This is a genomic window from Glutamicibacter sp. (assembly GCF_032154645.1).
Taxonomy (GTDB): Bacteria; Actinomycetota; Actinomycetes; order Actinomycetales; family Micrococcaceae; genus Glutamicibacter.
The window spans coordinates 1-55,891 of sequence record NZ_JALDXV010000018.1; the positions used below are offsets into that span (position 1 = coordinate 1).

At 61.3% G+C, this 55,891-nt stretch carries 57 protein-coding genes (1 of these 57 cut by a window edge); 21 read left to right on the forward strand and 36 right to left on the reverse strand.

Translation table 11 applies throughout. The features are described from left to right. Window positions 1-235: 235 nt before the first annotated feature. The 3 genes from RUH64_RS13430 to RUH64_RS13440 all read right to left on the reverse strand — a co-directional run bounded on the left by RUH64_RS13430 (window position 236) and on the right by RUH64_RS13440 (window position 2,991). Complete coding sequence (locus tag RUH64_RS13430) at window positions 236-679, reverse strand: DoxX family protein (protein WP_313814049.1); 444 nt, start codon at window positions 677-679, stop codon at window positions 236-238. 183 nt (window positions 680-862) lie between these two features. Next, window positions 863-1,597, reverse strand: a complete 735-nt coding sequence (locus RUH64_RS13435) for an amino acid ABC transporter ATP-binding protein (RefSeq protein ID WP_313814051.1) — start codon at window positions 1,595-1,597, stop codon at window positions 863-865. After that, complete coding sequence (locus RUH64_RS13440; protein WP_313814126.1) at window positions 1,594-2,991, reverse strand: amino acid ABC transporter substrate-binding protein/permease; 1,398 nt, start codon at window positions 2,989-2,991, stop codon at window positions 1,594-1,596. The genes RUH64_RS13435 and RUH64_RS13440 overlap by 4 nt, the downstream gene beginning before the upstream one ends. 273 nt (window positions 2,992-3,264) lie before the next feature. On the opposite strand from RUH64_RS13440, the gene RUH64_RS13445 reads away from it, so the two are divergent. From RUH64_RS13445 to RUH64_RS13470, 6 genes are all read left to right on the forward strand, one after another. After that, entirely contained in the window at window positions 3,265-5,421 is a 2,157-nt protein-coding gene (locus tag RUH64_RS13445; protein WP_313814127.1) for a S9 family peptidase, read from the forward strand. 27 nt (window positions 5,422-5,448) lie between these two features. Beyond that, window positions 5,449-6,462 (forward strand): GNAT family N-acetyltransferase, encoded by a 1,014-nt coding sequence (locus RUH64_RS13450; protein WP_313814053.1) that lies wholly within the window; start codon window positions 5,449-5,451, stop codon window positions 6,460-6,462. Between the two features lie 116 nt (window positions 6,463-6,578). After that, window positions 6,579-7,025 (forward strand): hydroxyphenylacetyl-CoA thioesterase PaaI, encoded by a 447-nt coding sequence (gene paaI, locus RUH64_RS13455; protein WP_313814054.1) that lies wholly within the window; start codon window positions 6,579-6,581, stop codon window positions 7,023-7,025. A gap of 42 nt (window positions 7,026-7,067) precedes the next feature. Continuing rightward, the gene (locus RUH64_RS13460; RefSeq protein ID WP_313814055.1) at window positions 7,068-8,387 is read left to right on the forward strand and encodes an AMP-binding protein; all 1,320 of its coding nucleotides are present in this window, start codon (window positions 7,068-7,070) and stop codon (window positions 8,385-8,387) included. Window positions 8,388-8,418: 31 nt separating this feature from the next. Further along, on the forward strand, window positions 8,419-9,033 hold the full coding sequence (locus RUH64_RS13465; protein ID WP_313814056.1) for a TetR/AcrR family transcriptional regulator: 615 nt from the start codon (window positions 8,419-8,421) through the stop codon (window positions 9,031-9,033). Between the two features lie 177 nt (window positions 9,034-9,210). Further along, window positions 9,211-9,945 carry a nicotinamide mononucleotide transporter gene (locus tag RUH64_RS13470; RefSeq protein ID WP_313814057.1) on the forward strand — a complete coding sequence of 245 codons (735 nt, stop codon included), beginning with the start codon at window positions 9,211-9,213 and terminating at the stop codon, window positions 9,943-9,945. A 63-nt stretch (window positions 9,946-10,008) separates the two neighbouring features. On the opposite strand, the gene paaZ is transcribed toward RUH64_RS13470, so the two are convergent. The 4 genes from paaZ to RUH64_RS13490 form a co-directional block, all read right to left on the reverse strand. Next, on the reverse strand, window positions 10,009-12,129 hold the full coding sequence (gene paaZ / locus RUH64_RS13475; RefSeq protein WP_313814059.1) for a phenylacetic acid degradation bifunctional protein PaaZ: 2,121 nt from the start codon (window positions 12,127-12,129) through the stop codon (window positions 10,009-10,011). A 126-nt stretch (window positions 12,130-12,255) separates the two neighbouring features. Further along, window positions 12,256-13,176, reverse strand: coding sequence for an aminoglycoside phosphotransferase family protein (locus RUH64_RS13480; protein WP_313814061.1), 921 nt, complete (start codon window positions 13,174-13,176; stop codon window positions 12,256-12,258). Continuing rightward, a complete protein-coding gene (locus RUH64_RS13485) occupies window positions 13,161-13,526 on the reverse strand; it encodes a VOC family protein (RefSeq protein WP_313814062.1) in 366 nt (121 codons plus the stop codon). Before RUH64_RS13485 ends, RUH64_RS13480 begins: the two co-directional genes overlap by 16 nt. A gap of 32 nt (window positions 13,527-13,558) precedes the next feature. Next, window positions 13,559-14,287, reverse strand: coding sequence for a tyrosine-protein phosphatase (locus RUH64_RS13490; protein ID WP_313814063.1), 729 nt, complete (start codon window positions 14,285-14,287; stop codon window positions 13,559-13,561). Between the two features lie 137 nt (window positions 14,288-14,424). Here RUH64_RS13490 and RUH64_RS13495 point away from each other — a divergent pair, with 137 nt between their 5' ends. Continuing rightward, window positions 14,425-15,330 (forward strand): RIO1 family regulatory kinase/ATPase, encoded by a 906-nt coding sequence (locus tag RUH64_RS13495; RefSeq protein WP_313814064.1) that lies wholly within the window; start codon window positions 14,425-14,427, stop codon window positions 15,328-15,330. A 76-nt stretch (window positions 15,331-15,406) separates the two neighbouring features. Here RUH64_RS13495 and RUH64_RS13500 read toward each other — a convergent pair whose 3' ends face one another. From RUH64_RS13500 to RUH64_RS13510, 3 genes are read right to left on the reverse strand one after another with little or no spacing between them, the layout of a single operon-like run. Then, on the reverse strand, window positions 15,407-16,279 hold the full coding sequence (locus tag RUH64_RS13500; protein WP_313814065.1) for a 3-hydroxyacyl-CoA dehydrogenase family protein: 873 nt from the start codon (window positions 16,277-16,279) through the stop codon (window positions 15,407-15,409). Window positions 16,280-16,281: 2 nt separating this feature from the next. Further along, window positions 16,282-17,076, reverse strand: coding sequence for an enoyl-CoA hydratase/isomerase family protein (locus RUH64_RS13505; protein ID WP_313814066.1), 795 nt, complete (start codon window positions 17,074-17,076; stop codon window positions 16,282-16,284). After that, window positions 17,077-18,300: a thiolase family protein gene (locus RUH64_RS13510; RefSeq protein ID WP_313814067.1), complete on the reverse strand. Its 1,224-nt coding sequence runs from the start codon at window positions 18,298-18,300 to the stop codon at window positions 17,077-17,079. Between the two features lie 337 nt (window positions 18,301-18,637). Here RUH64_RS13510 and RUH64_RS13515 point away from each other — a divergent pair, with 337 nt between their 5' ends. The 4 genes from RUH64_RS13515 (at window position 18,638) to RUH64_RS13530 (ending at window position 23,172) form a co-directional block, all read left to right on the forward strand. Then, window positions 18,638-20,044: an MFS transporter gene (locus tag RUH64_RS13515; protein WP_313814068.1), complete on the forward strand. Its 1,407-nt coding sequence runs from the start codon at window positions 18,638-18,640 to the stop codon at window positions 20,042-20,044. A 53-nt stretch (window positions 20,045-20,097) separates the two neighbouring features. Then, on the forward strand, window positions 20,098-21,060 hold the full coding sequence (locus RUH64_RS13520; RefSeq protein ID WP_313814069.1) for a 1,4-dihydroxy-2-naphthoyl-CoA synthase: 963 nt from the start codon (window positions 20,098-20,100) through the stop codon (window positions 21,058-21,060). Between the two features lie 18 nt (window positions 21,061-21,078). After that, a complete protein-coding gene (locus RUH64_RS13525) occupies window positions 21,079-22,206 on the forward strand; it encodes an AMP-binding protein (RefSeq protein ID WP_313814070.1) in 1,128 nt (375 codons plus the stop codon). Window positions 22,207-22,284: 78 nt separating this feature from the next. Further along, complete coding sequence (locus tag RUH64_RS13530) at window positions 22,285-23,172, forward strand: 1,4-dihydroxy-2-naphthoate polyprenyltransferase (protein ID WP_313814071.1); 888 nt, start codon at window positions 22,285-22,287, stop codon at window positions 23,170-23,172. A gap of 103 nt (window positions 23,173-23,275) precedes the next feature. Here the strand turns inward: RUH64_RS13530 and RUH64_RS13535 are convergent, their stop codons facing one another. Then, window positions 23,276-23,566, reverse strand: coding sequence for a DUF4229 domain-containing protein (locus RUH64_RS13535; RefSeq protein ID WP_313814072.1), 291 nt, complete (start codon window positions 23,564-23,566; stop codon window positions 23,276-23,278). 53 nt (window positions 23,567-23,619) lie between these two features. Here RUH64_RS13535 and RUH64_RS13540 point away from each other — a divergent pair, with 53 nt between their 5' ends. The 3 genes from RUH64_RS13540 to RUH64_RS13550 all read left to right on the forward strand — a co-directional run bounded on the left by RUH64_RS13540 (window position 23,620) and on the right by RUH64_RS13550 (window position 26,307). After that, window positions 23,620-24,042: a PLD nuclease N-terminal domain-containing protein gene (locus RUH64_RS13540; protein WP_313814073.1), complete on the forward strand. Its 423-nt coding sequence runs from the start codon at window positions 23,620-23,622 to the stop codon at window positions 24,040-24,042. A gap of 166 nt (window positions 24,043-24,208) precedes the next feature. Further along, the gene (locus tag RUH64_RS13545) at window positions 24,209-25,840 is read left to right on the forward strand and encodes a DUF222 domain-containing protein (protein ID WP_313814074.1); all 1,632 of its coding nucleotides are present in this window, start codon (window positions 24,209-24,211) and stop codon (window positions 25,838-25,840) included. 230 nt (window positions 25,841-26,070) lie between these two features. Next, complete coding sequence (locus RUH64_RS13550; RefSeq protein WP_313814075.1) at window positions 26,071-26,307, forward strand: hypothetical protein; 237 nt, start codon at window positions 26,071-26,073, stop codon at window positions 26,305-26,307. Window positions 26,308-26,403: 96 nt separating this feature from the next. On the opposite strand, the gene ccsB is transcribed toward RUH64_RS13550, so the two are convergent. Genes ccsB through RUH64_RS13575 form a run of 5 tightly spaced genes read right to left on the reverse strand, consistent with a single transcriptional unit; the run spans window position 26,404 to window position 31,150 of the window. Then, window positions 26,404-27,477 (reverse strand): c-type cytochrome biogenesis protein CcsB, encoded by a 1,074-nt coding sequence (gene ccsB, locus RUH64_RS13555; protein WP_313814076.1) that lies wholly within the window; start codon window positions 27,475-27,477, stop codon window positions 26,404-26,406. Beyond that, window positions 27,470-29,098 (reverse strand): cytochrome c biogenesis protein ResB, encoded by a 1,629-nt coding sequence (locus RUH64_RS13560; protein ID WP_313814077.1) that lies wholly within the window; start codon window positions 29,096-29,098, stop codon window positions 27,470-27,472. The genes ccsB and RUH64_RS13560 overlap by 8 nt, the downstream gene beginning before the upstream one ends. Continuing rightward, window positions 29,098-29,853: a cytochrome c biogenesis CcdA family protein gene (locus RUH64_RS13565; RefSeq protein ID WP_313814079.1), complete on the reverse strand. Its 756-nt coding sequence runs from the start codon at window positions 29,851-29,853 to the stop codon at window positions 29,098-29,100. Before RUH64_RS13565 ends, RUH64_RS13560 begins: the two co-directional genes overlap by 1 nt. An 8-nt stretch (window positions 29,854-29,861) precedes the next feature. Further along, on the reverse strand, window positions 29,862-30,482 hold the full coding sequence (locus tag RUH64_RS13570) for a TlpA disulfide reductase family protein (RefSeq protein WP_313814081.1): 621 nt from the start codon (window positions 30,480-30,482) through the stop codon (window positions 29,862-29,864). Between the two features lie 5 nt (window positions 30,483-30,487). After that, window positions 30,488-31,150 (reverse strand): histidine phosphatase family protein, encoded by a 663-nt coding sequence (locus tag RUH64_RS13575; protein ID WP_313814084.1) that lies wholly within the window; start codon window positions 31,148-31,150, stop codon window positions 30,488-30,490. 196 nt (window positions 31,151-31,346) lie between these two features. Here RUH64_RS13575 and RUH64_RS13580 point away from each other — a divergent pair, with 196 nt between their 5' ends. Then, window positions 31,347-32,132, forward strand: a complete 786-nt coding sequence (locus RUH64_RS13580) for a hypothetical protein (protein ID WP_313814085.1) — start codon at window positions 31,347-31,349, stop codon at window positions 32,130-32,132. Between the two features lie 90 nt (window positions 32,133-32,222). Here RUH64_RS13580 and RUH64_RS13585 read toward each other — a convergent pair whose 3' ends face one another. Both RUH64_RS13585 and RUH64_RS13590 read right to left on the reverse strand, forming a co-directional pair. Beyond that, window positions 32,223-32,858, reverse strand: coding sequence for a redox-sensing transcriptional repressor Rex (locus RUH64_RS13585; protein WP_313814086.1), 636 nt, complete (start codon window positions 32,856-32,858; stop codon window positions 32,223-32,225). 57 nt (window positions 32,859-32,915) lie between these two features. Further along, complete coding sequence (locus RUH64_RS13590) at window positions 32,916-33,164, reverse strand: glutaredoxin family protein (RefSeq protein ID WP_313814088.1); 249 nt, start codon at window positions 33,162-33,164, stop codon at window positions 32,916-32,918. Window positions 33,165-33,291: 127 nt separating this feature from the next. On the opposite strand from RUH64_RS13590, the gene RUH64_RS13595 reads away from it, so the two are divergent. Further along, entirely contained in the window at window positions 33,292-34,098 is an 807-nt protein-coding gene (locus tag RUH64_RS13595) for an HAD-IB family hydrolase (protein WP_313814089.1), read from the forward strand. Between the two features lie 95 nt (window positions 34,099-34,193). On the opposite strand, the gene RUH64_RS13600 is transcribed toward RUH64_RS13595, so the two are convergent. The 5 genes from RUH64_RS13600 to RUH64_RS13620 all read right to left on the reverse strand — a co-directional run bounded on the left by RUH64_RS13600 (window position 34,194) and on the right by RUH64_RS13620 (window position 38,141). Beyond that, window positions 34,194-34,292 (reverse strand): 30S ribosomal protein bS22, encoded by a 99-nt coding sequence (locus RUH64_RS13600; RefSeq protein WP_005504750.1) that lies wholly within the window; start codon window positions 34,290-34,292, stop codon window positions 34,194-34,196. A gap of 138 nt (window positions 34,293-34,430) precedes the next feature. Next, window positions 34,431-34,655: a helix-turn-helix domain-containing protein gene (locus tag RUH64_RS13605; RefSeq protein ID WP_141362292.1), complete on the reverse strand. Its 225-nt coding sequence runs from the start codon at window positions 34,653-34,655 to the stop codon at window positions 34,431-34,433. 267 nt (window positions 34,656-34,922) lie between these two features. Then, the gene (gene gdhA, locus RUH64_RS13610; RefSeq protein WP_313814091.1) at window positions 34,923-36,266 is read right to left on the reverse strand and encodes an NADP-specific glutamate dehydrogenase; all 1,344 of its coding nucleotides are present in this window, start codon (window positions 36,264-36,266) and stop codon (window positions 34,923-34,925) included. A gap of 197 nt (window positions 36,267-36,463) precedes the next feature. Next, window positions 36,464-36,898, reverse strand: a complete 435-nt coding sequence (locus tag RUH64_RS13615) for an ArsR/SmtB family transcription factor (protein WP_396276031.1) — start codon at window positions 36,896-36,898, stop codon at window positions 36,464-36,466. A 79-nt stretch (window positions 36,899-36,977) separates the two neighbouring features. Further along, entirely contained in the window at window positions 36,978-38,141 is a 1,164-nt protein-coding gene (locus tag RUH64_RS13620) for an acetoin utilization protein AcuC (protein WP_313814128.1), read from the reverse strand. Window positions 38,142-38,315: 174 nt separating this feature from the next. On the opposite strand from RUH64_RS13620, the gene RUH64_RS13625 reads away from it, so the two are divergent. Both RUH64_RS13625 and RUH64_RS13630 read left to right on the forward strand, forming a co-directional pair. Next, entirely contained in the window at window positions 38,316-39,746 is a 1,431-nt protein-coding gene (locus RUH64_RS13625; protein WP_313814093.1) for a potassium transporter TrkG, read from the forward strand. Beyond that, the gene (locus RUH64_RS13630) at window positions 39,739-40,410 is read left to right on the forward strand and encodes a TrkA family potassium uptake protein (protein ID WP_313814094.1); all 672 of its coding nucleotides are present in this window, start codon (window positions 39,739-39,741) and stop codon (window positions 40,408-40,410) included. The genes RUH64_RS13625 and RUH64_RS13630 overlap by 8 nt, the downstream gene beginning before the upstream one ends. A 4-nt stretch (window positions 40,411-40,414) precedes the next feature. Here RUH64_RS13630 and proC read toward each other — a convergent pair whose 3' ends face one another. The 6 genes from proC to RUH64_RS13660 form a co-directional block, all read right to left on the reverse strand. Beyond that, window positions 40,415-41,257, reverse strand: coding sequence for a pyrroline-5-carboxylate reductase (proC, locus tag RUH64_RS13635; RefSeq protein WP_313814095.1), 843 nt, complete (start codon window positions 41,255-41,257; stop codon window positions 40,415-40,417). A 23-nt stretch (window positions 41,258-41,280) separates the two neighbouring features. Further along, window positions 41,281-42,099: a sugar phosphate isomerase/epimerase family protein gene (locus RUH64_RS13640; RefSeq protein ID WP_313814097.1), complete on the reverse strand. Its 819-nt coding sequence runs from the start codon at window positions 42,097-42,099 to the stop codon at window positions 41,281-41,283. 56 nt (window positions 42,100-42,155) lie between these two features. Further along, the gene (locus tag RUH64_RS13645; RefSeq protein ID WP_313814098.1) at window positions 42,156-43,172 is read right to left on the reverse strand and encodes a Ppx/GppA phosphatase family protein; all 1,017 of its coding nucleotides are present in this window, start codon (window positions 43,170-43,172) and stop codon (window positions 42,156-42,158) included. A 31-nt stretch (window positions 43,173-43,203) separates the two neighbouring features. Beyond that, entirely contained in the window at window positions 43,204-45,999 is a 2,796-nt protein-coding gene (gene topA / locus RUH64_RS13650; RefSeq protein ID WP_313814099.1) for a type I DNA topoisomerase, read from the reverse strand. 152 nt (window positions 46,000-46,151) lie between these two features. Further along, complete coding sequence (locus RUH64_RS13655) at window positions 46,152-46,802, reverse strand: helix-turn-helix domain-containing protein (RefSeq protein WP_313814100.1); 651 nt, start codon at window positions 46,800-46,802, stop codon at window positions 46,152-46,154. Between the two features lie 23 nt (window positions 46,803-46,825). Next, window positions 46,826-48,415: a class I SAM-dependent methyltransferase gene (locus RUH64_RS13660; protein WP_313814101.1), complete on the reverse strand. Its 1,590-nt coding sequence runs from the start codon at window positions 48,413-48,415 to the stop codon at window positions 46,826-46,828. A 74-nt stretch (window positions 48,416-48,489) separates the two neighbouring features. Between RUH64_RS13660 and RUH64_RS13665 the strand changes: the two genes are divergently transcribed. Further along, window positions 48,490-49,062, forward strand: coding sequence for a GNAT family N-acetyltransferase (locus RUH64_RS13665; RefSeq protein ID WP_313814102.1), 573 nt, complete (start codon window positions 48,490-48,492; stop codon window positions 49,060-49,062). Between the two features lie 75 nt (window positions 49,063-49,137). On the opposite strand, the gene RUH64_RS13670 is transcribed toward RUH64_RS13665, so the two are convergent. Continuing rightward, window positions 49,138-50,037, reverse strand: a complete 900-nt coding sequence (locus RUH64_RS13670) for a rhodanese-related sulfurtransferase (RefSeq protein ID WP_313814103.1) — start codon at window positions 50,035-50,037, stop codon at window positions 49,138-49,140. 162 nt (window positions 50,038-50,199) lie between these two features. Here RUH64_RS13670 and RUH64_RS13675 point away from each other — a divergent pair, with 162 nt between their 5' ends. Next, window positions 50,200-50,856 carry a GNAT family N-acetyltransferase gene (locus tag RUH64_RS13675; RefSeq protein WP_313814104.1) on the forward strand — a complete coding sequence of 219 codons (657 nt, stop codon included), beginning with the start codon at window positions 50,200-50,202 and terminating at the stop codon, window positions 50,854-50,856. Window positions 50,857-50,973: 117 nt separating this feature from the next. Then, window positions 50,974-53,304 (forward strand): DEAD/DEAH box helicase, encoded by a 2,331-nt coding sequence (locus RUH64_RS13680; RefSeq protein WP_396276033.1) that lies wholly within the window; start codon window positions 50,974-50,976, stop codon window positions 53,302-53,304. On the opposite strand, the gene RUH64_RS13685 is transcribed toward RUH64_RS13680, so the two are convergent. The 6 genes from RUH64_RS13685 to RUH64_RS13710 all read right to left on the reverse strand — a co-directional run. Next, window positions 53,301-53,690: an Rv3654c family TadE-like protein gene (locus RUH64_RS13685; protein ID WP_313814105.1), complete on the reverse strand. Its 390-nt coding sequence runs from the start codon at window positions 53,688-53,690 to the stop codon at window positions 53,301-53,303. The two genes, RUH64_RS13680 and RUH64_RS13685, sit on opposite strands and share 4 nt — an antisense overlap. Continuing rightward, entirely contained in the window at window positions 53,687-54,025 is a 339-nt protein-coding gene (locus RUH64_RS13690) for a TadE family type IV pilus minor pilin (RefSeq protein ID WP_313814106.1), read from the reverse strand. Before RUH64_RS13690 ends, RUH64_RS13685 begins: the two co-directional genes overlap by 4 nt. Window positions 54,026-54,029: 4 nt before the next feature. Continuing rightward, window positions 54,030-54,212, reverse strand: a complete 183-nt coding sequence (locus tag RUH64_RS13695; RefSeq protein WP_313814107.1) for a DUF4244 domain-containing protein — start codon at window positions 54,210-54,212, stop codon at window positions 54,030-54,032. A 123-nt stretch (window positions 54,213-54,335) separates the two neighbouring features. Then, window positions 54,336-54,872, reverse strand: a complete 537-nt coding sequence (locus RUH64_RS13700; protein ID WP_313814108.1) for a type II secretion system F family protein — start codon at window positions 54,870-54,872, stop codon at window positions 54,336-54,338. Further along, window positions 54,869-55,543: a type II secretion system F family protein gene (locus RUH64_RS13705; protein ID WP_313814109.1), complete on the reverse strand. Its 675-nt coding sequence runs from the start codon at window positions 55,541-55,543 to the stop codon at window positions 54,869-54,871. The genes RUH64_RS13700 and RUH64_RS13705 overlap by 4 nt, the downstream gene beginning before the upstream one ends. After that, on the reverse strand, window positions 55,537-55,891 hold the final stretch of the coding sequence (locus tag RUH64_RS13710) for a TadA family conjugal transfer-associated ATPase (protein ID WP_313814110.1). It continues 893 nt past the right edge of the window; the window shows 355 of its 1,248 coding nt (coding positions 894-1,248); the start codon falls outside the window, past its right edge; the stop codon is at window positions 55,537-55,539. The genes RUH64_RS13705 and RUH64_RS13710 overlap by 7 nt, the downstream gene beginning before the upstream one ends.

A 55,891-nucleotide genomic window follows, 5' to 3' on the forward strand; every position in this document is an offset into this window, starting at 1 on the left:
TCGTAGCTTGGGACGGCATTTAGTCCCGGCTCCTGCGGTGTGGTCGGGGCCATGGGTTCACCTCACTGAAAACTATTTACATACTGACCGTTCGTTCAGTATGTCAGAGTGGGATCTGTCACGTCAACATCCAACTCCCCCGAGGCGCATGTTTCAAAGCCTCACCCCGCCCGCTGGCGCCCCTGGGCACACAAAAGCCCCGGGGAACACTCCGGGGCCCAAGCTCAAGCAGGCGCTACACGGCGGCCTTCACCCCGGCACGCTTGCGGCCGAAGAACAGGTGGTCGAGGGCGAACTTTCCTGGTCCGGCGAGCGCAATGGCAATGGCCGCGGCCGCGAGAATTGCCACCAGCTCATAACCGCCCTGATCGACGAAGATTCCGGCGGACAGGTGCACGGTAAAGAGTGCGCCGAGCATGTCCAGGGCAATGAGCGCCGCGAAGATGCGGGAGAAGACTCCGAGGATCACGGCGATGCCGCCGGCCAGTTCAATACTGGCAACAATCGGCGCCACCACGCTGGCCGCTGGAATGCCCATCTGCTCGAAGGAGCTGGTGGTTCCGGCGATGGTGTACTGCGAGAATTTCTGCCAGCCGTGCGCCGTCAGGATGACGCCGAGCGCGACGCGCAGCACCAAGAGGCCCGCAGAGGCTAGAAGCGGGTTGTTTCGGTTGGTCATTTCAATCTCCATTAATTACTTTTCGGGGACGAGCGGCTTCGTAACAACTCGCCAACAACCCTACAAATAAAACTTGAAGCTACAATTATAGTTTGCTGTGCTTAGGCTGTGACATGCCCACCTGCACTAAAAAAGTCGCCCCGCGGATGAAATTCATCCGCGGGGCGACCTGAGGTGCAGAACTTAGAGCACCTTGGACAGGAAGTCCTTGGTACGCTCCTGCTGCGGGTTGCCGAACAGCTCGTCGGGCTTGCCCTGCTCGCAGACGACGCCGTCGGCCATGAAGATCACCCGGTCGGCGACCTCGCGGGCGAAGCCCATCTCGTGGGTCACCAGCACCATGGTCATGCCCGAATCGGCCAGCTCCTTGATCACCTGCAGCACCTCGCCCACCATTTCAGGGTCCAGCGCACTGGTGGCCTCATCGAAGAGCATGATCCCCGGCGCCATGGCCAGCGCGCGGGCGATGGCCACGCGCTGCTTCTGTCCGCCGGACAGCGAGGCGGGACGGGCATCGGCCTTTTCCTTCAGCCCCACGCGCTCCAGCAGCTCCAGGGCCTTGGCGCGGGCCTCGGTGCGATTCATCTTCTTCAGCTCCACCGGGGCGAGCATGATGTTCTCCGCCACCGACATATGCGGGAACAGGTTGAAGTGCTGGAACACCATACCCACGTGGCGGCGCACCTGGTTGATGTCCACCTTTGGATCGGTGACGTCGAAGCCGTCCACCACGACCTTGCCGGAGGTGATCTCCTCCAGCTTGTTCAGGCAGCGCAGCAGGGTTGACTTGCCGGAGCCCGACGGGCCGATCACGCAGACGACCTCGCCCTCGGCGATGTCCAAGTCGATGCCCTTGAGCACGTTGTTGGAGCCGAAGGACTTGTGCAGGTCCGCTACCTGGATCTTAACGTTGCTCACTTGTTGAACCTCTTGTCAGCGTAGTTAGCCAGCTTGGTCAGGGCCATGATGGCAATGAAGTAGATGAAGCCCACGATCAGCAGGGTTTCGGTAACGCGGAAGTTCGCCGCGTAGATCTGCTGGCCCTGGTAAAGCAGTTCGGTGAAGCCGATGGCCAACAGTAGCGAGGAGTCCTTCAGGGAGATGATCAGCTGGTTGATCAGCGCTGGGGTCATCATCTTGAATGCCTGCGGAATCACTACCTTCTGCATCGACTTGCCGTAGCCCAGGCCCAGCGAACGGGCCGCTTCCAGCTGTCCCGGATCCACGGACTGAATGCCACCGCGGACGATTTCAGCAACGTAGGCGCCGGCGTTCAGCGACAGCGTCAAGATGCCTGCGGTCCAGACACTGATGCCCACACCCAGCAGCTGCGGTAGGCCGAAGTAGAACATGAAGGCCCACAACAGCAGCGGGGTGCCGCGGAAGATATTGATGAATGTCGTGGCAATGCCGCGCAGCACGATGTTGTGCGAGATTTTGAAGAAGCCGAAGATCAGGCCCAAAATCATGGCGATGACAAAGGAGACCGCCGTGACCAGCAGGGTGTGCCACAGACCCGTCATCAAGGCCGGGAAGGACTTGGCCACCAGGTCGAAGAAGTTGCTCGGCGCCGCGGCCGCAGGATCGGCGAGGTACTTGTCCAGAATCTTCTGGTATTCCCCGTTGGCCTTCATTTCTGCCAGGCCGTCGTTGAAGGCGGCCAGCAGCGCGCTGTTCTCGCCCTTGTTCACGGCGAAGCCATAGGAGCCGCCAGGTACCTTGTCGGTAACGGTCTTCAGGCCGTTGCCCTGGGCGATGCCGTAGGCAAGTACCGGGTAGTCGTCGAAGACCGCCACCGCCTGGCCCGCCTTAACCGCCTCATACATGCTGGCCGACTGGTCAAGCGCCTTGACCTTGAAACCATACTGGTCGGCAATGGACCGGGCATAGGTTTCACCTTCGGAACCGGTCTTAGCGACGACAGTCTGACCCTTGAGGTCTTCGTAGCTCTTGATCGTGTCGTTGTTCTTGGCAACTGCCATCTGAACGCCCGACTCGAAGTACGGCTCGGAGAAGTCGTAGATCGCCTTGCGCTCATCGGTGATCGACATACCCGCGATCACACCGTCGACCTGATTGGCCGAGAGGGCTGCCAGCGCGGCGCTGAAGCCCAGGGAGCGGATTTCTACGTTGAAGCCCTCCTCCTTGGCGATGGTGTTGAGGATATCCATGTCGATACCCGTCAGTTCGCCGTCCTGGCGGAACTCGAAGGGGGCGAAGGTGGTGTCGGTGCCGATGATGAAGGTCTTGCCCTCAACGCTGTCGCTGCCCTCGGCCAGGGAGGCCGGAGCCCCGGCGACCAGGGCCAGCATGCCGATGGCCAGTGCGGCGATCCATCGGGTCAGCAGCCGTTGCCGGGGTGCTGTCTTTGTGTTTTTCACTTAATCTCAATCGCTTTCTCATGAGCTGGGGCGAGTGGCCCGCGGTGCGGATTGATACCTATCCCTGTAAGCCTAGGGCGAACAGGTGCGCGAAAAAACCCTTTCGCACTTTCCCGCGCGTCATTGCCCACCGGGCGGCCTCAAGTTGTCCGCGCAGAGCATAGCCTCATGCCAAAGCCAAATGATCTGGGATTCAATAGGGGTATGACTTCCGAACCGCGCACCGCCGCTGCGCCCATAGCACCAAAGCACCCAGTGACTCGCACCTTCCACGACGATGTCTTCATCGATGACTACGAGTGGCTGCGCGAGAAGGAAAACCCTAAGGTCATCGAGCACCTGCAGGCAGAAAACGCCTACACCGATGAGATCACCGCCGGGCAGCAACCGCTGCGCGATGCCATCTTCAACGAGATCAAGGCCCGCACTGTTGAAACCGACCTGTCCGTACCCACTCGACGCCGCGGCTGGTGGTACTTCACCCGCTCGGTTGAGGGCAAGCCGTATACCCTGCAGTGCCGCGTCAAGGCCCAGGACGCCGCGGACCTGCGCACCCAGTGGACTCCCCCGGTGATCGACCCTTCCACGGAACTGGCCGACGAGCAGGTGCTGATCGACGGCAACCAGCTGGCCGAGGGGCAGCCATTCTTCTCACTAGGAGGCATGGCCATCAATGAGGAGGGCAACCTCATGGCCTACTGCGTGGACAACGCCGGCGATGAGCGCTTCACCCTGCACCTCAAGGATCTCGATACCGGCACCCTGCTGGCGGACAGCATCGAGGGCATCTTCTACGGGTTGGCCTTCTCCCCCGACTCCTCCACCATCTACTACACGGTGGTCGACGAGACCTGGCGCCCGCACCAGATCCGCGCCCACAAGATCGGCACGGACGCCGCCGCCGACACCGTCGTCTTCGAAGAGAACGACCCGGGCATGTGGCTGGGCTTCGAGCTCTCCCCGGACCGCAGCAAGCTGATGATCTCCAGCGGCAACTCGGAGTACTCGGAGACCAGCGTCCTGGACCTCGCCGATCCCACCGCACAGCCCACCCTGCTGGTTCCGCGCAGCCTGCGCATCCTGCACGGCATCGACCTGCTGCCCGGCTCCGCGAATCAGGGCGTGATCACCCACGACTTCAATGCGCCGAACAACATGGTGTCCCTGGCCAACCTGGACCAGCTGGGCGCCGACGCGGATCCTGCCAGCTGGCGCACCGTCGTCGCGCATCAGGACACCGTGAAGGTGGAAGGCACGGTGCTCACCGGATCCCACCTGGTGCTCTCGGTGCGCCGCGATACCTGCGAGCGCGTGCAGCTGATCCCGTTGGATTCACTGGGCAGCACCGCCCAGCAGCCGGTCATCGAGCCGGAATTCGAGGACGAGCTGTTCACCGCCAGCCCGATCTTCGCCGACCTCGAAGCCCCGCTGATCCGCATGAGCTACACCGCGGACTTCACCCCGGCCCGCGTGTACGACCTGTGGCTCGATGACCTGGGTCTTGAGCTGCGCAAGCAAAGCCCGGTCAACGACTTCGACGCAGCCGACTACGTCTCCACCCGAGACTGGGCAGTCGCCGCAGACGGCACCAAGATCCCGCTGACCATCATGCGCCGGGCGGACCTGGACGACACCGTGCCGGCGCCCGTGCTGATCTACGGCTACGGCTCCTACGAGGCGTCCATGGATCCGGGCTTCGGCATTCCACGCCTGAGCGTGCTGGACCGCGGCGTCGTCTTCGTCATCGCCCATGTGCGTGGGGGCGGCGAGCTGGGCCGCAACTGGTACCTGCAGGGCAAGAAGCTGCACAAGAAGAACACCTTCACCGACTTCATCGACGCCACCATGCACCTGATCGATGCGGGCATCGCCGACCCGCGGTGCATCGTCGCCCTGGGCGGTTCGGCCGGCGGCCTGCTGATGGGCGCGATCGCCAACATGGCTCCGCAGCTGTACACGGCGATTGTGGCACAGGTGCCCTTCGTCGACGCACTGACATCGATCCTGGACCCGGATCTGCCGCTGTCCGCCCTGGAATGGGAGGAATGGGGCAACCCGATCGAAGACCGGGAGGTGTACGAGTACATGAAGTCCTACTCCCCCTATGAGAACATCACCGCACAGGACTACCCGAAGATCGCCGCGGTCACCTCGCTGAACGACACCCGCGTGCTCTACGTGGAACCGGCAAAGTGGGTTGCCAAGCTGCGCGAGGTCGGCACCGGAAGGCAGCCGATCGTGCTGAAGACCGAGATGGACGGCGGACACGGCGGCGCCTCAGGACGCTACGAGTCGTGGAAGTCCCGCGCCTGGGACTACGCTTTCATCCTCGACGCGCTGGGCTGCACCGAAGTGAAGTAAGTACAACCACCACCCTGGAAGGCGGCCATGCGCCACATACAGATCAACGACTACCGTCAGAATCCGGCAGTGCGCGGCCTGTTGACGCTGGCCGCCGACCCGGTGGACGAATCAGCCCTGCAGGCATTGTTCGATGCCTGCGAGCACCTGCAGGTGCTGGCCCGGCTGGACGCCGCGGGCCAGGTGTGTGCCCTGGCCGCCTACCGGCACAGCGATGAGTACTCGCTGTGCGTTGAATACCTCGCGGTGCTGCCTGCCCACCAGCACCGCGGCCTGGCAAGTTCCCTGATGCATGAGCTTCAGCGGCTGCACCACAAGGGGATCTGGGCCACGACGGATGACGACGCGGTGGATTTCTACCGGGCCCTGGGCTGCGTTCTCTCGCGCTCCGCCCCCGACCCCCGCTGGCCCGGCACCCAGCGCTACCTAGGCACCCTGCCCCATGCTCCGCTGCTTGCCTCGCAGCCCACCGAAGACCCCGGCTATCAAGAGGTCGACGGTGCACTATCGCGCGGGGTCGTCACCCTGGTCGAACCGCAGGCGCACTGGCCGCTGGACTTCCAAGCGCTGCGCCGGGTCATCGCCGACGCCCTGGGACCGGCGGCGCTAGCCATTGAGCACACCGGCTCCACCTCGGTGCCCGGCCTGCCCGCCAAGCCGATCATCGACATCGCCCTGATCGTCCCGGACGCGGACGATGAAGACTCCTATGTTCCACAGCTGCGCGCGGCGGGCCTGGTGTTCTGGCACCGCGAACCCGGATGGTACGCACACCGCATGTTCAAGCCGGGCGGATCAACGAACCTGGCGCCGGCGAACATCCATATCTTCAGCTCCGGAAGCCCCGAATATTTGCGCATGATGCTCTTTCGCGACCACCTGCGCACCCATGCTGAGGACCGCAGTGCCTACGCGGCGGTCAAATACGCAGCCGCCAGCGAACTGCTTGCCAAAGATGGTGATCAAGGCCTGATTATGGACTACAACCGGATCAAGGAACCATTCATTCTGGCACTGCACGCAAAAATCTTCGCCGGCTAAGACCATCGGCGCCAAACGCGCCTGAAGCGTGGACAAAACACCTGCAAAACTTGACTTAGCTCACATTATGTTATTACCTAATGATCGTTCGGTAAATAAATCGGCGAAGGAACTCAATGAGCGAAACACAGGTCGAGAAACCATTGCCCCATGCAATCCTCAAGGACGACTACGCAACTCAATGGATGGGCATTGAGGTAGTAGAAGTCAGCGATGGCAAGGCAGTCATCACCATGACGCTGAGACAAGAAATGCTCAACGGCTTCGGCATAGCCCACGGCGGAATGATCTTTGCCTTTGCGGACACCGCCTTTGCCCTCAGCTGCAATCCAGCCGAGGGCTCGGATGAAACCATCACCGTCGCTTCCGGCGCAGATATCAACTTCCTCAAGCCGGGGATCCCCGGCCGACTGCTCACCGCCACCGCCCTCCGTGTATCTCAGCAGGGCCGCAGCGGAATCTACGACATCACCGTCACCCAGGAACGCCCCGACGGCTCGCCCGAAACTGTGGCCGAATTCCGCGGCCGCTCCCGCACCGTACCGAAGCCGCAAGGCCGCTAAGCCTGCGCGCGCCCACTCGCCTCACCACACGAAAGAACGAGCATGTCCCAGAACATCGATCGCGAAACGCTACCGAATCCGCTGGATCCCGAAGAGACCATGAGCCGCGATGAAATCGAATCGATCCAGCTCACCCGCCTGCAGGAAACCCTGCACCACGCCTATGACAACGTGCCGTACTACAAGGAAAAGTATGACAACGCCGGGGTGCACCCGAACGACCTGAAGGTGCTGGACGATCTGAAGATCTTCCCGTTCACCGAAAAGGAAGACCTGCGCAAGACCTACCCCTTCGGCATGTTCGCCGTCCCGCAGCATGAGGTGGTGCGCATCCACGCTTCCTCGGGCACCACCGGCCGCGCCACCGTCGTCGGCTACACCCAGCAGGACCTCGACGACTGGGCCAAGCTGGGCGCACGCTGCCTGCGCCTCTCCGGCGTCAAGCCCGGCTGGAAGGTCCACAATGCCTACGGGTACGGGCTGTTCACCGGCGGTCTGGGCGCCCACGCCGCGGCGGAGCGCCTGGGCACCACCGTGATCCCGATGTCCGGCGGTCAGACCGAAAAGCAGATCACCCTGATCAAGGACTTCGCCCCGGATGCGATCCTGTGCACCCCCACCTACCTGCTGACCATCGGCGATGCCATGCAGCGCATGGGCCTTGACCCGCGCGCCACCTCGCTGAAGGTGGCGGTGCTGGGCGCCGAACCGTGGACCGAGGAAATGCGCCACGAGCTTGAAGAAATGTTCGACATCGACGCCTGCGACATCTACGGACTCTCCGAGGTCATGGGCCCCGGCGTCGCCGGAGAATCCAACGAGCGCAAGGACGGAAGCCACATCTGGGAGGACCACTTCCGCCCGGAGATCCTGGACGCCTTTGACGAAACCAAGGTGCTGCCCGACGGCGAACACGGCGAGCTGGTCTTCACCTCACTTACCAAGCAGGCGCTGCCGATCATCCGCTACCGCACCCACGACCTGACCCGACTGATGCCAGGCACCTCCCGCCCGGGCCACCGCCGCATGGGGCGCATCACCGGCCGCAGCGACGACATGATCATCCTGCGCGGTGTGAACCTGTTCCCGAGCCAAATCGAAGAGCTGATCCTCAAGGTCCCGGCCCTGTCGCCGCACTTCCAGCTGGTACTCACCCGCCCGGACCGCATGGACCAGCTGGCGGTCAAGGTGGAACGCCGCGCGGACGCCACCGCCGAGGACTGCGCCAATGCCGCCAAGCAGCTGGCCAAGTTGATCAAGATCCATGTCGGCTCGTCCTGCGCCATCGACGTGGTCGAGCCAGAGTCCCTGGAACGCTCGATGGGCAAGCTCAAGCGCATCTACGACCTGCGTAACAGCTAAAGGGATAGGGACGTGGAATAATCGAGGAGTTATGGAATCTACCCCTACAGTGACCCAGCCAGCCAAACGAGGCCGACCTGGATATGATCAAGAAACCGTTCTACAGATTGCCGTCGAGGCATTCAATGAGCACGGCTACGATGCCACTTCGATGGGCAAGCTCGCCGATCGCCTAGGGATTAGCAAGTCCGCGATTTACCACCACGTCCCTTCCAAGGAAGACCTGCTGCGTCTGGCACTGGACGAGGCGCTCATTCCCTTGGAGTCGATGATCGACGAGGTCAAGAAGCACGAGGGCACCTCCGAGGAGCGCCTAGAGTTCTTCCTGCGCTCCACGGTGCGCATCCTGATCGCCAAGCGCGCCTATGTCACCCTGCTGCTGCGGCTGCGCGGCAATACCGAGCTGGAGCGCACGGCGCTGCAGCGTCGACGTGAAATGGACCGGCAGCTCTCCGAACTTGTCGTGCTTGCCCAGCGCGACGGGCAGATCCGCCAAGACCTGGAGTCCCGCGCCACCGCCCGCCTGCTGTTCGGAATGATCAACTCCGTGGTGGACTGGTACCGCCTCGAAGGCCCCCTCGACGCGGTGACGCTGGAAAACCATGCGATCACCCTGCTGTTCGACGGACTGCACCCCAAGCGCTAGCCGACAAAGCTCCGGCCGCATCTTTGCGGCCGGAGCTTTGTGCTGTGTGAGCTAACTCGCACCCGCTGCACCGCGTCAAAGCAAATTAACTTGTGCTCCTCACAGGATTCACAGCTAGCATCGTATCGGCGCCTTGCGTGCCCACCGAGCCATACTCAACTGACCTAAAGAAGCATCGTGGAACAAATTTTAGACAGTCTTTTCCAGCTGAACTTGAGCACCGACTCCGGCGTCCAGATCGTGCTCTATGCGGTCAGCGCCCTATTCGTAGTGATCGCCGCATTCCTGCTGGCACACCGCAACGACCTTGGCTGGTGGGCCCTGATCATGGCGGTTTTCGCCGGCCCGATCATCAACGCCATGAAGTACGACCTCTTTGCCCTGTTCTACGGCATCCCGCTGCTGATCATTGCCATCTTCGGGCTCTGGCGCTTCTCCCGCTTTGAGCTCAAGGGCAAATTCGTCCGCAACGTCACCCTCTCCCCGCTGACGCTCACCGCGGTCATCGGCTTCATCGCCGGCGTCATCCTGCTGGTGGCGCTGCGTTTCAACGTCTTCCTGATCAGCGGCACCTACCTGAGCGCCACCAAGGAAATCTGGGTGATGTACTTCGCCGAAGCGGTGCTTTTCGCCTCCTTTGTGCTCATTGCTCGCGGCGTGCGCGCAGGCTGGCTGCTGTTGGCCGTCGGTGCCATTGCCAACGTCGTCGTGTACTTCGTCATGAACCCGGTGCTGGGCATGCTTGGCCTGCAGGTGTTCACCGCCATCGCAGCGCTCTACGGATTCTTCCTGTGGCGCAACCTTCCGGCCGCAAAGGACGAGGTCATCGAACTGACCGATGAAGAAAAGGCCTTGGACGCCGCCGCCAAGGCCACCTTGGACAAGCTCAACGCGAAGACCGAGAACAACTAGTCAAACGCAAAAGCGCAGCCCTTGCTTTCATGATCGAAAGCAAGGGCTGCGCTTTTTAATGAATTAGCCTTCCCAGTTGGCGTAGGTGGAGTCGGTCTTCTCCACCAGGGTCAGCACGTCATAGGTGGCGACCAGTTCGCCGTTCTGGTTGTTCAGCACCGCATCCCAGACGACCTCTCCGTATTCATCGGTGACGCGCGGGGTGATCTTCTTGGCGGTCAGGGTGACGCGGATAGAATCTCCTGCGGCCACCGGGGTGATGAAGCGCAGGTTCTCCAGGCCGTAGTTGGCCAGTACCGGTCCCGGTGCCGGCTGGACGAACAGGCCTGCCGCCCAGGAGACCAGCAGGTAACCGTGGGCCACGATGCCAGGGAAGAACGGATTGGCCTCCGCCGCTTTCTGATTGGTGTGGGCGTAGAAGGTGTCACCGGTTTCATTGGCGAAGTCGGTGATGTCCTGAAGGGTGACCTGGCGCAGCGGCGAAGCGAAGCCGTCACCAATCTTCAGCTCGGCCAGCGACTTGCGGAACGGGTGCACGTTCTCGGCCTTGCCGCCGAATTCCTCGGCGCCTGCCAGCTGCTGGTCCGCCCCGGTGTGCCAGACGCCGGTCAGCGCGGTGATCATATTCGGCGAACCCTGCACGGCGGTGCGCTGCATGTGGTGCTTGACCGAGCGGATGCCGCCCAGCTCCTCGCCGCCGCCTGCGCGGCCCGGTCCGCCGTGGACCAGGTGCGGCACCGGTGAGCCGTGGCCGGTGGTGGAGCGCGCGGTTTCGCGGTTAAGGATGTGCACGCGGCCGTGGTGGCCCGCTATGCCCAGGCTCAGCGCGCGCACCGCCTCTGGGTCGTTGGTGCAGACGGTGGCTACCAGCGAACCGGAGCCCATGGCGGCCAGCTGCACCGCTTCCTCGACGCTGTCGTAACCGATCACGGAGCTGACCGGTCCGAAGGCCTCGCGGGAGTGCACCATAGGGTTCTTTGGATCCTCCCAGCGCAGCACCACCGGGGACATGAAGGCTCCGCGTTCGGCGACTGCGTCCTTTTCCGGTGCGACGCGGACCGCAGGGGCGTCGAGTCGGCCATAGGCCAGCTCTCCGCCGGCGGCCAGCATGTCTTCAACCGCCGTGCGCACATCGTGTAGCTGATCCAGGGATGCCAAAGCGCCCATGGTGACGCCTTCGACCCGGGGGTCGCCGATGACCACACGTTCGTCGATGCGCTTGCCGATGGCAGCGATCACCGCCTCGACCTGCCCTGCAGGCACGATGTTGCGGCGGATCGCGGTGCACTTCTGGCCAGCCTTGGCGGTCATCTCATTGACCACAACCTTGATAAACGCCTCGAACTCCGGCGTTCCCTCCACAGCATCCGGCCCCAAGATGGCGGCGTTCAACGAATCGGTTTCTGCGCTGAAACGCACACCCCCGTCGATCACGCTCGGGTGGGATTTCAACTTGCTGGCGGTGGACGCCGATCCGGTGAAGGCAAACACATCGCGGTAGTCTAGGTGGTCCATCAAATCGCGAGCCGAACCGGAGAGCAGCTGCAGCGAGCCATCGGGCAAAAGCCCGGAGTCAAGCATCAGACGCACCACAGCTTCGGTGAGGTAGCCTGTGGGGGTTGCAGGCTTCACGATGGTCGGCACGCCGGCGATGAAGGCAGGGGCGAACTTCTCCAACATGCCCCAGACCGGGAAGTTGAATGCGTTGACCTGGGCGACGACGCCGGTCAGGGCGGTGTAGATATGTGTGCCGATGAACGAGCCGTCCTTGCTCAACGGCTCGGTTGGTCCATCCAGCACAACATTGCTATTCGGCAGTTCGCGGCGGCCCTTGGAGGAGAAAGTGAATAGCACGCCGATGCCGCCGTCGATGTCCACCATCGAGTCGATCTTGGTCGCACCAGTCTTGAAGGAGATCTCATAGAGTTCCTTGCGGTGCGCATTCAGGTGGAGCGCGAGTTCCTTGAGCTTCAAGGCACGCTCATGCAGCGAAAGCTTGGCAAGTTCACGCTGGCCGGTGGTGCGTCCGTAGGCCACCGCGCCTGCGACGTCGAGGGAATCCTTGGTCACGGTAGCAAGGAGCTCACCGGTATTGGCATCGAGCACCTCGGTGCCGCCGGCTGCGGGAGTCACCCACTGCCCTGCAATAAAACTAGGTACTACACCAATCTGGGCTGTCGTCATCGACGCAATTCCTTCCTGAACGGTCGGTCAGTATTGCTGTTAACCATATCAGCCAAGCGTGATCGAGAACACCCACAGGGGATCAAAGATGCGCGCCGCCCACAACAGCTCCCCGATCGCCGGACCTTAGAGCGACTCCGCGAGCTCGCTGGCTCGATCGGCGAACAAGCGGGCAAGCCGCTTGTTTTCAGCCAGCGACCTGAATACCCCGGTCAGCATGATTGCAGTGTCCAACTGCAGCACCCTCCATGCCGCACCTTGATCTCGCAGCCTGCCGCCGGACTGCTGATAACCGGCGAGGAACTCGTTGTAGTCGATGCCGTTGTCTTCGATCAGCGAGTATTCGGCCAGCCTCGCCGCTTCGATTTCCGGCGGGGCCAACAGCGCATTGCTCCAGTCAAACAGGGCCGTCGGCATACCTGAGCTGACCCTGAAATTCTGCCGTCGTACGTCGAGGTGCGCCACCGAGCGTGCAACAAGCTCGGCGTTGAGCCATGATTCCAGGGCTGCCTGGTCGGGCAGCCGTGGCAGCTGCAGCGACTCCTGCGTCAGTGCGTACCGTCGGCTCAGGCGCTGGGCAAGGAACTGCCCAAAGTTCTGTTCGCTGCCGTGCACCATAAAATCCGGCGGTGCTGCGCGGTGCATCCGAGCAAGCAAGGAGCCGACGGCAGATGATTCCAGCGCCGAACCGTCATCGTCAATCACCTCCAGCACCAGTACCGGATAGCCCCGGACCTCGACGATTTCTTCAACGCGTGCACTGGGAATGCCGTGACCGGCAGCCCACTTCGACAGCTCGAACTCTTTCTCCTGCAGGCCCTTCGCGGCGGTCGAAGGGTTATTCGCAGTATCGAAGACCGGTGCCCGCGGCACTCGGTAGCCCTCAGACCGTCCGTCGTTGCATGCAGTAAAGAACAGGAATTCGGTGCCCTTGCCGACCAGTGCAGGCTTGTCGGCACCGCGAAGCAGCGCCAGCTGCTCGGCCACGTGTTGCGCAGCTGCTTCTTGTTGCGCCGCAACAGACTCCATGCCTAGCGCAGCCCCCACACGCCCAGTTCGTTGCCGGCAGGGTCCACGAAGTGCAATCGCCGCCCGCCAGGGAACTCGTAGGCAGGCGTGCTAATCCACCCTTCGGCCGCCTCGATGGCTGCGGCGGTGGCGTCCAGATCTTCCGAATAGAGCAGGACGAAGGGCCCACCCACCGGTTTCGGCTGCGGCGCTAACAGCAGCCCGCCCGATTCGCCCCGTCCGCCGGGGGTGGTGAATCCCGCATAGTCGGTGCCGTAATCGGTGAACGTCCATCCGAAGGCGGCGGCATAGAAGTCCTTGGCCGCCCGCATATCGGTGACGGTGAGTTCGACGTAGTTCAATCCGTGATGCTGTAGCTGTCCATCCATGTCATGAGCCTAACCACGCACGTCCAGAATTGTCAGATTGTTTCCGAACTTGTCAGACTTTTCAACTTCCGCACCACCGCCGCATCCATGCCCACCGAGCGCAGATACTCTTCGGCACTGCCGACCCACGCCATAAATTCCTCCAAGCCCTGGGCGCGTTCGGTGATCGCCCGCTGCAGTTCGGCCTCGCTGCGGTGGACTTCATAGGGATGTTTGCGCGGTGAAACCCTATGCCATTCGTTGATCCCGCGCACCGCCAATTCATCATGCAGGGCAATGTCTTCACGGCGCCCCGCAAGGTCAAGCAATAGCGTGGCCACCAGTCCCGACCTGTCGCGGCCAGCAGAACAGTGCACGACGCTCGCGCCGGATGCCTGGGCCAAGTGCTCGAATACTCCACGCAGGTTCTCGCCGAATTCCTCGCAGACCAGGCGATACATTCCTGTGTGGTTCATATAGGGCACCGCCACCGCTTCGAAGCGCTCGTTGCCCGCTTCCTCCAGCGGAAGATTGACTATGTCGATCCCCGCCGCGGCATCCCCTGTAATTTCAGGATCGAACTCGCGGCGCTTGATTTCCCCTGGGTTGCGCAGGTCGATCACCGTGGCAATGCCTGCGGCGCGCAGCTGCTCCCACCCGCGGTCGGTCAGCCACTCCCGACGACCCATCCGATAGAACCGTCCGCAGATGAGCCGTGCATTCACCGCGCCGTCCCAGTGCATATCGATGTCTTGTTTGCGGTATTCGAGGGCGTGCGTCATGAATCCATTGCATCACATGCGGAACGTGCTGTAGAGTCTAAGTCATTGATAAACGCCAATGACTCTATTCGAGGAGGGGTACCGATGACTGTCCGTTACCTTGTTTCGCTTTCTTCCCCTCTTTCAAAGGACTCATTGTGTCTAACACCTACGGCGAATCCGCCGCAACCAATCAATTAATCCGCACTTCTTTCAATACCGAAGAAACCAGCTCCAAAAATCTGCGCCGCAAGCCGGTCTGGGACGAGGTCGACTACGACGAGCTGGGCGAGAACCAGCGCTATTCCACCTGGCTCTCGGTGGAAAAGGGCTGCCATGGCCCCAAGCCCTATCCCTCGTGGCTGATTGAGGACGCCTCGGCGCTGGATACCGAGCTTGGCATCTTAAAAACTGGCAAGGAAGGCGACGTCTTCCTCGTAGAACGAGCCACCACCGAACGCAGCAGCCTGCTGGCGGCCAAACGCTACCGAGGCAGGGAGCACCTGCAGTTCAGCCGTTCTCAGGCGTACAGCGAGGGCCGCTCGGCGCGGCGCTCGCGTGATAATCGAGCGGTCAAGAACAACTCGTCCTACGGTAAAGAGGTCTCGGCCCTGCAGTGGGCCAGCGCCGAATGGACCTACCTGCGCCGCTGCCATGAGGCAGGGGTCCCGGTCCCCTACCCGGTTCAGATCGACGGCACCGAAATCCTCATGGAGTTCATCGCAGATCCTGACAACGAGCGCGCCGCGGCGCCTCGGCTGCAGCAGATTCCGCGCCACGACCCCCGGCTTGCTTCCCTGTGGGAACAGCTGGCAGGGGCCATGGAATCCATGGTGGGCCTGGGCATCGCCCATGGCGACCTTTCGGCCTACAACATGCTGGTCGCCGGCGAGCGGCTGGTCATCATCGATGTGCCGCAGTGCGTGGACCTGCTGGGCAACGTGCAGGGCTTGGACTTCCTGCACCGCGACTGCATCAACGTCTGCGATTTCTTCACGTCAAAGGGCTTGGAACGCGATGCTGAGGAGCTATTCTCGTCGTTGCTGGCAACCATGTTCGTCTAGGTAGTACTGGTTAAATAGCGCTGCCCGTTGAGCCCATCCAAGCTCAACGGGCAGCGCCGCCATTTAATGTAGGTTCCTACCAGGTGTAGAAGCCCTGGCCGGTCTTGCGGCCCAGCTTGCCCTCGGCCACCAGGTCCTTGAGGATCTGCGGCGGAGCGAACCGCTCGCCCAGGGTCTCGTGCAGGTATTCGGCAATGCCCAGGCGCACGTCCAGCCCGACGATATCGGTGGTCTTCAGCGGGCCGGTGGGGTGCTTGTAGCCGAGCACCATGGCGTTGTCGATGTCTTCGGCGCTGGCCACGCCCTCTTCCACCATGCGCATGGCTTCCAGGGCAATGGCAACGCCAAGGCGCGAGGAGGCGAAGCCCGGCGCGTCGTTGACTACCACCGGGGTCTTGCCCAGCGCTTCAACCCAGCCGCGCGAGGCGGCCACCAAAGACTTCTGCGTCTGCTTGCCGATGACCACCTCGATCAGCGTGGAGGCCGGGACCGGGTTGAAGAAGTGCAGTCCCAGGAAGTTTGCCGGGCGGGCCAGTTCCTGCGCCAGTCCACTGACCGACAGCGAAGAGGTGTTCGATGCGAGGACCGCGCCATCGGATAATTCTGCTTCCACTGCCTTGAGCGAGGAGACCTTCAGGTCCCAGATTTCAGGCACCGCCTCGACAACCAGTTGCGCGGTGGAGAAGTCCGCGTAGCTGGTGCTCACCGCAAAGCGTGCCAGCAGGTCCTCACGGGTCTCGGTCACCGAACCACGGGCGATGGACTTGTCCACCGATTCGGCGACGCGCTCATAGGCCGCGGCGGCCGAAGCCTCGTCGCGTTCCACGACGGTGACCTTGCTGCCGCTGATCAAAAAAGCGTGGGCGATGCCGGCGCCCATGCGCCCGCCGCCGAGCACACCCATCGCAGCAGGCAGTGCGCCTGCAAGGAAATTCGTCTGTTCGCTCATGCTTACTTCTTCTTTCGGTCTAGGAATGCCTGCATACGGTCAAATTTTGCCTGCGACTCGAACAGCATGCCCTGGGCCAGGGTATCGATCACCGGGTGGACCTCGCGCGGAGTATGGAACACCGACTTGGTGATGCGTACCGCCAGCGGGTCCTGGGCGGCAATGCGGTCGGCGAGCGCCTCTGCCGCCGCGTCGAGTTCCTCGGCCGGGTGCAGTTCGGTGATCAGCTTGGCTTCGAGGCATTCGGCTCCGGTGAGCACCCTGCCCGCCAACAGGATCTCCTTAGCCAGCGGCTCCCCGACCAGCTCCTTGAGCCGCCAGGTGGCGCCGGCGGCGGCCATGATTCCTAGGTTGGTCTCCGGGTTGCCCATGCGCAGATCTGCGGTGCCGATGCGGAAGTCTGCGGCGTAAGCGAGCTCGGCGCCGCCTCCCAGTGCGAAGCCGTCTAGGGCCGCGATGACCGGCATGGGCAGCTTGGCGATGCGGTCGAAGATGGTGGAGTTGATGCCCGCCAGTGCGTCGTCGCGCCGGCGCTCGCGCAGCTGGGCGATGTCAGCCCCGGAGGCGAAGATCCCCTTGGAGCCCTTGGGTTTTTCCGCCGTGGGCGCAGTGCCGGGGGTGCCAGCGAGGATCAGGATCTTCGGTTCGCGCTCCAGGTAGCTGCACACCTGATGCAGTTCGTCGACCATGACCTGGTCGATGGCGTTGCGGACCTCGGGGCGGTGCAGCCGCACCCAGACGCGGTCCGGTCCCTCGCTGATCTTCAGCGTGGCAAAGGCTTGTTCAACGAGGCTCATTTAGACGCCCTCCACCAGCAGCGCGGTGCCCTGGCCGACGCCCACGCACATGGTAGCGACGCCGAGCTTGCGGCCCTCACCTGTTAGTTCGCGCTCCATGCGGCCCAGCAGGGTGATCACGATGCGCGAGCCCGAGGAGCCCAGAGGGTGGCCCAGCGCAATGGCGCCGCCGTCGCGGTTCACAATTGAAGGGTCCACGTGCAGCTCGTTCATGGAGGCCAGCGACTGGGAGGCGAAGGCCTCGTTGATCTCCATGGCGCCGATGGCTGAGATGTCCAGGCCTGCGCGGGAGAGCACCTTCTGGGTGGATGGGACCGGGCCCATGCCCATGATTTCCGGGGCCAGGGCTGCGGCCTGGCCGTCGACGATGCGCGCGCGAGCCTTCAGGCCGTATTTCGCAACGGCGCGTTCGGAGGCGACGATAATCGCCGAGGCGCCGTCGTTCAGGGTGGAGGCGTTGCCGGCGGTGACCACCGAGCCGCCGGAGACCACCGGGCGCAGTCCGGCGAGGACTTCCATGGTGGTGCCCGGGCGGGGGCCCTCGTCGGTGTCCACAATGGTGTCCGACTTGCGGCCCTTGACGGTGACCGGGACGATCTCTTCCACAAAGTGCCCCGCCTCGATGGCGGCGATGGCCTTGGCGTGGGAATCTACGGCGAACTGGTCGGCCGCCTCGCGGGAGATGTTGTAGACGCGGGCTACTTCTTCCGCGGTCTCCGGCATGGAGTAGGTGGCCTTGCCGCCGCGCGAGTATTCACCGGAGAGGAACTTCGGGTTGGTGAAGCGCCAACCGATGGAAGTGTCGAAGGTTGCCCCCGGCTTGGCAAAGGCCTTGGAAGGCTTTTCCATGACCCATGGGGCGCGGGACATCGACTCCACGCCGCCGGCGACGACGATATCCGCCGCTCCCGCCTTGATCATGTGGCTAGCCATGGTGATGGCGCTCATGCCCGAGGCGCACAGGCGGTTGACGGTGATGCCGGGCACCGTGTCGGGGAAGCCCGCCAGCAGCCAGGCCATGCGGGCGACGTTACGGTTTTCCTCGCCGGCGCCGTTGGCGTTGCCGTAGATGACCTCGTCCACCAGGGCCGGGTCGATGCCCGCCTCGTCGATGACCTTGCGAATTGTCAGCGCCGCCAGATCGTCGGGACGCACCGAGCTCAGCACGCCGCCGTAGCGGCCAACTGGGGTACGTGCTCCACCTACGAGAAATGCCTCGGCCATGATTGCTCCTTGCGCCAAAATTATAGTGATGCTCAACACCCTAACTTACCGACCATTCGTTCAATAATAAAGGCGGGGCACGTCACACTTTCTTCCAGCTACCCTAGGCCAGTCGGTGTTTCAGCGCCTAGAGCGCGAAAGCTATCGGGGTATTTATCCGAATGCGAACCTTATGAAAACCTTGTCAACCATTGAATATACAAAATGTACTGCGTATCCTCGGTGGCTGACCGACTCTGGGCAGCGCCCAGATCGTGGACCGTCACCGGGGCGGGAAATTTTTCAACGCCGCCCCGGGCATCCGGTCGACGCAAAGCTGAGAAGCATCGGAGCATTCATGCAACCGGAAAACAGCCAACCTTTTACCCCGGACCTCGAACACGAGATCGGTCCGGATATGACAACTTCTGCCGGCCGCGCCGAGGTGCGCAAGGCCACCGCCGCATCGGCCATGGGAAATATGACCGAATGGTTCGACTACGGTGTCTACGCGGTGGCGGTCACCTATATCACCGCCCACTTCTTCCCCACCGAGGGCGGCACCATCATGGCGCTGGCAACCTTCGCGCTCTCCTTCCTAGTCCGACCGCTCGGCGGCCTGGTCTGGGGGCCGCTGGGCGACAAGCTCGGGCGCAAAAAGATCCTCGCGCTGACCATCCTCATGATGTCCGGCGCCACCTTCCTGATCGGCGTGCTGCCCACCTATCAGTCCATCGGCGTCATCGCCCCGATCCTGCTGGTGCTGCTGCGCATGGTGCAGGGATTCTCCACCGGCGGCGAGTACGGCGGAGCGGCGACATTCATGGCCGAGTACGCCCCGGACCGCAAGCGCGGATTCTTCGGATCCTTCCTTGAATTCGGCACCCTGGGCGGCTTCGCTCTGGGCACCGCCGTGATGCTGGCGCTGCAGCTCTCGCTGAGTGAAGAAGCGATGATGGCCTACGGCTGGCGCATCCCGTTCTTCCTGGCCCTCCCCATGGGCCTGATCGGCCTCTACCTGCGAAGCAAGCTGGAGGACACCCCGGTGTTCCAGGAGCTGGAAGAGGCGGGAGAAACCCAGAACAGCGGCACCCTGAAAGAACTGGTGCTGACCTACTGGCGTCCGATCCTGACCATGACAGGGCTGGTCATCGCCCTGAACGTCGTGAACTACACGCTGCTGAGCTACATGCCCACCTATCTGGAAACCCAGCTGGGGCTGAGCTCCAGCGCCTCGCTGTCAACCATCCTGATCGGCGAGGTGGCGATGATGGCGGTGATTCCCTTCGCAGGTTCGCTCTCCGACAAGGTTGGGCGCAAGCCGATGTGGTACACCTCGGTCATCGGCCTCTTCGTGCTGGCGCTGCCGATGTTCTGGCTCATGGGCCAGTCGTTCGGCTTGGCGATCCTTGCCTTCGCGATCCTAGGCCTGCTGTACATTCCGCAGCTGGCAACCATCACCGCCACCTTCCCGGCGATGTTCCCCTCGCATGTGCGCTTTGCCGGCTTCGCGGTGACCTACAACGTGGCGACCGCCGTCTTCGGCGGCACCGCCGCCGTGGTCAACGAGGCGGTCATCAATACCACGGGCTTCATGCTTTTCCCCGCGGTATACATGATGGCCGCCTGCGTGATCGGCGCGGTGGCCATCAAGTTCATGCCTGAAACCGCCGGCGCCTCGCTGCGCGGCACGCAGATCCCCGATGCCCTGGATACCGGCATCCTGGCCGCGGTCCCTCACCCGCAGAAGTCCCAGGCCGACTAAACACCGCGGCGGGCGTGCTGAACATCGGACGCATTCGGGCTAGCATTCATAGGGTGAGTAGCCAGAATATTTCAGCAGTGCCCGCCAAAGTTTCAGATACCTTCGACCCGACGCGCTGGCGCGTGGTCGAGGGATTCGACTTCACCGACATTACCTACCACCGTCAGGTTCAGCGCGATGAGAACGGCGTCGTCGTCCGCGACCTGCCCGCGGTGCGCATCGCCTTCGACCGCCCCGAGGTGCGCAACGCCTTCCGCCCGCACACCGTGGACGAGCTCTACCGGGCCATGGACCACGCCCGTATGACTTCCGACGTCGCCACCGTAATCCTCACGGGCAACGGGCCGTCGGAAAAGGACGGCGGATTTGCCTTCTGCTCGGGCGGAGACCAGCGCATCCGCGGCCGCGACGGCTACCGCTATGCCGAGGGCGAGACCCGCGAATCCATCGACCCGGCCCGCGCCGGCCGCCTGCACATCCTTGAGGTGCAGCGCCTGATGCGCACCATGCCAAAGGTCGTGCTCTGCGTGGTCAACGGCTGGGCCGCCGGCGGCGGACACTCCCTGCACGTGGTCTCCGACCTGACCATAGCCTCCAAGCAGCACGGCAAGTTCAAGCAGACCGACGCCACCGTCGGCTCCTTCGACGCCGGCTACGGCTCGGCGCTGCTGGCCCGCCAGGTGGGCCAGAAGACCGCCCGCGAAATCTTCTTCCTGGCCCGCGAATACTCCGCCGACGACATGGTGCGTATGGGGGCCGTGAACGAATCGGTCGACCATGAGCGCCTCGAAGAGGTCGCCCTTGAGTACGCGGCGGACATCGCCCGCCAATCCCCGCAGGCCCTGCGCATGCTCAAGTTCGCCTTCAACCTGGCCGACGACGGCCTGGCCGGCCAGCAGGTCTTCGCCGGCGAGGCCACCCGCATGGCCTACATGACCGACGAGGCGGTGGAGGGGCGTGATGCCTTCCTGGGCAAACGCGATCCGGACTGGTCCAACCACCCGTACTACTTCTAGGCAGCGAAGGAAACAGCGATGGACGCACCCCACCTCACCCTGCTTCAAGCCCTGGCCAACGCCGCCAACGACGGTGGGCCCGCGGTGGAAGTGGTGGCAGATCCCAGCATGCCCGCCGGGTTCAGCCTCAACCTGCTCGATGCCCAGGCGCTGCCGGGGTTCGACGAGCCGATGGTGGTGGTGCGCACCTCCGGGTCCACCGGGCGGGCCAAGCGCACGGTCCTGAGCGTCACCGCGATGGCCTCCAGCGCCCAGGCCACCGCTGAGTTTCTGGGCTTCGAGGGCCAGTGGCTGCTGGCGCTGCCGGTGCACTACGTCGCAGGCATCTCGGTGCTCACCCGCTCGCTGTTCGCCGGCACCCAGCCGGTGATCATGGAACAGAACGGCTCCTTTTCCGCCGCCGACTTCACCGCCGCGGCGCAGCAGATGCTGGAAGCAAAGCGCCTGACCGCCCTGGTACCCACCCAGCTGGCCCGCCTGCTGGACCATCCCAGTGCAGAAACCATCGAGGTGCTCAAGCGCTTCGACGCCATCCTGCTCGGCGGCGCCCGGGCCAGCAAGGACCTGCTCGCCGCCGCCCGCCACCATGGGCTGAAGATCTTCCAGACCTACGGATCGGCCGAAACCTGCGGCGGACTGGTCTACAACGGCACCGCCCTGCCGGGGGTCAAGCTGCGCGAGGAAGCGGGCCGGATCCTGGTCACCGGGCCGATGCTCGCCGACGGCTACGCCGAGGACCCGCAGGCCACCGCGGAACACTTCGTCGACCGCGAGGGCAGCTGCTGGTACCTGACCGACGACCTGGGCACCGTGAACGGCAGCCGGCTGCACATCGAGGGCAGGATCGACGACGTCATCAACTCCGGCGGCGTCAAGCTCTCCGCGGCCAAGATCGAAGGCCTGCTCGAAGAGTTCTTCACTCAGGTCATGGTGGTTGCCGTGTCCGATGCCCAATGGGGCCAGGCGGTGGGGCTGGCCTATTCTGGACCCACCGCAACGGCTGAAGCCTTCGAAGCGCTGCGTCAAACGCTGGGCAAGGAGGCGGTCCCCAAATACCTGCAGCATTACCCGCAGGGACTACCGCAGCTGGCCAATGGCAAGTTCAACAGGCAGGGCATCATCGGGGCGCTGCGCGGGGCGAAGTAGCCCCCGATTAGCCTTGCCAAGGGTTTCGCGGGAAACTAGAGGGTACGAATTTTTCAGTTCGCCGCGAAAGGATTGAAAGTGGCCACACTTTCCCAGTGGGTTGCAGGTGCCCGTCTGCGCACCCTGCCCATCGTCATTGCCCCGGTAGTCATCGGAACCGCCGCCGCCGTCGGCGAGACCGGCGTGTTCCACTGGGTCAACTTCCTGCTTGCACTGTGCGTCGGCCTGCTGCTGCAGATCGGCGTGAATTATTCGAACGACTACTCCGACGGCATCCGCGGCACCGACGACGAGCGCGTGGGCCCGCTGCGCCTAACCGGTTCCAAGCTCACCGCACCGAAGAACGTGCGCAACGCGGCCTTCGGCTGCTTCGGCCTGGCCGCCGCGCTCGGTCTAGCGCTGGTGGTGCTCTCGCAGACCTGGCCGCTGCTATTGATCGGCGTTGCCGCGATCTTCGCCGCCTGGGGCTACACCGGCGGCAAGAACCCCTACGGCTACCGCGGCTGGGGCGATGTCTACGTGTTCATCTTCTTCGGCCTGGTTGCCACCATGGGAACGACGCTGACCCAGATCGGCCACGTCAATCTGGCATCGATCCTCGGCGCCGTGGGTACTGGCCTGATCGGCTGCGCGCTGCTGATGGCCAACAACGTGCGCGACATCCCCACCGACAAGGAAGTCGGCAAGATTACCCTGGCCGTCCGTCTGGGCGAACATAACGCCCGCCTGAGCTACGTGCTGATGCTCGCCGTCGCCATCCTGCTCCCCCTGTTGGTCACTGGCACCTACCCATGGATGTGGCTGATCCTCGTCACCTTCCTGCCAGCCATCGCCCCGGCGATGACCATGCTGCGTGAGCCAGAACTACGCAAACTTGTGATTGTGCTCAAGCAGACCGGCATCGTCAACATGGTCTACGCGCTGCTCTTCACCGCAGCCATCATCCTGCCGATGTGGATGGACTAGCCGCACTGTCGCTACAGACAAAAGATACGCCCTGCTGCTTCAGCGTTCGCTGAGGCACAGGGCGTTTAGTTTTGCGCCCACATGGTGCTGGTGGGCAGAATTCTTAGGCGGTTGGATCCGTCGGCTTGCGCTGCGCGTCGTCGTAGGCATCCTCGACCGCCTCGTCGTCCAGCTGCTTCTTGGTCTTGTTCGAGCTGGTCTTGGAGAACGCCTTGCTCACGTCCTGGCCCGCACTGATGCGGAGCTTGTTGAAGAACAGGTAAGAGACCGCAAACGCAACGATCAGGCCGATCAGACCGGCGATGAAAACTGGCCACTTCAGACCCAAGAAAAGTCCAAGAAACACGACTAGGAAAATTCCCAGACGAAGCACGGTATATTTCAGAAGCTGCATGCTTTAAAGTTTACCGATGAACCTGTGAGGAATATTTTCATTAGACTGGAAGCATGGTCCGCATCATTATTTTCACCGCATTGATTTCAGTCGCGTTGATGATCTACACGTTGATTGAATGTGCCCGCTCAGGGTCTCAAGAAGTACGCTCATTGCCCAAGCCTGCTTGGTTTGCAGTGATCGTCTTTCTTCCGCTGATCGGTGCCGGATTGTGGTTTGCCCTGGGCCGTCCTCAAAAGGTTGCGAACTACAACCCTCAGACCTCGCACGCGCCCGATGATGATGAAGACTTCCTGCGTCAGCTGGAGGTCTGGCGCCGTCAGCAGCAGCGCGACTCAGAGCAAAAAGCTCGTGAGGAAGAACTCAAACAACGCGAGTCCAAGAAACAGGGTGACGAATCTGCAGAGCGCCCTGCCAATGAAAGCAAAGATCAAAACAAGAACGACGGCAACGGCGCAGCCTCCACCGAAGGATAGCGTTTCGCAGGATCCTGCACCGTCCCATAGGTTCTAGCTCGGCAATTTCAGCAAATTATTTTTGTGCCCGAAGTGCAATCATATATTCGAATATGTTTACGATTGATACATGATCTAAACCACTAAAACCATACACAACATCGGGTTAACGCGGGATAATTAACCCATGAAGAACTACAATAGATACCACCGGGATGATGAGGAGCCCTTCCATCCCAACCACTTGCCGGGTCCCATCCCCGGGCGCCGTCATACCTCCGGCAACGAAGGATCTTGGGGCGAGGTGCTGACTCAGCAGCTCTACTTCACCCGGCTCCAAGACACCGTCGCCTCCCTCACCGCTGCATTGCCTGCAACCGACCCGGCCACCGGCTTGTTACAGCTCGCCACCATCAGCCGGATCCGCTCAATGCTCAATGCTGCAGAAACAGTGCTCATGGCAGACACCTTCGAGAACCTGTGCCGCGCCGAATCAATCATTCGTTCCGAAAACACCTTGATCTCCGAACCCGGAACAATGACCAAGGAACAGGCAATGGCCGAAGGCATCAGTGAAGCTGACTGGCTGACCGACGTCGCAGCCCATCACTACCGGGTCGTTCCCGACGATGCAAACGTTGCGCGTTCAAACTTCGTTGCGGAAGCATCCTTGGCCTGTCGTGATACAACTACTCATCTCTTTGAACGTCTCGCCGAGTCAGAAGCGCTCAGGCATCTACTACCCAATACCCTCGATGCACTTGCCACCGGAGCCATCACCCATCAGGCAGCCGGTCTCATCGTGAAATACACGCGCGGCTTGGATGAACAAGCCACCGCTCGTATGGAACAGCAGTTGCTGCCAGCTGCGAAAGCACATATCACCGACGCTGCGATCAGCCAGCGAGCCCGGCGGCTCCGGGAAAAACTGCACCCAATTTCCTTAGAAGAACGGCATCGCCGGGCGGTCAAAGATCGCCGAGTCTCCTATTGGGCTGAAAAGGACGGCATGGCGGCAATCATGCTGCGTGGCCCTGCCCCGGACCTGATCTCCATCATGAATACGCTCAATCATCACCTCAAAGACCTGTCTCGGATCGAAAAGGATCTCCCCCATGAACAGCGCAGGACCGCGGACCAGCTGCGGTTCGACACCATACGCGATGCAATGATCGACGGCTGGCCAGCCGGGGGCGGCACCACCCTGCACACAAAGGTGGCCATCACCATCCCGGCGGTGCAGCTGCTCGCCGACCGCAAGAAGGGCATTGCAGAGCTGGAAGGCTACGGTCCAATCCCCATGGGCGTTGCGTTAAATCTCGCTTCTGAAGCACCGTCAATACTGCGGGTACTCACGGATCCTTGGACTGGGGCGGTGATCGACGTAGAACGTTCAAAGTATCGGCCGCCTCAAGCCCTGCGAGATCTATTGCGTTACCGCGACCAGACATGTCAGTTCCCGGGGTGCAACAAGACTCCCGAAAATTCGGAAATGGACCACGTTGACGATTGGGCCAAGGGCGGACATACCAATCAAGGCAACCTAAAATTGTTGTGCAAGCAGCATCAGATGTTCAAGCATGCGCTGGGATGGAAGTATAGGTTCACCCCTGACGGTGCAGTCACTTGGTATTCGCCAATGGGCCAGAGCTGTGTTGAAGTCCCTGGTTCGGCCATGTCTCTACAGAATTTCGATTGTGTGGCAGATAGCACCCCGCAGCGGCCGCGGATGGAGATCACCCGTCGGTTGCAGCAGATCTTAGGGATCGATGATGACGATCGGGTCGACGGACCAGCTGTGTATTTCGTTGGCGATTAGCCTGCAGTGACAATCGGATCACACAGCAGTAATTCTTCAACTACAAGACCAACACACACTCATTTCACGAGCCCTTTTCACGGTAATGAACCTTAATTCTCAATGGCCTGTATCCTCTAGGCGCCCTCTTACCTTCACGTGAACAGATTTTCTGTTCACTTTTCCTTTGCTACCGCTTATTCATGGTGCGAAATGCACCTTATGTCCGCAACTTCGGATGCTGAGTGTTCGTGAACGATTTTTCTTTTCACTTCGAACTGCGGCTTCTTCACACCGTTCCTGAGAAAGGAATTTCTCTTGCTGTTTCGAGGCCGGAAACTAACGCTGAACGTTATTTCTGTTCATTCGTCACGATTGAGGCTGATCAAGGGCCGACGCCTAAATCCTTGCTCGATGCTTTGACGCTTTCGGTGAACGAATTTCTTGTTCATTTGTATTCTCACCCGAGAATGGGTTTCCGTCATTGAACTCACGCCTGCACCGCGGAGAAGTCCGCTGCTTAACGAGAAACGGGTTCAACCCAAAAGTAGGTTGAACCCGTTTCTATCTAGCTTTCGCCAAGGCTACACACCTGCGTAGGAGTGAAGGCCGTTGAAGAAGATATTTACGATGGTGAAGTTGAAGACCACGCAGAGGAAGCCGATGATGGACAGCCAAGCCGATCGTGGACCGGTCCAGCCACCGGTAGCTCGTGCATGCAGGTAGCCCGCGTAGACCACCCAAATGACGAACGACCATACTTCCTTTGGATCCCAGCCCCAGTAGCGTCCCCATGCGGCTTCCGCCCAGATTGCGCCGGCGATGACTGTGAAGGTCCACAGGATGAAGCTAATGGTGTTGATACGGTAAGCGAAGTTTTCCAACGCTCCGGCGCCTGGAACCAAACGCATGAACGGCAGGTTGTCTTTTTGGCCCGCAGCAATACGCTTCATTCGCGAATGCTGGATCAGCTGAAGAACACTCATAGCGAAGGAGATCGCGAACAGCGACGAAGCAATAACTGCGATGGAAACGTGAATGACAATCCACGGCGACTGAAGTGCCGGCACCAAGTGACCCACAGGCGTAGGGAATCCGATGGTGGCACTACACAGCATCAAGGTAATCAGACCCGAGATGAAGCTGCCCATGAAACGCAGGTCCTTGAAGAACAGTGCTACGAGGTAAACCACGGAAACAACCAGCGCACCGGTGGTCATGAATTCGTACATGTTGCCCCATGGCACACGGTGTGCGGCGAACGCACGCGAGACTACGGCGAAACCATGAAGCAGCATTGCAAGCCACATTAGGGCCACAGCGATGCGGGCCATCGGACGGTTGTTGACCGACAGCTTGGTGTAGATCATCTTGTCGGAGACGATGTCCTGGCTGATGTGGTCTGGTCGTTCTTCGTCACCGCGGCGGCCGCGGCCTACCTTGGAGACGGCACCTGCACCCGCTCCAACGAGCATCTTCTCGTCTTCCTTGAGCGCAGCCGCATCCATTGCGGCAATTGCCTTATTCGACTTCGCCAAGTCCAATGCGAAGAATACGAACACCACAACGTACACCATGGCTGCAAGCAGCATGAACAGCTGGCTGTACATACCCAGTGTTTCGTTGATCGGCTCCAACGCGCCTGCGTTACTACCCATTTACGGCTCCTAGGTCCTGATCCTGGCTTGCAAGAGGCCAGGCCTTGTCAAAGATTTTCTGCAATTCGACAGCTTCACGTTCTAGACGGGGATCTTCGCCTCGGGCTAGGAGCGCATATTCGATCTTACGCTTGCCGTCGTCGTTGACCAGTTTCACCCATACGCGGCGGCGCGGAGTGAACATCGAAACAATCAGTCCAAGCAACGCCAGACCAGCGAAAATCGCGATCGGAAGTTTTCCTGGATCATAATTTACGTCCAGAGCAATATACCGTTTGAGGTCATCAAAGGTGATGCTGCCAAGGTTGTTGGGCAGCTCGTAAGTTTCGCCGGCTGCCAGCGAGATACCTCCGGCTTTAAGATTGCGGTTGTTCAGCTCCGTCATCTTGTCGGTATCCAGTACGTAGACGTTCTGCGGGTCCCCGGAGTCCAGTCCCAAGTCCCCATAGAAGGAATTGAGCTGAAGCAGGGGATTAATGGCGTTGGGATCCGCGGAACGGGAAATGTTGTCTTCACCGATGACGGCGGTGGGCAGCAAGAATCCTTGGAAGCCCAACTGCTCTGGTGAAGCATCCGGTACCTTCAAAACCATGAGCGAGGTGTAGACCGAATCCTGCGGAACAGATACCAAAGGTCCCGAGTAGGAAATGTTTCCCTTGCCATCGCGTACCGTTACCACCGGTGCGTAACCGTTGCCGACCAGGTAGACGTCCGCGCCGTTGATGCGCAGCGGCTTGTTGACCTTGAGGTCTTCCTTCACCGGCTCTGAATCCGCGTCCTTGCGGACCTGCACGTGTGCGGTGAAGTCGATCGGCTGGCCGAAGTAATCCTTAGACTCGCGGTCGAACACGATATCGAACTTGTCAAGCTTAACCGAGTAGCCCGGCAGATCATCCCCGGAGAAGCTGGAGCCCGGTGTGAACGAATCGTAGGCCACCAGTGAGTTCACGAAGGTTTCGCCCTCGACCAACACTCGCTGTCCGCCATAGCCAAACGCATGGCCGAGTCCGGCGGCCGCCAGAACACCCAAGAGGGAAACGTGGAACAGGATATTGCCAATTTCACGGGTGTATCCGCGCTCAGCTGCCACCGAACGGCCGGTCGCATCTTTACGCCGTTCAACGCGGTAGCCGCGCTTCTTCAGAATCTTGTAGGTGTCCTCAATGACCTGATCATCATCCGGGGTATCAGGTTCGCCCTCGATGATTTCCAGCGAGGTGTATTGAGGAAGGCGCTGCATCTTCGACGGAGTACGCGGCGGTGGTGTGCGCAGAGCCTTCGCATGCTTCTTGATGCGCGGCACAATACAACCCACCAAAGAGATGAACAGCAGCAGGTAGATCGCGGAGAACCAGACTGAGGAGTACACCTCGAACATCTGGAACTTGTCGAGCCACGGTCCCGCCACCGGGTGCTGGTCCAGGTACTGAACAACTACCTCGGGATTCGCCGAACGCTGCGGGAAAATCGAACCCGGCACAGCCGCCACCGCCAATAGCAGCAGCAGGAACAACGCCGTCGGCATCGATGTAAGCTGCGTCCAGATCCACCGTAGTGATCCGACGAAGCCAAGCGCGGGGGCATCGCCCACGTTCTTGGCTTTTCGCTTGTTCTTCGCCATTAGATTGGCAACCTCACTTCATTGGCAAACCAGTTTTGCAATTCGGTAACCCAGTTCCCCCAGAGGCCGGTCACCATCAGTACACCCAAAAGAATCAGCATTCCCCCGCCCAAGCGCATGATCAGCAACTGGTGGCGGCGGAAGAAGTTCATCGCCTGCATGCCTCGCTGCATGCCGAAGGCGATCAGTAGGAATGGCAGGCCTAGTCCCAGACAGTAGAACACCGTCAGCAGTGCACCACGCCCGACGTTCGCGTCCACCCCGGTGGACATGATCAGCACCGCAGAAAGAGTTGGCCCAATGCAAGGCGCCCAGCCCAGGCCGAACGTCAGCCCAAGAACGGGTGCGCCCCACAAACCTGCCGGCGGCCGCTTGTGGATCTTTGCATCACGCTGCATCCAGGAGAAGCCTCCCATAAACACGATGCCCATGAAGATGACCACCAGTCCCAAGGCTTGGGTGACCCAGCCGCCGTTGAAGCGCAGCCATGCCGTGGCTTGGCTGAACAGCACACCCGCAGCAATAAACACCACTGAGAATCCGAGGACGAACAGTAGCACGCCAAGCACCACGCGCCCTCGGCGGTGGTCCTTCAAGTCCGCACCGGTCAATCCGGTGACATAACCGAGGTACCCCGGCACCAGAGGAAGCACGCAGGGAGAGAGGAAGGACACTAGTCCGGCCAGCAAAGCGACCGGGGCAGCCAGCAGCAGCGAGCCGTCCAGAACAATGTCGGCAAATGGATTAGAGGTCAACGCTCAGCTCACAGCTCTTCGGTGATAGCGGTGTTGATCAGTGACTTCAGGGTGCTTGGTTCGACCGCCCCGATCACACGGGCCCTCACTCGTCCCTTGCGGTCAAGAACCAAAGTTGATGGGACTGCCTGCAGTGGTACGTATTTGGTCATTGCCAGCTGGATATCCCCGCTGGTGTCCTGTACCGACTCATAAGGCAGCGCGAAAGTACGCTCGAATGCCTTGGCCGCTTCGGCCTCATCGCGGACGTTGACTCCAAGGAAGTTGACCTTGCCCTTGAATTCATCTGCGAGTTTTTTCAAGTCTGGTGCTTCGATGCGGCATGGTGCGCATGCTGCGTACCAGAAGTTCAGAACCACCGGCTGTCCCTGCCAAGCTATGGTGTCGACCTTGGTACCGTGGTAAGTCTCGGTCTTGATGTCCACCGGGTCCGTACGCTGATCCAGCGAATATTCCTGAACGGCCCCATCGCCCGCGATGTAGTTCTTGCCATCGCCGCTGTTGGCCTGCTTGGTCAACGAATCTTCCTTCGCGCAGGCTGCCAACGGGACCATTGCCGCAGCGACCATCAGCGAACGCAGCATGGTGCGCCGCGAGAGCGATCGAGGATTCTGCACAGGATCAATCATTTGCTTTAAGCTCCAGGAATGTTTGCAGCGCCCGCCAAAAGCTCTGGGCACGGTTCGGTATAACGCACGGAGACGAGCTTGTCTCCGTCAAAATCAAAACTGGTAATAGAGCCGAGGGTGCACTCGCGCTTGCGTGGATCATGCCACAGTGGTTTTCCCTCGGCGTCGCGGCGGGTGACCCAAATGGGCAGCTGGTGGCTGACGATTACTACCTCAGCGCCGTCGCCGTGCTCCTGCACGATCTCTTGTCGATGGGATTCCATCGCTTCACGCATGCGGACTACCTGCTGTTTGTAGGGTTCGCCCCAAGACGGCTTAAAAGGATTGACCAGCAGCGGCCAGTACTCAGGCTTTTTCAGATGCGTGGCGACCTTTGACAGGCCCTGCAGTTTGTTTTCGGCTTCGATCACCCGATCATCGGTCAGGATCGGAAGTTCCAATGCTGCGGCAGTGGGCGCGGCCGTTTGCTGGGCGCGGATCAGCGGCGATGCCACGACCCGCACGATGTTGCCGCCCTGTGACTGATGCCGGGTAAAGAATTCGCCAGCCCCCTCGGCCATCTTGAATCCGAGGTCGGACAATCCGAATCCTGGGATTCGTCCATACAGAACGCGTTCTGGGTTGTGAACTTCCCCATGGCGCAACAAATGAACAGTCGATAAAGGCATGATTCCAGTGTCTCAAAGAATCAACCTTAAAGATGAATAATGTGGCCCCCGTCAACGATTCACAGGGGTTGCATGGGATTCGCAAATAGAAAAACCATCCTTTTGGATGGGGTACATCACTTACCTAGCCGACTACGCTTGGGAGAAAGAGTAAGCACGTAAAATCAGCACCTGCTTCAACACAGCGAGGACGGCTATGAGCAACTACGATCCGAACCAACCGGGCCAGCCCTACGACCCCAACTCCGGGTCCAACGCTTCAAACCCGTATGGCCAGAACCCCTATGGTCAGAACCCTTACGGCCAGCAGCCGGCGCAGCCTTACGGGCAGAACCCGTATGGACAGCAGCAGCCGGGCCAGCCGGCACCGCCTGCCTTCGATCCCTACGCACAGCAGCAGGGCGGCTATGCCGCCGTGCAGCCACCGACCGAGCGTCCGAAAACCTTGCAGTGGGCGTTCCTGTTGATACTTGCCTCCGGCGTCATCAGCGCCATCGGCAGTTGGCTGGTCTTTCAATCAAGTCTGTTCATCAACATGTTCAGCTCCCAGTGGAGCGCTATCCAAGACGAATTCGAGCGTCAGATGGCCACTACCCCGGGCGCCATGGAAGATCCAATGATCCAACAGATGATGAGCAGCCCCGAGGCATTCGTCAATGAAATCCATTCGGTGCTTTCGGGCTTCTTGGTTGTTTCGCTGATTATCAGCGTCGGCCTATATTTCTTGGTAGGCTTCTTCGTCGGCCGCGGTGTGAATGCCATGCGCATCATCGCAACCATCCTTGCTGTCATCTCGGTCATGGGCGTCGCAGGTTCGCTGGTCACCCTGGCAACCTTCGGCGGCGACCAAGCCGGCGTGCTGATCGTACTGACCCTGCTGGGCGTCATCTGCGGAGTTGCAGGCGTGGTCTTCTCGTGGCTGCGTCCGTCCTCCGAGTACATTGCCGCACGGCGCGCGGCCCGGATGGCGGGCTACCGCTAAACCAGGGAGCTGTTGGCTTCAAAGCATAATAGGCGGTGCCCGGTATCTTTTCAGATACCGGGCACCGTCTATTTTTCTCGGTCCGTGCGGTTAAGGCTGGACTGCCAGGTAAGCGAGGATCTGCAGCTCGGTGGACAAATCGACGCGGCGTACATTCATCCCGCGCGGTATAACCAACGGCTTCGGCGCGAATGAGAGCACGGAGTTCACACCGAGATCCGAGAGTTCATAGATCAGTTCCTGAGCTGCTTCGCCTGGAACGGCCAGAACCGCAATATTGATTTCCTCCCGCTGCACCACAGCGGTGAGCTCTTTTCCGTCTTCTACTCGCAGATCGCCCACTGACGCACCGATCAGTGTTGGGTCGACATCGAGTATCGCCTTGACCTTGAACCCGCGGGTGGCGAAACCGGCATAGCCGCTCAGCGCTCGGCCTAGGTTGCCGGCACCGAGAATGAGGACGCGCCAATCCCTGTTCAGGCCCAGCGTGTTGTTGATGTGCTCCGCCAGCTCGTGCACGACGTAGCCAACTCCCCGTGTTCCATAGGAGCCCAGCCAGGACAGATCCTTGCGCAGGATCGCTGGATTTACGCCGGCTTCCTTAGCCAAGACTCCTGAGCTGGTGCGCTCAAGTCCTTGTGCTTCGAGCGCGTTCAGTGCCCTTAGATAATGCGTAAGCCGCGCGACGGTTGCTTCGGGAAGTACCTTTGCTTCATTTTCAGTCACTATGTTCGCCTCGTTGGGGAGCTTGAGGCGCCAACGGATGAGCTGTCGATATAGATCTCATGATGTAGTCAGCAAGCGTTCAAGACGTGCTGCATCAATGGTCCAAAAGTCTCGAACCTGCCCGTCGATAAGTAGCACCGGTACCTCTTCGTGGTGGCGCTCGAGCAGTTCTGGGTGTTGGTCGATGTCCAACTCGGTAAAGTGCATACCCAGACGCTGAGTCACGTCGTTGACGGTTTCCCGGGCGGCCTGGCACAGGTGGCATCCTTGGCGGACCAGCAACTGAATCTCATGCAAATTACTCACCTACACATAATCTCATGAGCTCATAAGCGGCCTTAAACTGTGCGCTGAATTGCACACCACTAATCCGTAATACAACGCAGGTGTTCAAAGACATCGACGGTGCACGGTGATTGATAAGCTAGAGCAAATGTCTTCCATCGATCCGATTTCAGCAACCGATCCCGCCAACGGCACCGGCGGCGTCGCCGCATTCTTCGACGTCGACAACACCCTTGTTCGAGGGGCATCGGCATATCTATTGGCACGCAAACTCCATGAGCGCAAATACTTCCATCTGCGTGAGATCATGTGGTTCGCCGTCAAGCAGCTGAGGTTTATCGCCCGCGGCGAGCACTTGGGAGATATTCAGGCAATCCGCGACCGGGCCCTGATGTTGGTCAAGGGCATTCCAGTGGCCGATATCGAAAGAATCGGCGAGGAAATCTACGACGAGTACATTGCACCCAAGTTGTGGCAGGGTACCGTTGCGATCGCCAACCAGCACCGGGCCGTAGGTCGCGAAGTTTGGCTGGTGACTGCTACTCCGGTGGAGGTCGCCAATGTAATCGCCTCTCGGCTCAACCTTTCAGGCGCCCTCGGCACGGTAGTTGACAGGGAGGACGGGCTGTACACCGGAACGCTGGCAACTCCGATCTTGCATGCGGCCGAAAAGGCGCAGGCGGTGCGAGAGCTGGCCAAGAACCGTGGTATCTCGCTGATCAATTCGTGGGCCTACTCCGATTCCTACAACGATGTTCCGCTCCTGGAAGCCGTGGGCCATCCCGTGTGCATCAATCCCGACGCTCGCCTGCGTGCTTATGCGAAGCGCCGCGGTTGGCAGGTTTATGATTTCCGCAGGGGCCAGCGCGCAGCGAAGCTGAGCCTGAAGCTGGCGGGAGTCATCGGCTTCCTCTGGGCGCTGAAGCGTTCCTTCAAGGACCGCAGCGGCCTTTAGTCCGGCGGTTGCAGGGTTAAAGCAATCGCCACCGTCCAGGACGAATCCTGATGCGGTGGCGATGAATGCCTAGCGGCAAGCTGCTCGAAGTATATTTACTTCTTATTGCGGCGCTGGTGGCGGGTCTTACGAAGCAATTTACGGTGCTTCTTCTTCGACATACGCTTGCGGCGCTTCTTGATAACAGAGCCCATACTGGTTCCTCACAAACTAAATAAATGCGCCAACCCAGAGACTCCACATGCATTGCAGCACACGGCAAGGTTGACCGGACGTTAAACGTTCCTTAATAGATTACCCGCTTTTCGGCCATACTCTGACCATCGCGAGGCTTATCGACCGAGAGAACCGGTGCCGCGCTGCGGATCAATGGCCGCAGACTGCAGGTAGGACTCCACAGCGTTTTCTGGAACGCGATAGGAGCGACCGAACTGAACCGCAGGAAGATCACCTGCGTGGATCAGGCGATAAACCGTCATTTTGGAAACACGCATCATGTCGGCCACCTCGGCCACCGTCATGAAACGGGCTCCTGCAAAATTCTGTTTATCCTGCATGCGGGATATTCTCCTGACGCTGATCTCTGATTCGTCGCGTGACTAGCGCACGTGAACTTACACGACTGAGGATCAACAACGGCGATCAGATTCACGTTTGCTTTGTCCTAGTCTAATCGCACTTTGGTAACTTTTGCATCACGAAACACATGTGCGTCGCGGCAATATCGATAATTTGTTGCCTTAACGCAACCGCCCGGAATGCTATGAGTGATTTTCCACTCATTGCATCCCGGGCAATCGTTTTGAGAGCTTCTGCGGCGACCCTTAGATCAAGCCCTGCGCAAGCATCGCGTCAGCGACCTTGACGAAGCCAGCGATGTTTGCGCCGGCAACGTAGTTGCCAGGCATGCCGTATTCATCGGCAGTTGCTGCACAGCGGTTGTGGATGCCCACCATGATTTCGCTCAGTCGCTTCTCGGTGTGGTCGAAGGACCAGGAGTCGCGGCTTGCATTCTGCTGCATCTCCAGAGCGGAGGTTGCAACGCCGCCTGCGTTGGCAGCCTTGCCCGGACCGAATAGCACGCCTGCATCCTGGAAGATCGAGGTTGCTTCGGCGGTGGTTGGCATGTTGGCGCCTTCTGCCACTGCAACCACGCCGGCTGCCACCATCTTCTTGGCCGACTCGACACCGAGTTCGTTCTGGGTGGCGCATGGCAGTGCGACGGTGCCTTCAACATCCCATACATTGCCGCCGGCAACATATGAGACCTTCTTGCTTCCACGACGCTCTGCGTATTCGGAGATGCGTCCGCGTTCAACTTCCTTGATCTGGCGCAGCAGATCCAGGTCGATGCCTGCCTCATCAACAATGAAGCCGCCGGAGTCCGAAGCGGTAACAACCTTTGCACCGAGGGCCTGGGCCTTCTCGATGGCGTGGATTGCCACGTTGCCGGAGCCGGAGACGACCACGCGCTGGCCGTCGAAGCTCTGGCCGCGGGTCTTGAGCATCTCTTCGGTGAAGATCACCGCACCGTAACCGGTAGCTTCCGGGCGAACCAGGGAACCGCCCCAGGTCAGGCCCTTGCCGGTCAAAACGCCCGACTCGTAGCGGTTGGTAATGCGCTTGTACTGTCCGAACAGGTAGCCGATCTCGCGTCCACCCACGCCGATGTCGCCTGCCGGCACGTCGGTGTATTCACCGATGTGGCGGTAGAGCTCGGTCATGAAGGACTGGCAGAAGCGCATGACTTCGCCGTCGGAACGACCACGTGGGTCGAAGTCGGAACCGCCCTTGCCGCCGCCGATAGGCATGCCGGTCAGGGAGTTCTTAAAGATCTGTTCGAAGCCAAGGAACTTCACAATGCCCAGGTACACCGACGGGTGGAAGCGCAGGCCGCCCTTGTATGGGCCAAGTGCCGAATTGAATTCAACGCGGAAACCGCGGTTGATCTGAACCTTGCCGTTGTCATCAACCCACGGCACGCGGAAAATAATCTGGCGTTCAGGTTCGCACAGACGCTGCAGGATAGCCGCTTCAGCATACTCAGGATGCTTGATGGAAACGGCTTCAAGGCTTTCAAAAACCTCGGTGACTGCCTGGTGGAACTCTGCTTCGCCGGGATTGCGGCGGAAGACTTCGTCGCGAATCGTCGCTAAGTGCTTATCCAAGTTTCTCTCCTCATCACTTGGGGCAGGCACTGGGCCATGACGGGGCCACAAAAAGTTCCCGGCGTCACTGCCCCAAACACGAGAATGCCACGGGTTGCAATCGGAAGAAAAATTTCACGTTACAAAACTGTGTGGTGCGCGTAACGTAAATTTTTGGACATTTTGTAACCTAGGTCAGCGATCCATTAGTCAAATGTCTACTTGCGGCGGCCAAAGCGAGGCAGTCGATCAAAGAATTCTTGGGCTCGTTCGGTGACTTGTTCCAGTCCCCGACCCACGCTTCGGCTGAGCTGCTGCGCGGCTGGAGCGGACTGTCCAGACTCGTCGGCATTCACAAGTTCAAGTTCCTGCTCTGGCTGTGAAGACTGGGTTGCCGGTACAATTTGCGCGCACCACAGCATCAGGTCGTTAACTGCTCCTGAGTCGACACTATAGATTCGGCGCTGACCGGCAGCAGTCATGCTTACCAACTTTGCCTCGCGCAGCACCTTCAGGTGCTTTGAAACGGTGGGCTGGGAAATTTCCAGCTCGGTTACCAGGGTGCCGACTGCCTTTGGTTCTAAACGCAGTGCTTCAACAATTCGGCGCCGGGTAGGTTCAGCCAACGCAGAAAAAACTTCATCAATAGCCACAGACATAACCCTAGCGGCATATGACTAAACCGCAACGTTGACAGCTACTGCTACGCAGTCATCAGGCTGGATCGTTGTCTTAGTCGAACCATGGGTCCAGGCCGAACAACGGGAAGACCTCTTTACGGGTGGCGATGATGGTGCGGTCCACCGGGTCGGCCGGGTCATAGCCGATCTCCCAGTTGCGCCACCACAGCTGTGCGTCGTCGCCCATGAGATAGGGCACGGCACGGCCGTAGGTCTCGAGAACGTGGCGCCGGAAGGTTTCGGGAACATAGGTGCGCAGCGGAACCGGCTTGCCGGCGGCGATGGCGATCAGGTGCGTCCAGGTGCGTGGAACGACGCCGGTGACGTTGTAGCCGCCACCACCCGTGGCCAGCCATCGTCCCTCGCACAACTCGTCGGCCAGGTGGGAAATATCCAGGGCCACCTGCCGCTGGGCATCCACCGACAGTTTCAGGTTCGTCATGTCGTCGTCGCGGTGCGCATCGCATCCATGCTGGGAGACGATGATTTCTGGTTTGAATGCATGCACCAGTTGCGGGACCACTGCGTGGAACGCCCGCATCCACCCGGCATCGCCCGTCATCGCGGGGATCGCAATGTTGACCGCAGAGCCCTCGGCGTTCTTGCCGCCGATTTCATTGGCAAAACCCGTGCCGGGAAACAGCGAGAGCCCGGACTCGTGGATGGAGATGGTCAATACCCGTTCGTCGTCCCAGAAGATCGACTGGGTGCCGTCGCCGTGGTGGGCGTCCACGTCAATGTAGACGATCTTCGTGGCCCCGCGTTCAAGAATTCGGAAAATGGCGGCAGCGGCGTCGTTGTAGATGCAGAACCCGCTGGCCTTGCTGCGGGCCGCATGGTGCATGCCCCCGGCGAAATTCACCGCACGCACGGTGGTTTCGTCCATGATCGCGTCGGCGGCGATCACCGATCCTCCGACGATTCTCGCCGCGGCCTCGTGCATGCCGCCGAAGACCGGGTCATCCTCGGTGCCTAGTCCGTACTCGGGCGCCACCAGCGTGGGATCGGCGCTGACCTTGCGGACCTGTTCTATATACGACCGGTCGTGGACCGTGGCGAGCACGTCGTCCCCAGCCACCTCGGGAAGCTGAAGCTGCACGTTGGGTGCGTTGAAGACCTCGAGCTGGCTGCTGAGCCGATGGGTGAGCTCCAACCGGCAGGGATGCATGGGATGCCAGTCGCTGAATTTATACTTCAGGTACTGCTCATCCCACATCACCGTGGTGGGCCGGGGGGCATGTTGAGGCTCTAACACGCTTTCAGGCTACCGGAAAGCGCTGCGGCGGACGCATTTATGGCGCCAATCGAGGCAAAGACGCGCCCGACCGCGTAAATTACATGATGAAGGAATCACCGTGGCTCAGCCACGAGGAAAGGGTGAGCCGAATACATGAGCAGCAGCGGACCAGGAGCCAACCTGCAGCGTGCCGGATCGCGCGGCGAGCTGCGCCGCCGGTGGCTGGCGCTGCGCACGTCCATTGCGAACTTCACGATCCGCTCCCCCGCACGCCTGGCGCTGGGCACCTTCCTCATCGTGATCACGATTTTCACCTCCCTGCTGGCTGCACCCTTCTCCTCTGCGAACGGTGAGCCGACGCCCCTGGAAGACGCGCTGTTCACTGCGGTCTCTTCGGTGTGCGTCACCGGTTTGACGGTGGTCTCTACGGCGACGCACTGGTCCTTCCTAGGCCAGCTGATCATGATCATCGGCACCTTCGTCGGCGGCCTGGGCATCCTCACCCTGGCCTCGATCATGTCCCTGGCGGTCTCCCGCAAGCTCGGCGTGCGCGCCAAGCTGATGGCGCAGAATTCGATGAACACCAACGACGCCTCGGCGCTGGGCGACGTCGGTTCGCTGCTGCGCATTGTGATCCTCACCGCGATCACCCTGCAGGCGATCATCTCGCTGCTGCTGATCCCGCGCTTCTACATTTTGGGCGAGAGCCCGCTGTCCGCTGTTTGGCACGGGGTGTTCTACGCAATCTCGGCCTTCAACAACGCAGGGTTCACCCCGCACTCCGACGGGCTGGTCCCCTACGAAACCGACCTGTGGATCCTCGGTCCGCTCATGGCTGGCGTATTTCTCGGTTCGCTGGGCTTCCCTGTGATCATGGTGCTGCTGGCCCACCGTTGGAACACCAAGAAATGGAACCTGCACACCAAGCTGACCCTGCTGGTCACCACCATCCTGCTCTTTGCCGGCGCGCTGATGTGGCTGCTGATCGAGTGGAACAACCCGAAAACCATCGGCACCCTGAGCGTCTCGGACAAGCTCATCCATGGGCTGTTCGCCTCGGTGATGACCCGTTCGGGAGGCATGAACCTGGTGGATCAGAACGATATCCACCAGACCACCATGCTGCTGACCGACGCGCTGATGTTTGCCGGCGGCGGTTCGGCATCGACCGCCGGCGGCATCAAGGTCACCACCATCGCGGTGATGTTCCTTGCCATCTTCGCCGAGGCCCGCGGCGATTCCGAGACCCGCGCCTTTGGCCGCAGCATCCCCGAAGAGACCATGCGCGTTGCCATTTCGGTGGTGGTCATGGGCGCCTCGCTGGTGGCGGTCTCCACCGGGCTGCTGGTGCTGATCGACGAGTCGGTGGGCATCTCCCGGGCCCTGTTTGAATCAATTTCAGCCTTCGCCACGGTGGGGCTGAGCACCGGCGTCTCGGAGGAAATGCCGCCGGCCGGCAAATATGTCCTAAGCTGTTTGATGTTTGCCGGACGCATCGGCTCCATCACCCTTGCCAGCGCGCTGACCATGCGCCACCGCGAATCGCTGTACAAGCTTCCAGAAGAAAGGCCGATCATTGGCTGAGAAACACATCGACCACAATGCGCCGGTTCTGGTCATTGGGCTCGGCCGCTTCGGTGCCTCGGTGGCAGAGACCCTGGTCAAGCAGGGCCGCGAGGTGTTGGCCATTGAGCGCAGCCCGGAACTGGTCCAGCAGTGGGCCAGCACGCTGACCCACGTGGTGGCGGCGGATGCGACGAACATCGACGCGCTGCGCCAGCTCGGCGCCCAGGAATTCTCCTCCGCCGTGGTGGGCGTGGGCACCTCCATCGAATCCTCCGTGCTGATCACGGTGAACCTGGTGGACCTGGGCATCGAGCACCTGTGGGTCAAGGCGATCACCCCGTCGCACGGCAAGATCCTGACCCGCATCGGCGCGAACCACGTGATCTATCCGGAGGCCGACGCCGGCGTGCGCGCTGCCCACCTGGTGGGCGGGCGCATGCTTGACTTCATCGAGTTCGACGACGGCTTTGCGATCGTCAAGATGTACCCGCCCAAGGAGACGCAGGGCTTCACGCTGGCCGAATCCCAGGTGCGTTCGAAGTACGGCGTGACCATTGTGGGTGTGAAGTCCCCGGGCGAAGACTTCACCTATGCGCTGCCGGATACCATCGTGACCCGACGCGATATGCTCATCGTTTCGGGTCACGTGGATCTGCTGGAGCGCTTCGCCGCCAGGCCGTAGTACCTTAGCCCAGCTCGTCGCTCAGCTGCGCGGCACGGGCCGCCGCGGCCGCGGTGCCGTCCTTGATGATCTGCGGTATGCCCTGCTCGTCGAAGGCGGCGATGGCGCGTTCGGTGGTGCCGTTCGGGCTGGTCACCGCCCTGCGCATGGTTGCGGGGTCTGCCTGCGGGTCTGCGAGCATCTTGCCGGCTCCCGCCACGGTGGCGCGGGCCAGGGCGATGGACAGCTTCTCATCAAGCCCCAGGGCCACGCCGGCGTTGGCCATGGCCTCGGCCAGGTAGAAGGCGTAGGCGGGGCCCGAACCGGAGATTGCGGAGAGCGCGTTCTGCTGCGCCTCCTCGATCACGTGCACATCCCCGGAGCCGGCGAACAGCCCGCTGACCGAGTCGATCTGCTGTTGGCTGACGCTCGCGGCCGGAGAAAGCCCGACCACGCCCGCGCCAACCATCAGCGGGGTATTCGGCATGGAGCGGATCACCGGCTGGCCGGAGGGAAGATGCGCCTGCATGCTCTGCAGGGTGATGGCGGCCGCCACCGACACCACCACGGTCTCAGGGTTCAGTGCACCACAGATCTCATCGCACAGATCGGTGATGCCCACCGGCTTCACGCCCAGGAACACCACGTCGGCGCCGGCCGCGGCGATGGAATTCGCTTGCGGCTCTTCGGAGCCCACCAGCACGTTCACGCCCAGTTCGCGCAGTTCGCCGGCGCGGGTGTCGCTGCGCAGGGTTGCGGTGATCAGCTTCGGGTCATGGCCGGAGGCGATGATGCCGCGCAGGATCGCGCCGTTCATCGAGCCGGTGCCGAGGAATGCAAGTTTCAGGTTGTTAGTCGCTTCGCTCATAACTACCATCTTGTCACTTTTGGCTAGCGGATTGCCTGTTCTGAGTCGTTGTGAACCTGCAGGTGTTCGCGCGCGAATTCCAGGGTGCGCCCAAGCCACTCCTCCTTCTGCCCGGCGTTCTTGGCCTTGCGGGTGGATACCTCCACCGCCACCACGCCCTCCCAGGCGCTGTCGCGCAGGTACTGCAGGGACTGGGCTACCGGCTGGGTGCCCAGGCCCGGCACCAGGTGCTCGTCCTTGCCGTTGTCCAGCCCGTCACACAGGTGCACGTGGCGCAGGCGTCGTCCCAGATCCTGCACCGCCTGGTGCGAATCCATGTTGGCGATGGCGGCGTGGGAGAAGTCCCAGGTGACGTCCTGGTAGGACTGCGGCACCGGGTTCCAGTGCGGCAGGTACATCTTCGCCTCGCGGCCGCGGGCGCGCCAGGGATACATGTTCTCCACCGCGATCTTCATTCCGGTGGTTTCGGTCAGCCGGCGCACGCCGTCCACGAACTCTTCGGCGTAGCTGCCCTGCCACCTGAAGGGCGGATGGGCGACGACGACGTCGGCCCCGACGGCTTGGGCGAGGATGACAGAACGCTCGATCTTGGCCCAGGCCGAACCCCAGACCTGCTGGGTCAGCAGCAGGGTGGGCGCGTGGACGGCAAGGATCGGCAGCTGGTACTTGTCCATCAGGGCGCGCAGTGCGGTGGCCGATTGGCTGGCCGCGTTGCCCGTGATCAGCACCTCCAGGCCGTCGTAGCCCACGTCCTTGGCCATGGCGAAGGCGTCGTGCACCGTCAGTGGATAGACCGAGGCACTGGAAAGCGCCACCGGTACCTTAGGCGAGTGTATTTCCATTCTCATGCCCTCCCATCCGCACCGGAGCGAGCCGGTGATCAATCTGCGCTGCTGCGTTAGGCCTTGGGCTCGACCATGCGCTGTGCGCTTGATCCCAAGGCTACCTCTCCTACACCAACGCTACTACTCAGTGGTGTCGAAGAATCGAACATCACGTGGTCGAATCTGCGCAGCATCAAACCCTCGCGGATGGCCCAGGGGCAGATCCGCACCGATTTAAGCTTCAGCGCGCTCATTGCCTCATGGGCGACGATGGCGCCGGCCAGCAGCTGGGGTGCGCGCACCTCTGAAACTCCTGGCAGTTCGGCGCGCTCGGCCCAGCTCATCGCGGTGAGTCGGTTGGTCCACAGCTTCAGCGCATCGCGGTGCAGCACGCGCTTGACATAGGGCCCCTCGGCGCTGGGGGCGGCCCCGGTGATCCGGGCCAGCGAGCGGAAGGTCTTGGAGGTGGCGGTGGCGAGGGTGGGCTTGCCGTATTGGCGCAGCTCGGTGGTCGGGTCCGAGAGCACATCGCGCACGTAGTTGCGCAGCTCGCGGACCTGGCTCATCGAGGGCAGGTCCTCGGGCAGCCACTCGTGGGTCAGCCGTCCCGCACCCAGCGGCACCGAGAAGGCCACCTGAGGGAACTCATCGGTGCCCCAGGCAAGCTCCAGCGAGCCGCCGCCCATGTCCAGGTTGAGGATCGACTCGGAGGACCAGCCGAACCAGCGGCGCACCGAGTAGAAGGTCATGCCGGCTTCTTCCTCGCCGGTCAGTTCCATCAGGGTGACGCCGGTTTCCGCCTTGACCCGTTCAAGTACCGCGGCGCCGTTGGAGGATTCGCGGATGGCGGAGGTGCAGAAGGCCATGAAGTCTTCCACCTGGTGGTTGGCCGCGAACTCTGCCGCCTCGTTGATGAAGGAGAGCAGTTCGCCCTGGCCCTCTTCGGTGATGGCGCCGTATTCGTTGAGATAGCGCACCAGGGACAGCGGCCGCTTGTGCGAGGCATAGGGTACCGGGCGCGCGCCCGGGTAGGCATCAACCAGCAGCAGGTGAACCGTGTTGGATCCGATGTCCAGTACGCCAAGTCTCATGGTGCGCTCCTCAACAGGGATTCGGCGGGAATTACTTCTCGGTCTTCTTCGCCGCTGGCTTCTTGGCCGGGGCCTTCTTGGCGGTGGTGGTCTTCTTCGCCGCAGGCTTCTTGGCAGGAGCCTTCTTGGCCGTGCGCTTGACCGGGCCGCGGGCGCGCTTGTCCGCCAGCAGTTCGATCGCCTGTTCGCGGGTCAGCTCCTCCAGAGAGGTGCCGCGCGGAACGGTGATGTTGGTGACGCCGTCGGTGATGTACGGGCCGAAGCGTCCGTCCTTCACAACGATGTTCTTCTCACTGGTGGGGTCCACGCCGAATTCGGCCAGCGGCGGCACCGCGGCCCGGCGTCCGCGCTGCTTGGGCTGCGAATAGATCTCCAACGCCTCCTCGAGGGTGATGGTGAAGATCTGCTCCTCGGATTCGATGGAGCGCGAGTCGCTGCCCTTTTTCAGGTACGGTCCGAAGCGGCCGTTCTGCACCGTGATTTCTTCGCCCTCGGCATCCGCACCCAGCACGCGCGGCAGGCTCAGCAGCTTCAGCGCGTCGTCCAGCGTGACAGTTTCAACGCTCATCGACTTGAACAGGCTGCCGGTGCGCGGCTTGATCTTAGCAGGCTTCTTCGGCGGCTTGGGCTTGCCGTTCTTGTAGTACTCCACCGGCAGCGCGGCGATTTCTTCCTCGGTCAGTTCCGGGATGATCTCGGTGACGTAGGCGCCGTAGCGTCCGTCCTTGGCGACGATCTTGCGGCCGGTTTCCGGGTCCACGCCCAGTTCCTTCTCCGACACCTTGGAGTTGGCGAAGAGCTCTTCGGCCTTTTCTGCCGTTAGTTCGTCCGGCGCCAGGTCTTCTGGCACATTGGCGCGCTGCGGTTCGGTGCCTTCTTCGGCGCCCTCGGGCAGGGCGCGCTCCAAGTAAGGGCCGAATTTGCCAACGCGCAGGGTGATGTCGTCGGTGACCTTGATGGAGTTGATGGCGCGCGCGTCGATGTCGCCCAGGTTGTCCACCACGTGCTTAAGGCCTTCAACGCCGTCCTTGCCGAAATAGAAAAGGTTCAGCCAGTCGGTGCGGGCGCGCTGGCCCTTGGCGATCTCATCCAGGTCGTCTTCCAGGCGTGCGGTGAAGTCGTAGTCGACGTACTGCGCGAAGTGCTCTTCGAGCAGGCGGATGACGGAGAACGCAATCCAGCTCGGGACCAGGGCGCCGCCGCGCTTGGTGACGTAGCCGCGGTCCATGATCGTGGAGATGGTCGGCGCATAGGTGGACGGGCGTCCGATTTCGCGCTTTTCCAGCTCGGCTACGATGGATGCTTCGGTGTAGCGCGCCGGCGGGGTGGTCTCGTGTCCCAGCGCGGTCAACTCGTCGCCGGCCAGGGACTGGCCCACGGCCAGCTGCGGCAGGCGCGCCTCGGCGTTGGCGTCGTTCGCCTCGCCGTTCTCTGCGCGCTGCTCGTCCTTGCCCTCTTCGTAGGCTGCAAGGAAGCCGCGGAAGGTGATCACGGTGCCGGAGGCGGAGAACTCTGCCACGCGGTTGTCGCTTGCCGTGCCGGCGAGCTTGATCGTGGCGGTGAAGCCCTTGGCGTCTGCCATCTGCGAGGCGACGGTGCGCTTCCAGATCAGCTCATAGAGCGTGTACTCGTCCTTGGACAGCGAAGAGCGCACGGCGGTGGGGCGGCGGAACATGTCGCCTGCCGGACGGATGGCCTCGTGGGCTTCCTGTGCAGCGTCGGACTTTGCCTTGTAGACGCGCGGCTTGGCCGGAACGGCGTCCGGCCCGTAGAGCTCGGTGGCCTGCTTGCGCGCCGCGGAGACTGCCTCGTTGGACAGGAAGACCGAGTCGGTACGCATATAGGTGATGTAGCCGTTTTCATACAGGCGCTGGGCGATCTGCATGGTCAGCTTGGAGCTCCAGCGCAGCTTGCGGCTTGCTTCCTGCTGCAGGGTGGAGGTAGTGAACGGTGCAGCCGGGCGGCGGGTGTATGGCTTGTCCTCCACCGAGGTCACCGCGAAGTCGGTATTCGCCAGGTTGGCAACCAGCGATTCGGCGGCTTCCTGGTTCAGGTGGGTCAGCGCCGAACGCGAGCTCTTGAGTTGGCCGCGGTCGTCGAAATCGCGGCCGGTGGCCACGCGCGCCCCGTCAACTGCCGAGAGCTTGGCGGCGAAGGCCTCGCCGTTGGACGTGGCAAAGTTGCCCTTGATGTCCCAGTAGCCTGCGGAGATGAATGCCATGCGTTCGCGTTCGCGTTCAACCACCAGGCGCGTTGCCACCGACTGCACACGGCCGGCTGATAGGCCGCGGGCGACCTTGCGCCACAGCACCGGCGAAATTTCGTAGCCGTAGAGGCGGTCCAGGACGCGGCGGGTTTCCTGGGCGTCGACCAGGTCGGTATCGAGCTCACGCATGTTATCCAGCGCGCGGGCAATGCCTTCCTTGGTGATTTCGGTGAAGGCCAGGCGGCGCACCGGAACCTTTGGCTTGAGCACCTGCAGCAGATGCCACGCGATGGCTTCGCCCTCGCGGTCCGCATCTGTTGCGAGATAGAGTTCGTCGGCTTCCTTGAGCTTTGCCTTCAGCTCTGAAACGCGCTTCTTCTTATCCGGGTAGACGACGTAATAAGGTTCGAAGTCGTTGTCCAGATCGACGGCGAACTTGCCGACCGAGGTCTTCTTCAGTTCGGTGGGCAGCTCCGAGGGCTGGGGAAGGTCGCGGATGTGGCCGACCGAAGCGTCCACGTCGAAGCCCTCGCCCAAATACTTGGCAATTGACTTCACCTTGGCAGGAGACTCCACAATCACGAGTTTCTTACCGGTCTTTTCCTTGACCTTCGCGGGCACGGCTCTCCTTCAAACATCGCGGCATCCGGGATCCGTTGCCGAACCTTCCGGGACTTGCCGCCAGCGCGTAGTTTTCTTGCGCCTATTCATTAGACCCAATTCTCGATGATCTTACACCGCGAATTTATTAGGTCCTGCGCTAGGCAAATTATTTATGTTCCCGATTCCCCGGTGTTCGGGTATTCAGGAAGCAATGAAATTAAGTAGAACATACGCCGTGAGTCAATGCTGCGCTGATCAGCAGTGGCCATGGCCTCATATTCATAAACAAGGTCCAAAAGTCGGCGGTTGAATTCAAGCTGCTTTTCTTCCGGAAGGAACACCAACCCGCTGGTCAGCATGGGCGGGCGGTCGGGATCCGGTTCGATCCCGGCCTTGGCTTCGGCCTCGCGGCGCTGCACCTCGGCATTCAGCCTGGTGCGGAATGCGTTTAACTGCACATTTAAATACGCTGTTTTGGCGTTCGACGAGTCGATCTGGGTGTTCAGCTCCAGTCGCGCGCCGGCAGCACGCCAACGCCGCTCCCGGGCATCGCCCTCGCTGGCCGCGCGGATGACGTATCCGTACTTTTCAAGGGCGCGCAGGTGATAGCTCATGGCGCTGGGCGTCAGATCGCACAGCGATGCCAGTTCGGTCGCGGTGCGTGTGGCCTGCGAAGCAAACAGCTCGTCAAGCACGATCAGTCGGGCGTCGTGCGCAAGTGCCCGAATTGCCTGAGGATCAGTAATCGAGACGACTTGTGGGTACGTTTCTTGTGCTTCCAAGGTCTCGGATCCCTGTGCCTCAGTTGTGTTCCGTGTCATACCGAAAAACTTTAGCGCTTGTTTCACACTTTACGAAAGAGACCGTGTCGCAATAGTCGCTCAATGGCTTCATAAAGCGTGTCTGCGAACTGCTGGTCCCCTTCTGAAATCAGGGAATCAAGGGCAATCACCAATTGTGAAATTGACAGGTCTCCATCGCTGGCTGAAGCGAAGCCCGCCTGCGCCGTATCCAGCAGCTCGGTGCGGCGAAGGCCTGCCCCCTGCCGCAGGAGGATCACACCGGGGTGCTCGGCGCCCGGGCGCTGGTGGCGTTCTTCGGTGACATCTTCGGCGACCACTAGGTGCCAGTCTTTGAACCCTTCGCCCGCGGTGGCAAGGTCGTCATTCATCGCGATATCGCGCTGCAGCGTCCCAGCGACCGGCTGCTCGATGGGGTGGGTGATCTGTTCGAAGCGGCGCAGGGTAGCCTTGCCGTTGGCAGGCTTGCGGAAATACACCAGGCCAAAGCCAACCGCACCGACGCCGCGGGATTCGAAGTCGTCCAGATAGGCGTTATACGCGGCAGCGTAGGCGGAGGCGTCCTCAGTCTGGGAGGCGTCGCGCAGCCAGGTTTCTGCGTAGAGGCTGGGGGTGGTCTGCTCGCGCTCGATCACCCAGACATCAAGGTCTTCCGGGAACCAGCTGGATACCCGGCGGTCCCACGATTCGTTCGCTCCATCTTCTAGGCGATGAATCTCCCAGTTTGAGAGCATCTGCATGCTGGCCCCCGGGCGCAGGTATTCGGGAGCCTGCGAGATCAGGGTGCTTACCAGACGGTCTCCGGCCATGCCACCGTCCCGATAGGTGAAGCGGTCCTTCTGGCGTTCGGCGCGCTTGCGCGGGGTGATGACGAACGGCGGGTTGCTGGCAATCAGGTCGAACTGGCGACCCGCCACCGGCTCAAACAGGCTGCCCTGCAGCAGGCTGACGCGCGCGTCGAGATTGCGCGGGTCGATGTTCAGGACCTTGTGGTTCAGCAGCAGGTTGAAGCGGGTGAAGGCCAACGCCCTGGTTGAAAGGTCCGTCGCTGTCACATGCTCGCAGTGGCCCAACAGGTGGAACAGCTGAATCCCGCAGCCGGTTCCCAGATCCAAGGCGTGCTGCACCTTGGCACGGATGGTGATTTGAGCAAGCGTCAGGGAAGCTTGCCCAATGCCCAGTACGTGGTCGGTGCGCAGCACGCCCGGCCGCTGATGCGCACCCAGGTCGTGGGCCACCCACAGCTCGCCGTCGGCATCCGAGGAGTGCAGGGCCAGTGCCACGGTGGCGCGGTAGCCGGCCGCCCACGGTTCAATCAGGCCAAGCTTGAGCAGCCCATCGACCTTTACACGACCGAAGGCATGATTCAGCGCACCGGCTTCTTCTGTCTGCCCCAGTTGGAACAGCTTGAAGACACAGCCAAGGACGCTGTCCGCGGCGTCGCGTTCAATGACGCGCAGGGCCGGGAAGATCTGATCGCGGGCAAAGGCGGAGCTTGCGTCCTCGCCCAGCAGTTCGGACACCGCTTCATAGGTGTAGTTCAGGTCTGTCAGGTCGGCTGAGAGCTTTTCGATCAATTGCAGATCTGAACTCTGCGGGGCGTCTTCAATCGAGGAAAATTCGGCGGCATTCACGCATTCAAGTCTAGCCAGTACATCTGCAGGTTCTAAAGATAACTTTCGTTCGAGTACTGCCTATGATGGTGCACATGACCAATGTCACCATCACCTACCTGCAGCTGCTCTCCCCCGAGGAAATTACGCCGTCGTCTCGTCCTGCGCCCGATGACGTGCGCATTGAACTGGTCAGGGACATCACTCCGGAGTACTCGAAGTTCCTCTATCGCAGCGTCGGCAGCGAACTGAACTGGGCCGACCGGTTGAACTCGACCCGCGAGCAGTGGGACGAGGTGCTGCGCAGGGAAGGTTCGGAAACCTGGGTCGTCTACCGCGACGGCGCTCCCAAGGGCTATGTGGAGCTGGTGACCGAGGTGGTTGATTCTCGCAGCGAGGTGGAAGTCTTCTACTTCGGGTTGTTCCCAGAGGCCATCGGCCAAGGCCTTGGCGGGTTGTTGCTCACCCACGCGCTGAACGAAGCGTGGAACGTCAACCAGCGCTCACCCCAGTTGCCGCCGGTCGGACGCGTGTGGCTGCACACCTGCTCATTAGATGGGCCTGCGGCCCTGCCGAATTATGAGGCCCGCGGCCTGAAGGTCTACAAGCATGAAACCGAGCAGACCGAGGTCAAGGATGCATCCGCGGGGCTGTGGCCAATTGCCTGATCCGCGTCGGGATTAAAGGCTGCAGGGGTGGGAAATGCGTATCGCATTTCCCACCCCTGCAGCCTTTAAGCGCTCTTAGGCAGCGTCGGCCTGGCAGTCTGGGCAGGTCCTCAGCGTCTCGTCCTTGGCGCAGTCTTCGCAGAACAGACGAAGGTTACGGCAGGACTGGTTCGAGCAGTTTTCAAACTTGTTCGTCGGCGCCTGGCAGCCCACGCATTCGCCGATGGTGACAGCGTCCTCGGTGAACTCGGTGTGCATGCGCTTGTCGAAGACATACAGCGAGCCTTCCCACAGGCCCGCGTCGCCGTACTTCTCGCCGTAGCGGACAATGCCGCCCTGCATCTGATAGACCTCTTGGAAACCGCGTTTGACCATCAGCGCCGAGAGCACCTCGCAGCGGATGCCGCCGGTGCAGTAGGTGACGACCGGCTGGTCCTTGAGGTGGTCGTACTTTCCGGAGTCGAGTTCTGCCACGAAGTCGCGGGTGGTGTCCACCTCGGGGACGATGGCGTCCTTGAATTTGCCGATCTGGGCTTCGAAGGCGTTGCGGCCGTCGAAGAAGTGGACCTTGCTTCCCGCCTTCTCCTTGGAGTCGACCAGCTCGTGCAGCTCTTCGGGACGCAGGTGGGTGCCGCCGCCGACAACGCCGTTCTCGTCGACTTCCAACTCGCCAGGCGCACCAAAGGTGACGATCTCGTCGCGCACCTTGACCGAGATGCGCGGGAAATCTTCCGCAGCACCTTCGGACCACTTGATGTCCATCTTCTTGAACGGCGGATATTCGCGGGTTGCCTTGACGTACTTCTTGACGTCGGCAAGATCGCCGCCCACGGTTCCGTTGATGCCGTCTTTGGAAATGATGATGCGTCCGCGCAGGCCCCAGCGCTCCAGCAGCGAGCGCTGCCACAGTCGGACTGCTTCCGGATCTGCAAGCGGGGTAAATGCGTAATACAAGACAATGCGTTGAATGGCCACCAGACAAGTTTAGTGTGTTTTCCTCATGAAACGCCGGACGGACGAGCAAGATCACATTCTTCGCCCGCGATTTCGGGACGCAGCGGCAATCAATAATTTCAACTAGGCAACGATTAGCCCAATGTCAGCTAATTCCTAGCCAATACAGGGTAGGGTCAAGGCATGGCATCTAACGCAAGCGATGAACTGATTGGCACATGGGTTGCCGGCTGGGCAGGAGCCCGCGGATATGAGACCCGTAATGAAGGACGCGTCCACGCGGCGCTGCGTCATGACACCACCGAAGACTGGGAATATGTCATCTACGGCCCTTCGAAGGAAGAGCTGACAGCAGTAGCTGAAACGCTGAAGAAACACCCCAACCGCCGCCTTACGGCCTTTGACACCTCCGTCGATCAGCTGCTTGCCAACGCAGCTGCCACGGGATTGAAGGTCGTCGGCGACGACGAAGCGCTGATGGTCACCGAACTGGCAGTCCACGACGTGGAAGTACCGTTGCCTCCGGACGGCTTCATTTTCCAGATTGAACGCGACGGAACCCACGCCTACGTTTCACTGCACCCGGAGGCAAATCAGGACGTTGTTGCGGCTTCCGGCCATGTTTCGGCGGTTGAAGGCTTTGCCATCTTTGATCGAATCATCACCGGCCCCGACTTCCGTCGCAAGGGTCTGGGAACCCTGATCATGCGCGCCCTGGCATCCCTCGCGCAGGAGCACGATGTAGACGAGGGTCTGCTCATTGCTTCGGTGGATGGACAGAAGCTTTATGCCTCCCTCGGATGGACGTCCCTGGGCCAGGTAGTAGTTTTCAAAGCCTAGGTCAGTTAAACCTTTAGTAGTCGCCGTGAGAACTTTGGTTCTTGCGGCGATAATCTTTTAACTTCAGGGTTCTCGCTCGTGGGTGGACCAACGTTTGGTGGTGAAAGGCTAAATTCCGTGAAGTCTGTGCGCGCTTTGCTCGATCCGTATAACCGCACCAATGATCCAGACGCACTGATGCACCGGCGCAGTGTTCCCGCCAAGGACGAAATCACCGCACCGTGGCCGCAGTGGCTAGATCCGCAGTTGATTGAAACCTTTAAACGTCTTGGCATCGCGGCACCGTGGCTGCATCAGGTGCAGGCGGCGGACCTGATCCACTCGGGCAAGCACACCATCATCTCCACTGGCACCGCATCGGGTAAATCTTTGGCGTATTTGATGCCGGCGCTCGATGCGCTGTACCGGGCACGGGACAGCGCAGCAAACGACTCGGACGCGCAATCGGCAGTCCTCTACATCTGCCCCACCAAGGCCCTTGCCGCAGATCAGCTCTCCGCGGTCGAAGCTTTGAAGGTCCCCGGCGTGCGAGCCAGCCCCTATGACGGAGACACCGACCAGGGAACCCGAGCATGGGCCAGGCAGCATGCGAACTTCATCTTCACGAATCCTGACATGCTGCACCGCGGCATCCTCCCCAACCATCCGGGCTGGGCTCGATTCTTCAAACGCCTGCGCTACGTCATCATCGACGAGGCCCATTCCTACCGAGGAGTTTTCGGTGCGCATGTGGCAAACCTGATGCGCCGGCTGCGCAGAATCTGCGCCCATTATGGCAACGATCCCATCTTCATTGGGGCCTCCGCTACCAGTTCCGACCCCGAAGCATCGTTCGGCCGGCTGATCGGCGCCGAAGCGAGCGCGGTTTCCCACGACTTCTCAGCTTCCGGCGAGCTGGTCATCGGCCTTTGGGAACCTCCGCTATCCGAACGTACCGGCGAAAACGGGGCTCCGGTGCGCCGCACGGCCATTGCCGAGAGCGCCTCGATCCTCACCGATCTGATGGCGGATCATGTGCGAACCATCGTGTTCATCAAATCCCGCCGCGGTGCAGAAACCATCGCGTCCCTGACCAGAAAGCATCTGGAAAAGTTCGCACCGGACCTTTCGGTCAGGCTGGCGGCATACCGTTCAGGCTACCTTCCCGGCGAGCGCCGGGAGGTTGAACGAAAACTGCGCTCCGGCGAACTATTGGGCGTCACTTCCACCTCTGCGCTGGAATTAGGCATCGATATTTCCGGCCTCGACGCCGTCGTGGTCGCGGGATGGCCCGGGACCCGAGCATCATTTTTCCAGCAGATCGGCAGGGCGGGGCGTTCAGGACAGGATGCACTGGCGATCTTTGTCGCCGCCGAGGATCCGTTGGACACCTATCTGGTCAGCCATCCTGAGGCAATCTTCGACCTTGGGGTGGAAGCAACCGTTTTCGACCCACAGAACAAATATGTGCTCAGCGGGCACCTGTGCGCCGCGGCCCAGGAAAATCCGCTGCGTCCGGAAGAACTAGAGATCTTCGGGCCGCATACCGAGGCGCTGTTGGATTCTCTGGTGCAGCGCGGCTATCTGCGCCGCAGGCCCGCAGGTTGGTTCTGGACCCACCCACAGCATGCAGCGGCGATGTTCTCCATCCGCGCGGACGGCGGCGGACCGGTCGACATCATCGACGCCGAAACGGGTGCACTGCTGGGCACCATGGATTCGCCGCAAACCCACTATCAGGCGCATCCTGGCGCCATCTATGTACACCAGGGAGCCAGCTACCATGTTGAGGAACTCGACGAGCAAAACCACGTGGTGCTCGTCAGCAGGGTGAATCCCGACTACTACACCACCGCCAGGGACCTGACGACAGTAGCGATCGAGGATGAAGAACGCGTCAGCAAGCACCATGAGCTGCAGATCTTCTTCGGCGAAGTCATCGTGACCACCCAGGTGGTGTCATTCCAACGCAAGTCAATTGCGTCAAACGAGGTGCTCTCAGAGGAACCTTTGGAATTGGAGGCACGGGATCTGCATACCAAATCTGTATGGTTCACCCTTACCGAGCAGCGTCTGTTGCGGGCCGGGTTGAGCGTCGACCAGTTTCCGGGGGCGTTGCATGCGGCAGAACACGCAATGATCGGCTTGCTTCCGCTGGTGGCTACCAGCGACCGTTGGGATATCGGCGGCGTGTCGACTGCTTTGCATATGGACACCGGTCATCCGACAATTTTTGTCTACGATGCGCAGCCCGGCGGGGCAGGGTTTGCAGAACGCGGATTCGAGCAGTTCACCACCTGGGTGCGGGCTACCCGCGACGCCATCCAGGCCTGTGAATGCACCCATGGCTGCCCCAGCTGCGTCCAGTCCCCCAAGTGCGGAAACCGCAACAACCCGCTGGACAAGGCTGGAGCGGTTTTGCTGCTCAGCGCCGTATTGGAGGATGTGCAGCCGCGGCACCATTTCTAGTCCGCATTCAGCGGCGGAGCTCCCGCCCTCGCCTGAGCGTGCGCACGGTAGAGGGTGATTCCGGCGGCGGAGAAGTTCAGCCGCACGTCCACGGCAACCCTGACGGTAGTTCCGTCGGCTTCGATGCGGCAGGAACTCAGTTCGGCATGATTTGCGCCGGCGACCTGAGCCGCCGTGCCACAGGGGTCCCCAGAGCGCAGCCCGCGGGCGGTATCAGCCGCTGCGAGCGCTGCAAGGTCTGCTGCCGTTCCCGCCTGCATTGTTGCGCGTCCAGCAGCACTGAACCCGAGCACCGCCGCAGCCAGCAGCAGCACCGTGGCCACGATCCCCGCCACCGCAACGGTGCTGCTTCCTCTTTGGGCGCCGGAAAGAGAACTGATCTTCATTGTTCATTCGCCACGCTTGCCGTGCCGTGCACCCTGACCGGACCGACCAGGGGGATGTTGATGCTCTTGGCCACCGTCACGGTTGAATACTCCCCTCCCGTGGACAGGGAGAAGGAAGCCCCCTCCCCTGCCAGCCTTGCGCCGCTGGCTCGTGCCGTGCCAGTGTCCTCTCCCCGGGCAAGCTCTCGGGCCATGGCTCCCGCGGCCTGCTGCACCCGGATCTGCTGCATGCCAAGTACCCCAAAGCACAGCAGCAGCGAGACCATCAAGGCAATGGACGGCAGCAGCACCGCAAACTCTGCGGTGCTGCTGCCACGATCATCGTTGAGGTTCATCGGCTTAGAGGGACAGGGCCTTGCTGATCAATCCCATCAACATGCCGCGGACGTCGCCGCTGGAGAGGATGCTGATCAGCAGCCCAGCAAATGCCACGGCGGCCAGGGTGACCATGGCGAACTCGGCGGTGGTCGAGCCTTCGTCGTCTTCGATTATTTTCATCAGTTGATCTCGTGATGACTTCATCAGTGCGCCTTTCGGAAGGGAGGATTCTTCACCCATGATTTCTTGGCGGGTGAAACTGGTGATTTCAGCTTGGCAAGCCAGGGGCGACAGCCGGTGGGAATTCTTACGGAGTGGGTATAACTTCTAGGGCATGCTCGGGAACAGCGCGATGATCAGCGGCACCACCCCAAGGGCGATGAATGCCGGCAGGGCACAGGCTCCCAACGGCAGCACGAGCCTCGTGGCAAACTGCGCTCCGAGCGCTGCGACCTTCGCTGCCCGTTCCCGACGCTGCAGCACCGCTGTGTTGCGCAATAGATCGGCGGCTGGGGCGCCAGTTGAATGAGCAAACTTCAGCGCGTGTTTCAGCGGCAGCAGCCAATTAGGCACCGGGTCAAAGGCCCGGTCCCATTCCATATTCAGTTCCAAGCAGCGGGCCACCGTGCGCAGCACAGAGCAGGACGGGATACTGGAACCAATGACATCCAGCAGCTCGGTCGTCGGGAGCCCGGAATCCATGAGGCTGGCGCTGAGGTCGAGAACGAGTTCGATGGGCTGGTCTTCGGCCCGCTGGGCGTTCTTCGATGCGCTGAATCGTGGTGTCGCAGCGGAGCCCACACGCCTAGGCCCGCCGAGCAACTGCAGCGCCGCCAGCAGCAAGGCAAGGACAAGCCAGATCATGTCAGCGCCTGGGCGGTTGCGGAGGACAGCAGGCGTCGGCACCACAGGCGGTTGACAGACCACAAGACAACTCCGCCGGCCACACTGAGCTGAGCCGCCGGCGAGGTGGTCAAGGTGTGAAGCAAGTCGATGCCGAAAATGAAGCCTGCTCCCAGTCCGATCATCGGCAGCCAGGTCAACAACTTGGTGGTGGCCCGGGGACCTGCCATGGCCGCATCAAATGACTGCATGGCCTCCAGGTCTGCCTCCAGATCCTGCGCCAGCTGGTCCAGAACCTGGGCCAGCGGGGCCCCGCTATGCGATGAGAGTTTCAGGCACCACAGCAGCCTGCGCACCGAGCTGGTCTGTTGACCGCCGAGTGCGCCGTGGTGGTGCTGCTCCAATTTTGCGTGGGCCTGAATGCCGCGCAGCGCCGTGAGGATCGGGCTGGCTTCGCTGCGCACCTCAAGCAGCGCCTGTGCCGCCTGGTCGAAAAGCATGCCGCTGCGCAGCAGGGCAGCCAACTCACGCAGGCACTGCGCATCCCTTGCCAGATTCTGCTGTGCTTCGTCCTTGGAACGGCGGAAGTACTCCGGCCACCGTGCGATGCTAATGCGTTCCCTGGCCGCAGGGGTGCCGTGCGGAATCCAGCACAGGCAGAGTCCGGCGCACAGGAGCAACAAGATCAGCATGGCGCACCGCTTTCCCTTGCCTCGCGCTGCCACTGGCTGACCGACTGTGCCACCGACGCACCCAGTTTCTCCTCGATGATCGCCAGCGCCCGGGGACCTGCTGGGGTGCCTGAGCACGTGTCGATCAGGGTGCTGACCATCAGGTGGTCCTGAGCGTCGGTTTCCAGGATGCCCAGGGCCACCGGCGAGCGCCGCCCCTGCCCCTGACGGTCCATGTGAATAATCAGATCAAGCGCGCTGGCTGCCTGCAGGGAGGTTGCCTGCAGGTTCCACCCGGCCATCGCACCCAGGGAGGCCAAGCGGGCAGGCACCGCCTGGGGGTGGTTCGCATGCAGGGTCCCACAGGCC

What these genes read in the sequence shown, in the direction of transcription:
- RUH64_RS13460 (WP_313814055.1), top strand. Translation starts at nt 7,068, where the DNA reads ATGTCCCAGAACATCGATCGCGAAACGCTACCGAATCCGCTGGATCCC.
- RUH64_RS13575 (WP_313814084.1), bottom strand. Translation starts at nt 31,150, where the DNA reads ATGCCTTTATCGACTGTTCATTTGTTGCGCCATGGGGAAGTTCACAAC.
- RUH64_RS13595 (WP_313814089.1), top strand. Translation starts at nt 33,292, where the DNA reads ATGTCTTCCATCGATCCGATTTCAGCAACCGATCCCGCCAACGGCACC.
- RUH64_RS13685 (WP_313814105.1), bottom strand. Translation starts at nt 53,690, where the DNA reads ATGAAGATCAGTTCTCTTTCCGGCGCCCAAAGAGGAAGCAGCACCGTT.
- RUH64_RS13665 (WP_313814102.1), top strand. Translation starts at nt 48,490, where the DNA reads ATGACCAATGTCACCATCACCTACCTGCAGCTGCTCTCCCCCGAGGAA.
- RUH64_RS13490 (WP_313814063.1), bottom strand. Translation starts at nt 14,287, where the DNA reads ATGACGCACGCCCTCGAATACCGCAAACAAGACATCGATATGCACTGG.
- RUH64_RS13690 (WP_313814106.1), bottom strand. Translation starts at nt 54,025, where the DNA reads ATGAACCTCAACGATGATCGTGGCAGCAGCACCGCAGAGTTTGCGGTG.
- RUH64_RS13445 (WP_313814127.1), top strand. Translation starts at nt 3,265, where the DNA reads ATGACTTCCGAACCGCGCACCGCCGCTGCGCCCATAGCACCAAAGCAC.
- proC (WP_313814095.1), bottom strand. Translation starts at nt 41,257, where the DNA reads ATGAGCGAAGCGACTAACAACCTGAAACTTGCATTCCTCGGCACCGGC.
- RUH64_RS13545 (WP_313814074.1), top strand. Translation starts at nt 24,209, where the DNA reads ATGAAGAACTACAATAGATACCACCGGGATGATGAGGAGCCCTTCCAT.
- RUH64_RS13625 (WP_313814093.1), top strand. Translation starts at nt 38,316, where the DNA reads ATGAGCAGCAGCGGACCAGGAGCCAACCTGCAGCGTGCCGGATCGCGC.
- RUH64_RS13560 (WP_313814077.1), bottom strand. Translation starts at nt 29,098, where the DNA reads ATGGCGAAGAACAAGCGAAAAGCCAAGAACGTGGGCGATGCCCCCGCG.
- ccsB (WP_313814076.1), bottom strand. Translation starts at nt 27,477, where the DNA reads ATGGGTAGTAACGCAGGCGCGTTGGAGCCGATCAACGAAACACTGGGT.
- RUH64_RS13510 (WP_313814067.1), bottom strand. Translation starts at nt 18,300, where the DNA reads ATGGCCGAGGCATTTCTCGTAGGTGGAGCACGTACCCCAGTTGGCCGC.
- RUH64_RS13505 (WP_313814066.1), bottom strand. Translation starts at nt 17,076, where the DNA reads ATGAGCCTCGTTGAACAAGCCTTTGCCACGCTGAAGATCAGCGAGGGA.
- RUH64_RS13580 (WP_313814085.1), top strand. Translation starts at nt 31,347, where the DNA reads ATGAGCAACTACGATCCGAACCAACCGGGCCAGCCCTACGACCCCAAC.
- RUH64_RS13525 (WP_313814070.1), top strand. Translation starts at nt 21,079, where the DNA reads ATGGACGCACCCCACCTCACCCTGCTTCAAGCCCTGGCCAACGCCGCC.
- RUH64_RS13645 (WP_313814098.1), bottom strand. Translation starts at nt 43,172, where the DNA reads ATGAGACTTGGCGTACTGGACATCGGATCCAACACGGTTCACCTGCTG.
- paaI (WP_313814054.1), top strand. Translation starts at nt 6,579, where the DNA reads ATGAGCGAAACACAGGTCGAGAAACCATTGCCCCATGCAATCCTCAAG.
- RUH64_RS13705 (WP_313814109.1), bottom strand. Translation starts at nt 55,543, where the DNA reads ATGCTGATCTTGTTGCTCCTGTGCGCCGGACTCTGCCTGTGCTGGATT.
- RUH64_RS13500 (WP_313814065.1), bottom strand. Translation starts at nt 16,279, where the DNA reads ATGAGCGAACAGACGAATTTCCTTGCAGGCGCACTGCCTGCTGCGATG.
- paaZ (WP_313814059.1), bottom strand. Translation starts at nt 12,129, where the DNA reads ATGACGACAGCCCAGATTGGTGTAGTACCTAGTTTTATTGCAGGGCAG.
- RUH64_RS13515 (WP_313814068.1), top strand. Translation starts at nt 18,638, where the DNA reads ATGCAACCGGAAAACAGCCAACCTTTTACCCCGGACCTCGAACACGAG.
- RUH64_RS13640 (WP_313814097.1), bottom strand. Translation starts at nt 42,099, where the DNA reads ATGGAAATACACTCGCCTAAGGTACCGGTGGCGCTTTCCAGTGCCTCG.
- RUH64_RS13465 (WP_313814056.1), top strand. Translation starts at nt 8,419, where the DNA reads ATGGAATCTACCCCTACAGTGACCCAGCCAGCCAAACGAGGCCGACCT.
- RUH64_RS13450 (WP_313814053.1), top strand. Translation starts at nt 5,449, where the DNA reads ATGCGCCACATACAGATCAACGACTACCGTCAGAATCCGGCAGTGCGC.
- RUH64_RS13620 (WP_313814128.1), bottom strand. Translation starts at nt 38,141, where the DNA reads ATGTGGGATGAGCAGTACCTGAAGTATAAATTCAGCGACTGGCATCCC.
- RUH64_RS13430 (WP_313814049.1), bottom strand. Translation starts at nt 679, where the DNA reads ATGACCAACCGAAACAACCCGCTTCTAGCCTCTGCGGGCCTCTTGGTG.
- RUH64_RS13570 (WP_313814081.1), bottom strand. Translation starts at nt 30,482, where the DNA reads ATGATTGATCCTGTGCAGAATCCTCGATCGCTCTCGCGGCGCACCATG.
- RUH64_RS13695 (WP_313814107.1), bottom strand. Translation starts at nt 54,212, where the DNA reads ATGAAGTCATCACGAGATCAACTGATGAAAATAATCGAAGACGACGAA.
- RUH64_RS13675 (WP_313814104.1), top strand. Translation starts at nt 50,200, where the DNA reads ATGGCATCTAACGCAAGCGATGAACTGATTGGCACATGGGTTGCCGGC.
- RUH64_RS13655 (WP_313814100.1), bottom strand. Translation starts at nt 46,802, where the DNA reads ATGACACGGAACACAACTGAGGCACAGGGATCCGAGACCTTGGAAGCA.
- RUH64_RS13535 (WP_313814072.1), bottom strand. Translation starts at nt 23,566, where the DNA reads ATGCAGCTTCTGAAATATACCGTGCTTCGTCTGGGAATTTTCCTAGTC.
- RUH64_RS13485 (WP_313814062.1), bottom strand. Translation starts at nt 13,526, where the DNA reads ATGGATGGACAGCTACAGCATCACGGATTGAACTACGTCGAACTCACC.
- RUH64_RS13440 (WP_313814126.1), bottom strand. Translation starts at nt 2,991, where the DNA reads ATGCTGGCCCTGGTCGCCGGGGCTCCGGCCTCCCTGGCCGAGGGCAGC.
- RUH64_RS13600 (WP_005504750.1), bottom strand. Translation starts at nt 34,292, where the DNA reads ATGGGCTCTGTTATCAAGAAGCGCCGCAAGCGTATGTCGAAGAAGAAG.
- RUH64_RS13700 (WP_313814108.1), bottom strand. Translation starts at nt 54,872, where the DNA reads ATGATCTGGCTTGTCCTTGCCTTGCTGCTGGCGGCGCTGCAGTTGCTC.
- RUH64_RS13605 (WP_141362292.1), bottom strand. Translation starts at nt 34,655, where the DNA reads ATGCAGGATAAACAGAATTTTGCAGGAGCCCGTTTCATGACGGTGGCC.
- RUH64_RS13540 (WP_313814073.1), top strand. Translation starts at nt 23,620, where the DNA reads ATGGTCCGCATCATTATTTTCACCGCATTGATTTCAGTCGCGTTGATG.